Source organism: Streptomyces sp. NPDC060205 (assembly GCF_042728395.1).
Lineage (GTDB): Bacteria > Actinomycetota > Actinomycetes > Streptomycetales > Streptomycetaceae > Streptomyces.
Window position 1 is genome coordinate 1 of sequence record NZ_JBHWZP010000045.1, and the last position, 43,029, is coordinate 43,029.

The 43,029-nt window shown below is 72.0% G+C and carries 29 protein-coding genes and 1 tRNA gene; 24 read left to right on the forward strand and 6 right to left on the reverse strand.

Features of this window, described 5'->3' with window-relative positions:
* Window positions 1-1,392, reverse strand: a 1,392-nt coding sequence (locus ACFWGJ_RS11075) for a gluconate:H+ symporter (protein WP_387322595.1), incomplete at its 3' end; no start/stop codon positions are given.
* A 67-nt stretch (window positions 1,393-1,459) separates the two neighbouring features.
* A complete protein-coding gene (locus tag ACFWGJ_RS11080; protein WP_387322597.1) occupies window positions 1,460-1,969 on the reverse strand; it encodes a gluconokinase in 510 nt (169 codons plus the stop codon).
* A 155-nt stretch (window positions 1,970-2,124) separates the two neighbouring features.
* Between ACFWGJ_RS11080 and ACFWGJ_RS11085 the strand changes: the two genes are divergently transcribed.
* A complete protein-coding gene (locus tag ACFWGJ_RS11085; RefSeq protein WP_387322599.1) occupies window positions 2,125-2,832 on the forward strand; it encodes a FadR/GntR family transcriptional regulator in 708 nt (235 codons plus the stop codon).
* Window positions 2,833-3,095: 263 nt separating this feature from the next.
* Here ACFWGJ_RS11085 and ACFWGJ_RS11090 read toward each other — a convergent pair whose 3' ends face one another.
* A complete protein-coding gene (locus tag ACFWGJ_RS11090) occupies window positions 3,096-3,515 on the reverse strand; it encodes a YchJ family protein (RefSeq protein ID WP_387322600.1) in 420 nt (139 codons plus the stop codon).
* Window positions 3,516-3,888: 373 nt separating this feature from the next.
* On the opposite strand from ACFWGJ_RS11090, the gene ACFWGJ_RS11095 reads away from it, so the two are divergent.
* The 20 genes from ACFWGJ_RS11095 to ACFWGJ_RS11190 all read left to right on the forward strand — a co-directional run bounded on the left by ACFWGJ_RS11095 (window position 3,889) and on the right by ACFWGJ_RS11190 (window position 34,063).
* A complete protein-coding gene (locus ACFWGJ_RS11095; protein WP_387322601.1) occupies window positions 3,889-5,754 on the forward strand; it encodes a phage tail sheath family protein in 1,866 nt (621 codons plus the stop codon).
* A gap of 38 nt (window positions 5,755-5,792) precedes the next feature.
* On the forward strand, window positions 5,793-6,317 hold the full coding sequence (locus ACFWGJ_RS11100; protein WP_383949146.1) for a phage tail protein: 525 nt from the start codon (window positions 5,793-5,795) through the stop codon (window positions 6,315-6,317).
* A gap of 115 nt (window positions 6,318-6,432) precedes the next feature.
* Complete coding sequence (locus tag ACFWGJ_RS11105) at window positions 6,433-7,161, forward strand: hypothetical protein (RefSeq protein WP_387322602.1); 729 nt, start codon at window positions 6,433-6,435, stop codon at window positions 7,159-7,161.
* Window positions 7,154-7,921, forward strand: coding sequence for a hypothetical protein (locus ACFWGJ_RS11110; protein ID WP_387322604.1), 768 nt, complete (start codon window positions 7,154-7,156; stop codon window positions 7,919-7,921). Before ACFWGJ_RS11105 ends, ACFWGJ_RS11110 begins: the two co-directional genes overlap by 8 nt.
* Window positions 7,922-7,979: 58 nt before the next feature.
* Window positions 7,980-8,903: a DUF4255 domain-containing protein gene (locus tag ACFWGJ_RS11115; RefSeq protein ID WP_387322606.1), complete on the forward strand. Its 924-nt coding sequence runs from the start codon at window positions 7,980-7,982 to the stop codon at window positions 8,901-8,903.
* A gap of 33 nt (window positions 8,904-8,936) precedes the next feature.
* Window positions 8,937-10,961 (forward strand): ATP-binding protein, encoded by a 2,025-nt coding sequence (locus ACFWGJ_RS11120; protein WP_387322608.1) that lies wholly within the window; start codon window positions 8,937-8,939, stop codon window positions 10,959-10,961.
* On the forward strand, window positions 10,952-11,263 hold the full coding sequence (locus ACFWGJ_RS11125) for a hypothetical protein (protein WP_387322610.1): 312 nt from the start codon (window positions 10,952-10,954) through the stop codon (window positions 11,261-11,263). The genes ACFWGJ_RS11120 and ACFWGJ_RS11125 overlap by 10 nt, the downstream gene beginning before the upstream one ends.
* A complete protein-coding gene (locus ACFWGJ_RS11130; RefSeq protein WP_387322611.1) occupies window positions 11,260-17,964 on the forward strand; it encodes a DUF4157 domain-containing protein in 6,705 nt (2,234 codons plus the stop codon). Before ACFWGJ_RS11125 ends, ACFWGJ_RS11130 begins: the two co-directional genes overlap by 4 nt.
* 15 nt (window positions 17,965-17,979) lie before the next feature.
* A complete protein-coding gene (locus ACFWGJ_RS11135; protein ID WP_387322612.1) occupies window positions 17,980-18,648 on the forward strand; it encodes a hypothetical protein in 669 nt (222 codons plus the stop codon).
* A complete protein-coding gene (locus tag ACFWGJ_RS11140; RefSeq protein ID WP_387322614.1) occupies window positions 18,645-19,358 on the forward strand; it encodes a hypothetical protein in 714 nt (237 codons plus the stop codon). Before ACFWGJ_RS11135 ends, ACFWGJ_RS11140 begins: the two co-directional genes overlap by 4 nt.
* 10 nt (window positions 19,359-19,368) lie before the next feature.
* Window positions 19,369-19,752, forward strand: a complete 384-nt coding sequence (locus tag ACFWGJ_RS11145) for a LysM peptidoglycan-binding domain-containing protein (protein WP_387322616.1) — start codon at window positions 19,369-19,371, stop codon at window positions 19,750-19,752.
* Window positions 19,745-20,884: a hypothetical protein gene (locus tag ACFWGJ_RS11150; RefSeq protein ID WP_387322617.1), complete on the forward strand. Its 1,140-nt coding sequence runs from the start codon at window positions 19,745-19,747 to the stop codon at window positions 20,882-20,884. The genes ACFWGJ_RS11145 and ACFWGJ_RS11150 overlap by 8 nt, the downstream gene beginning before the upstream one ends.
* A 49-nt stretch (window positions 20,885-20,933) precedes the next feature.
* On the forward strand, window positions 20,934-21,470 hold the full coding sequence (locus ACFWGJ_RS11155; RefSeq protein ID WP_387322619.1) for a phage baseplate assembly protein V: 537 nt from the start codon (window positions 20,934-20,936) through the stop codon (window positions 21,468-21,470).
* A gap of 20 nt (window positions 21,471-21,490) precedes the next feature.
* Window positions 21,491-21,844, forward strand: a complete 354-nt coding sequence (locus tag ACFWGJ_RS11160; protein ID WP_387322620.1) for a hypothetical protein — start codon at window positions 21,491-21,493, stop codon at window positions 21,842-21,844.
* Window positions 21,841-22,227, forward strand: a complete 387-nt coding sequence (locus ACFWGJ_RS11165) for a GPW/gp25 family protein (RefSeq protein WP_387322622.1) — start codon at window positions 21,841-21,843, stop codon at window positions 22,225-22,227. Before ACFWGJ_RS11160 ends, ACFWGJ_RS11165 begins: the two co-directional genes overlap by 4 nt.
* Window positions 22,224-25,556: a putative baseplate assembly protein gene (locus tag ACFWGJ_RS11170; protein WP_387322624.1), complete on the forward strand. Its 3,333-nt coding sequence runs from the start codon at window positions 22,224-22,226 to the stop codon at window positions 25,554-25,556. Before ACFWGJ_RS11165 ends, ACFWGJ_RS11170 begins: the two co-directional genes overlap by 4 nt.
* Window positions 25,553-29,395, forward strand: coding sequence for a putative baseplate assembly protein (locus ACFWGJ_RS11175; RefSeq protein ID WP_387322626.1), 3,843 nt, complete (start codon window positions 25,553-25,555; stop codon window positions 29,393-29,395). The genes ACFWGJ_RS11170 and ACFWGJ_RS11175 overlap by 4 nt, the downstream gene beginning before the upstream one ends.
* Window positions 29,395-31,545, forward strand: coding sequence for a hypothetical protein (locus tag ACFWGJ_RS11180; protein WP_387322627.1), 2,151 nt, complete (start codon window positions 29,395-29,397; stop codon window positions 31,543-31,545). Before ACFWGJ_RS11175 ends, ACFWGJ_RS11180 begins: the two co-directional genes overlap by 1 nt.
* Before the next feature lie 82 nt (window positions 31,546-31,627).
* The gene (locus ACFWGJ_RS11185; protein WP_387322629.1) at window positions 31,628-33,181 is read left to right on the forward strand and encodes a DUF6519 domain-containing protein; all 1,554 of its coding nucleotides are present in this window, start codon (window positions 31,628-31,630) and stop codon (window positions 33,179-33,181) included.
* Window positions 33,182-33,184: 3 nt separating this feature from the next.
* Window positions 33,185-34,063 carry a peptidoglycan-binding protein gene (locus ACFWGJ_RS11190; RefSeq protein ID WP_387322631.1) on the forward strand — a complete coding sequence of 293 codons (879 nt, stop codon included), beginning with the start codon at window positions 33,185-33,187 and terminating at the stop codon, window positions 34,061-34,063.
* Between the two features lie 118 nt (window positions 34,064-34,181).
* Here the strand turns inward: ACFWGJ_RS11190 and ACFWGJ_RS11195 are convergent, their stop codons facing one another.
* The 3 genes from ACFWGJ_RS11195 to ACFWGJ_RS11205 form a co-directional block, all read right to left on the reverse strand.
* Window positions 34,182-35,594, reverse strand: coding sequence for a M1 family metallopeptidase (locus tag ACFWGJ_RS11195; RefSeq protein ID WP_387322633.1), 1,413 nt, complete (start codon window positions 35,592-35,594; stop codon window positions 34,182-34,184).
* 43 nt (window positions 35,595-35,637) lie between these two features.
* Window positions 35,638-39,591 (reverse strand): Pls/PosA family non-ribosomal peptide synthetase, encoded by a 3,954-nt coding sequence (locus ACFWGJ_RS11200; RefSeq protein ID WP_387322635.1) that lies wholly within the window; start codon window positions 39,589-39,591, stop codon window positions 35,638-35,640.
* A 337-nt stretch (window positions 39,592-39,928) separates the two neighbouring features.
* A tRNA-Leu gene (locus ACFWGJ_RS11205) sits at window positions 39,929-40,016 on the reverse strand.
* A gap of 220 nt (window positions 40,017-40,236) precedes the next feature.
* On the opposite strand from ACFWGJ_RS11205, the gene ACFWGJ_RS11210 reads away from it, so the two are divergent.
* From ACFWGJ_RS11210 to ACFWGJ_RS11220, 3 genes are all read left to right on the forward strand, one after another.
* Window positions 40,237-41,562, forward strand: a complete 1,326-nt coding sequence (locus tag ACFWGJ_RS11210; protein ID WP_387322637.1) for a M20/M25/M40 family metallo-hydrolase — start codon at window positions 40,237-40,239, stop codon at window positions 41,560-41,562.
* 170 nt (window positions 41,563-41,732) lie between these two features.
* The gene (chpH, locus tag ACFWGJ_RS11215; protein WP_107021063.1) at window positions 41,733-41,966 is read left to right on the forward strand and encodes a chaplin ChpH; all 234 of its coding nucleotides are present in this window, start codon (window positions 41,733-41,735) and stop codon (window positions 41,964-41,966) included.
* A 180-nt stretch (window positions 41,967-42,146) separates the two neighbouring features.
* On the forward strand, window positions 42,147-42,989 hold the full coding sequence (locus ACFWGJ_RS11220; protein WP_387322638.1) for a chaplin: 843 nt from the start codon (window positions 42,147-42,149) through the stop codon (window positions 42,987-42,989).
* Window positions 42,990-43,029 lie beyond the last annotated feature (40 nt).

Sequence of the window (43,029 nt, forward strand, 5' to 3'; positions counted from 1 at the left end):
CGACGAGGCCCGCAGGGCTTCGCCCTCCTGTGGGGCCTCGTCGCGGGCTTCCTGGCGGGCCTGCTCGGTCTTGATCGTCTGGCCGACACTCAGCCCGAAGTACTCCTTGACCAGCCAGAACCCGGCGTCGTTCACATGGCTGAAGAACAGCGAACCGGCGCCGATCGCCAGCACGAGCAGCGCGGCGTGCGCGGTCGACATGTCGGCCGCCAGCGGGGCCACCAGACCGGCCGCCGAGATGGTGGCGACGGTCGCCGAACCGGTCGCGAGCCGGATCGCCACCGCGATCAGCCAGGCCAGCAGCAGCGCGGGGATCGACCAGTCCTTGGAGATGTCCAGGATCATCTGGCCCACCCCGCAGTCGATCAGCGTCTGCTTGAAGCCGCCGCCCGCGCCGACGATCAGCAGGATGCCCGCGATGGGCGCCAGCGACTTCTCGACGGTCGAGGACATCCGGCCCTTGGTGAACCCGGCCGCCCGGCCGAGCGTGAACATGGCGACGAGCACGGCCGCGAGCAGCGCGATCAGCGGGGAGCCGATCACGTCGAAGACGCGCTGCACCATGTGCGTCGGGTCGTCGACGACGATGTCCACCAGCGCCTTGGCCAGCATCAGCACGACCGGCAGCATGACGGTGGCGATCGTGGCACCGAAACCGGGGCGCTTCTCCAGGTCCTCGGAGGCACGCTGGGGAATCATCTTCTCCGGCGCCGGGACGTCCACCCAGCGGGCCGCGTACTTCGAGAACACCGGCCCCGCGATGATCACGGTCGGGATGGCGACGAGGATGCCGAGGGCGAGGGTGACACCGAGGTTCGCCCCGACCGCGTCGATCGCGACCAGCGGGCCGGGGTGCGGCGGGATCAGCCCGTGCATCACGGACAGGCCGGCGAGCGCCGGGATGCCGATGCGCATCAGCGAGTAGTTGCCGCGCTTGGCCACCATCAGGACGACCGGGATCAGCAGCACGATGCCGACCTCGAAGAAGAGCGGCAGCCCGATCACCGAGGCGATCAGCACCATCGCCCAGGGCATCGAACGGCCGCCCGCCTTGGCGAGGATCGTGTCGACGATCTGGTCGGCGCCGCCGGAGTCCGCGAGCAGCTTGCCGAGGATCGCGCCGAGCGCGATCAGCACGCCCACACCGGCGACGGTCGAGCCGAGACCGGCCGAGAAGCTGGTGATCGCCTTGTCGAGCGGTGCACCGGCGAAGGCGCCGAGCGCCAGCGACCCGATGGTCAGCGCCAGGAAGGCATGGAGCTTGAACTTGGTGATGAGCAGGACGATGACGGCGATGCCCGCCAGTACGGCGATACCCAGCTGAGCGTGGCCCGCCGAGGTGATCGGCTCGACGGGATCCGCTGCCAGCATCTCGACGCTGAGTCTGGTCACGGTGCGTTTCCTTGCATGGGAGGGGAGAGGGGAGGGGAGCCCCGCAGGGGGATTGGGGGGAGGGGGCTTAGCCGGCGAGGCCGTCCAGTGCCGTCACGGCCCGGTCGGTGATCTCGTCGGGGTTGCCGGTGACGTCCACCGCGACACCCGTCTCGTCCGCCTGGAGCGGCTGGAGCGTGGCGAACTGGGAGTCGAGGAGCGCCGTGGGCATGAAGTGGCCCTGGCGGTGCGCCATCCGGTCCTCGATGAGCTCGCGGTCACCCGTGAGATGGACGAAGACGACGTCGGGGGCGGCGGCCCTGAGCCGGTCCCGGTAGGCGCGCTTCAGCGCGGAGCAGCTGACCACGCCGCCGAGTCCGGCCCGCCCGTGGGCCCAGGCGCCGATGGCGTCCAGCCAGGGCCGGCGGTCCTCGTCGGTGAGCGGCGTACCGGCCGACATCTTGGCGATGTTGGCCTCGGGGTGGAAGTCGTCGGCCTCGGCGTAGGGAACGCCGAGCCGGTCCGCAAGCAGGGGCCCGATGGTGGTCTTGCCCGTGCCTGCCACGCCCATCACCACGACGACGTGGGGGGTAGTCATAGCTGCCTCGCTGTCTTCTTCGACATCGGATGTCGGATGAATGTCAGGTGCCGCATCCGTCACGACACTGAAACCCATTGGTCAGATGAATTCAAGAGTCTGTGACGTATAAGTCTGACTTTTTGTTCCGGCTCTGTCCCTCGTACCCTGAACCCATGAGCACACCGGGCCGGGGGCTGCACGGCCATGTACTGGAACGCCTCGGTCCTTCGATCACCGCGGGCGAGTACCCCCCGGGCAGCGTTCTGCGCACGGACGAGCTGGCGCAGCGTTTCGAGGTGTCACGCTCGGTGATGCGCGAAGCGGTCCGTGTCCTGGAGTCGATGCATCTCGTGGAGTCCCGCCGCCGCGTCGGTGTGACGGTCCGTCCCGCGCACGAGTGGAACGTCTACGACCCCCAGGTCATCCGGTGGCGGCTGGCGGGCGCCGACCGGCCGCGCCAGCTGCGCTCGCTGACCGTGCTGCGCTGTGCCGTGGAGCCCGTCGCGGCGGGTCTCGCCGCGAAGCACGCCACGGCCGAGCAGTGCGCCGAGCTGACCGAGTGCGCGCTCGGCATGGTGGCGCACTCCCGCGGCCACAAGCTGGAGGGGTACCTCGTCCACGACATCGCCTTCCACCGGATCGTGCTGAACGCCTCCGGTAACGAGATGTTCGCGCGGCTCGGGGACGTGGTGGCCGAGGTGCTGGCCGGGCGTACGCACCATCAGGTGATGTTCGAGGATCCCGATCCCGCGGCGGTGACGCTGCATGTGCAGGTCGCCGAGGCGGTGCGGGCGGGTGACGCGGTGCGGGCGGAGGCGTTGACCCGGGAGGTCGTGGTGGGGGCGCTTCAGGAGTTGGACATCCTCAGCCCTGAGGGGTGACAGGTCCCGATCTGCTGCCTGTTGTCGGCTGACGGCGCGTCGTGGCTGGTCGCGCAGTTCCCCGCGCCCCTTCGGGGGCTGCGCCCCCTCAAAAACAAAAGACTGCGCAGTTCCCCGCGCCCCTGGGTGGGTGGGGGTGCGCCTTCTGTGCGTCGGAAGGTCAAAGATTGCGCCGTTCCCCGCGCCCCTGGGTGGGTGGGGGTGCGCCTCCTGTGCGTCGGAAGGTCAAAGATTGCGCCGCCCCTGGGTGGGTGGGCGCGTGTCTACGACACGTCTCCGTCCACGTACACCCATGCGCCGTCCGCCCGCTCGAAGCGGCTTCGTTCGTGGAGTGAGCCGCCCGTGTAGGACGCGCGGAACGTCACCGTGCCCGTCGTGTGGAAGGGCGTGCCCTCCGTTGTGGCGAGGATCTCCAGGCCCGTCCAGCGTGTCGCCTGGTCCAGATCCAGCTGGGCCGGGCGGGTGCGCGGGTGCCAGGTGCGCAGCAGGTATGCCTCGTCGCGCTCGACGAACGCGCTGTAGCGCGAGCGCATCAGCGCCTCGGCGGTCGGTGCCGCGCCCTCACCCCGGTGAAACCGGCCACAGCAGGCCTCGTACGTCTCCGCAAGACCGCAAGGACATGGGGGGTTGTGCGCGGGAGCGGAACGGCGCTGGTTGCGGGATTGCGGGGTGCGTCGGGGCATGCGCTCCATTGTGCTGCACCACGGCCTGTGGCCGATCCGTGAATGTGGCGCCGCGACACGAGTACATCGTGTGCGAGCTGTGCGCAGTGACCTCCATCGAATCTCCTTCAGGGGTGGCGTGAACACGCCTTGCATACGCAACTCCCCAGCGAACAGGGTGGATTGAGCACTTGAGCATCAGGAGTCACAAGCGTGCTGCTTGACCCCGGACGGCCGTCCGGCCGGGGCACTGACGGGGGAAGCTGATGCGGTGTCGTGGACCGGCGTGCCTTCCGCACGTCCGGAGACCTCCGCGTGCGCCGGACGTGAACCACCCCCTCTGCCGCCTCTTGGTGCATGTCATCCGGTGCCCGAGATCTGATGAGGAGGGGGAATGCCGATGAACGCGGTGAACACTGCCAGGCCCACGTATCCCGGCGTCTACGTCGAAGAACTTCCCAGCAGCGCACGGACCGTCTCGACCGTCACCACTTCGGTGACCGCCTTCGTGGGGCACACCCGGCGCGGCCCGCTGAACGAGCCGGTGCGCGTCACGAGCTTCACCGAGTTCGAGCGCCGTTTCGGGGGCCTGAGCGCGCGCAGCGCCGTCGGCTACGCGGTGCACCAGTTCTTCGGCAACGGCGGCACGGTCGCCGTGATCGTCCGCGTCGCCAAAGCGAACAGCGGAAAGGCAGCCCGCGTCACCCTGGAGTCCACCGAGGGCCACAGCGGGAGCGCGGTCCTCGACGTGCACGCCAAGGAATTCGGCGTCTGGGGCAACGGCCTGCGCGTCGCCGTCGACCACGACACGCCCCGCCCCGACGAGACCTTCAACCTGCGGGTGTACGACGCCAGGGGCCGGGCCCGGGAGAGCTTCACCGGGCTGTCCATGGACACCTCGCACGGCCGGTACGCGCCGACCGTGATCAACGCCGGCTCGCGGCTCGTCCGCGTCGAGGCCGTGGGCGAGGGCAGGCCCGATCCGTCCGGCACCGTCTCCAAGCCGTTCGGGCACGAACTGCCGAACCTCGCCGTCGACCTGACCGTCAAGATCGGTGACGTCGAGCGCGAGTTCACACTGTACGACCCCGACTGCGACGGTGCGTCCCCGTCCGGTGTGGCCGAGCTGGCCCTGCTGCTCGAACGCAAGCTGCGGGCGCTGCCCGACGCGCCGGGGCGGCACGCCTTCGCGGGCGCCGAGGTCACCGCCTTCGGCCGCCGCCTCCAGGTCGTCGCGGGCTCCACCGACCCCGAGGACGTCATCCGCTTCGTCGGCGAATGCGCCAACGACCTGGGCCTTGAGGCCTCCGTCAACCCGCCCGTGTTCCCGCTGGAGGGCGGCGAGGACGGCGAGGCCCCCGGCCCGCGCGACCTCATCGGCAGCGAGGCGGGCAAGACCGGCCTCCAGGCGCTGCGCGGGGTCGCGGACGTCAACCTGCTCGTCCTGCCGGAACTCGCGGCGTACGAGTCGACCGACGACGCGCTCACGGTCATCTCCGCGGCCCAGCGGCTCTGCGAGGAGCGGCGGATCTTCCTGCTCGTCGACGCGCCCGGCACCTGGGGCAGCGTGGACACCGCCCGCGCCGGACTCGCCGCCTTCGACGCCGTCCGCGGCAACCACGCCGGCCTGTACTTCCCGCATCTGCAGCTCACCGACCCGCTCACCGGACGGCTGCGTTCCTTCCCGCCGTCGGGCGCGGTCGCGGGGGTCATCGCGCGCACCGACTCCGAGCGCGGGGTGTGGAAGGCGCCGGCCGGCACCGAGGCACGGCTCGCGGGAGTCCACTCGCTGACCGTCGACCTCACCGACCGTGAGAGCGGACTGCTCAACCCGCTGGGCGTCAACTGCCTGCGCACCCTGCCGCTGGTGGGCCCGCTCGTCTGGGGCGCGCGCACCCTGGAGGGCTCCGACGCGCTCGACAGCGAGTGGAAGTACGTGCCCGTGCGACGGCTCGCCCTGCATGTCGAGGAGAGCCTGCAACGCGGCCTGCAGTGGGTCGTGTTCGAGCCCAACGACGAGAACCTGTGGCAGCAGATCCGCCTCGCCGCCTCCTCGTACCTGCACACGCTGTTCCGCCAGGGCGCCTTCAAGGGCGGCACTCCGCGGGAGGCGTACTTCGTCAAGTGCGACCGCGACACGACGACGGACGAGGACATCGCGAACGGTGTCGTCAACGTCCTGGTCGGCATCGCACCGGTCAGGCCTGCCGAGTTCGTCGTGGTCAGGATCCAGCAGACGTCCGGGCAGTTCGAGCTCTAGAACCGACGTACCGGTGAGGGAGAACGTGAAGGAAAACGATGGCTGAGTTCACTGTCAACGCCCAGCGTTTCGACCCCTACAAGAACTTCAAGTTCCTTGTGCTGTGGGACGGTCGTACCGTCGCGGGCATCAGCAAGATCAGTCCGCTGAAGCGGACCACCGAGGTCGTCAAGCACCGGCACGGCGGCGACCCCAGCTCGCCGCGCAAGTCGCCCGGGCGCTCCGAGTTCGAGGGCATCACGCTGGAGCGCGGGGTCACCCACGATCCCGAGTTCGATCGCTGGGCCAACAAGGTCTGGCAGGTCGGCGCGGGCCTCGGCGCCGAGGTGTCCCTCGCGGACTTCCGCAAGGACATCGTGATCCAGGTCCTCAACGAGGCCGGGCAGGTGGCCGTCTCGCACAAGCTCTACCGGACCTGGCCGAGCGAGTACCAGGTGCTCGGCGAACTGGACGCCAACGCCAACGCGGTGGCCATCCAGTCGCTGAAGCTCGAATGCGAGGGCTGGGAGCGGGACTACGAGGTGCCCGAGCCGGAGGAGCCCTCGTTCCTGAACCCGGCCTGACCGGCGCGGGATCGCACCACGGCTGGGACAGCCGGAACAGCAAGGGCTGCGGGGGCAGCGGGGGCAGGTACGGCCGGCACGTCACGTACGGCCGGTACGGAACGGGGGGCGGGACATGACGATCACTCGGGCGGCCGAGCTGCTCACCACCTGGGAGACCGGGCTCGTCCAGGCCCCGTCCGCACGCGCCCTGCTGCTCCACCGCGCGGCCCGCCCGGACACCGGGACCGAGACCCTGTCCGCGCTGCCCCTGGGCGAGCGGGAGGCGGACCTCTTCGCACTGCGCCGGGCCCTGTTCGGCGAACGCATGCAGGTCCGCCTCGGCTGCTCCGCCTGCGGCGAGGACATGGAATTCGACCTCGACGCGGGGGAGCTGGCCCGGTCGGCCGGCGGTCCCGCCCCGTCCGCGGTGCGGATCGCCGAGGACGGCTGGGAGATAGAACTCCGGGTGCCGAGTGCCGCCGACCTGACGGCGGCGGCCCGGCACCCGGAACCCCGCCTGGCCCTGCTGCGGCGGTGCGTCGTCTCGGCCGTACGCGACGGAGCGGACGTCCCGGCGGACGCGCTGCCCGAGGCGGTGCGGCGCCGGCTCGCCGAGGCGGCACAGGAGGCCGACCCGGGCGCCGACCTCACGCTCAACGTCAACTGCCCCGAGTGCGGAGCGGCCACCCGCGCCGAACTCGACATCGCCTCCTACCTGTGGACCGAACTGGACGCCTGGGCGCGCGACGTGCTCCTCGACGTCCACCTGCTCGCCACCGCCTACGGCTGGAGCGAGCCGGAGATCCTGGCGCTGAGCCCGCTGCGGCGCCGCTACTACCTGGAGCTGTGTGCCGATGTCTGACCCCCTGGGCGGACGCCCCGAGCAGGAGCGGGCGTCACGGACGCCCGACTTCTTCGACCGGCTGCTCGCCCGGCACACCCCGGCCGCCGTACCGCCCGCGGACGTGGTGCGGCTGAGGCCGCGACTGGCCGGCCCCTTCGAGCGGGCCGAGGCGGTACGGGCCACCGCGCCCGAGCCGGACGCGACGGGCCCCCTGTGGCCGGCCGCGCCCCAACCAGGCCTGACTGCAACGGACTTGGCGGGCCCGACCGTGCGCGAGGTGCAGCTCCGTACCGAGCGCGAGCGGACCGTCGTACAGGCCGGGCGGCCGGTGTCCGAGGGGTCGGCCCCCCGCCCCCTGCCGCGGGAACTGCCCGAGGCGCCGTTGCTGCGGCCCGCCGCCGGGGCCGTACCGGCATCGCGGCCCGTGCCCGACTCCGTACGGCGTTCCGCCGGGCGCGCCGCGCCGGAGCGGGACTCCTCCCCGAGCGCGGTGCCCGCGCCCCTCCCCCCGGACGCGGGCGTCGCTTCCCCTGCCGCCGTGTCCGCCGCGCCGCGACCCGGTGCCGCGGATACGGCGGCGGCCCGCGAGGCCGTACGGCAGGCCACGGGCCGACGGTCCGGGCGTGGCCGCGAACAAGTGGTGCAGGTGCAGATCGGGCGCCTCGAAGTGACGGCGGCGGGCGCCACCCCGGCCGACGGCGGCCGTCGGCCCACCGCCCCCGGGCGGCCGGCGGCGACCGTGAGCCTGGCGGACTACCTGGCGAGGGGGCGCGAGTGAACCGCACGAAAGCCGGCTGCCGACCGATGAGCGCACGACCGACCGAGGAACCGACGTCATGAGCAACGCACTTGCCATCGCCCACGTCACCCAGGCCCTCGCCCTGCTGATCGAGGCCAACTTGCAGCCCGAGATCGACATGGCCGTCAAGGTCGAGCCGCGCAAACCGTCGGCCGACCCGCCCGCCGAGCCCACCATCACGGTCTTCCTCCACCAGGTCACGCCCAACACCTCGCAGCGCGGCAGCGACCTGCCCACCCGCGCCGCGGACGGGACGCTCCTGAAGCGCGCCGCCACGGCCCTGGACCTGCACTTCCTCATCAGCGCGTACGGCGACGAGACGGAACTGGTCGGCCAGCGGCTGATCGGCTCCGTCGTGCGCACGCTGCACGAGATCCCCGTCCTGCCGCTCGACATCATCGAACTGGCGGGGGAGAAGCCCTACTTGGCGGACAGCGACCTCGCCGAAGCGGCGCAGCGGGTGCGGTTCACGCCCACGGTGATGGACATCGACGAGACCTCGAAGCTCTGGGGCATGCTCCACCAGACCCCGTACACCCTCTCGGTGGTCTACCAGGCGGCCCTCGTCCTGATCGAGGGCCGCGAGAAGCCGGTGCCGGCCAGGCCGGTGGAGCGGTCGACGGTACGGGTGCTGCCGTTCGGGGCGCCGAACGGCAGCGCGCCCGCCACCCCCACCGCCGTGCAGGAACCCGCCGGGACAGCAGCCGAGACATCGACCGGCACATCAGGCGGGACAGCGACCTCGACGACCTCCGCGAAGGCGGTGAAGGCCCCTGCGAAGGCCCCGGTCAAGGCTGCGGCCAAGGCGCCGGCCCGCACCCGCAAGCCGGCGCAGCCCGGCAAGCCGGCCCAGCCGGGCAAGGCCCCGCGCGGCGCGGCCAAGGGCGCGGCGACCCCGAAGTCCGCGCCCCCGACGGACTCCACGACCGCCGACGGCGGTCCCGACCGCACGGAGCGGTGAGGCGGCATGCGGACGACGGGGGCAGGTGAGGGCATGGGCGGACACGAGCCGGGCGAGGAGAGCGCGGGCAGCGACGGCCGGACGCTGACCTCGGAGATCCGGCGCGTCCTCGCCCGCGTCGACGCGCACGCGTCCCGCGCGTCCCGGGAGTCCCGTGCGAGCGTGCCGGCCGCCACGGAGGCCGGTACGGACACCCGTGAGAGCGGCGCCGACGGTTCCGTACGGAGTCCGGCCGGTGCGGCGGGTCCGGGGACCGGCCCCCTCGACGCGCTGATGGGCTGCTTCGGGCTCACCCCGTTCGAGCGGGACCTCGTACTCCTCGCCGCCGCCTGCGAGCTGGACGCCACGACCGCCGCCCGCTGTGCCGCGGCGAGCGGGGACCCGGAGCGCGCGTACCCCACGTTCTCGCTCGCCCTGGCCGCGCTCGCCGAACCGCACTGGAGCGCGCTGACCCCGGTCGCGCCGCTGCGCCGCTGGCGGATCGTCGAGCCGGCCGACGCGTCACAACAGTCCCTGACCCTGTCCCGGCTGCGGCTCGACGAGCGCGTCCTGCACTTCCTCCTCGGCTCGCCCTACCTGGACGCCCGCCTGCACGGCCAGCTGCGCCGCGCACCGGTCCCCGAGGAACTGCCGCCGTCGTACGAGCTGGCCGCGAGCCGGGTCGCGGCGGGCTGGACGACGGGCGCCCGGCCCGACGCGCCGCTGCTCGTCGAGGTGGTCGGCGGCGACCTGCGCAGCCGGGCCGACATCGCCGCCGCCGCGGCAGCCCGCTCCGGGCTCGCCCTGTACGCGATGAACGCCGAGGACATCCCGACCGCCCCCGGCGACCGCGACCTGCTGGCCCGGCTGTGGCAGCGCGAGGCGATCCTGCTGCCCGCCGCCCTGCTCGTGGAGGCGGGCGAACTCGACCGCGACCAGCACGCGGCGACGGACGCGTTCCTCGCCGGGGCGGCCGTGCCCGTCGTCGTGTCGAGCCCCGACCCGCGCCGGTCCGACCGGGCGCACGGCGAACGGGTGACGGTGCCGCGTCTGGACGACGAGGAACAACTCGGCCTGTGGAGCGGCGCGTTCGAGGACGTCGCCGGCATCGGGGAGGGCGAACTGCGGTCGCTGGTGGCCCAGTTCCAGCTCCCGCCCCATGTCGTACGGTCCGCCGCGGACGCCGTACGCCGTGAACTGCCTGCCGAGGACGCGCCGGACCCCGCGCTGCTCGCCTGGCGGGCCGGGCTGAACGAGGCCCGGATCGGCATGGACGAACTGGGCCGCCGTATCGAGCCGGACGCGGGCTGGAACGACCTCGTGCTGCACGAGCGGCAGACGGGCGTGCTGCGGGAGATCGTCGCGCATGTGCGGCAGCGGGCGACGGTCCACCAGGAATGGGGCTTCGCCGCCACCCTGCGCCGGGGCCTCGGCGTCACCGCGCTCTTCGCGGGCGGCTCGGGCACCGGCAAGACCCTCGCGGCCGAGGTGATGGCCAGGGAACTGGGCCTGGACCTCTTCGTCATCGACCTGTCCCAGGTGGTCAGCAAGTACATCGGCGAGACCGAGAAGAACCTGCGCCGCGTCTTCGACGCCGCCGAACGCGGCGGCGCGCTCCTGCTGTTCGACGAGGCCGACGCCCTCTTCGGCAAGCGCAGCGAGGTCAAGGACAGCCACGACCGGTACGCCAACCTCGAAGTCAGCTACCTGCTCATGCGCATGGAGGCCTACCGCGGCCTCGCGATCCTCACCACCAACATGAAGAAGGCCCTCGACACGGCGTTCCTGCGGCGGATCCGGTTCGTCGTCGACTTCCCGTTCCCGGCCGAGCACGAGCGTGCCGAGATCTGGCGCCGGGTGCTGCCGCCGCAGACCCCGGTGAAAGGCATCGAACCGGAACTGCTGGCCCAGCTGACCGTCGCCGGCGGCTCGATCCGCAACATCGCCCTCTCCGGCGCCTTCCTCGCCGCCGAGGAGGGCGACCGCCTGCAGATGCGGCACATGCTCGCGGCGGCCCGCACCGAGTACCTCAAGCTGGAGCGTTCTCTCACACCGGGGGAGGTCCGCGGATGGGTCTGAACGACAGGAACGGGGGTGCGGGCAGGCGGCCGGACGCGATCCGGGTGGACGTCGGCGAACTCGTCCTCGACGGCTTCCGGGTGGACCCCGACCGGGTGTCCACCGCGTTCGCACACGAACTGACCCGGCTGGTACGGGAACACGGCGTGCCGCTGGCCGCCGGGCGGGGCCCGGTGACGCTGGACGCGCTGTCCGGACTGCCACCGCTGCCCGCCGGGCTGTCCGCGCGACGGCTCGGCCAGGAGCTGGCACGGGCCGTGCACGCGGGCCTCTCCGGCGAGGGGGAGGTGCAGGCCCCGTGAGCGGCAACTCCCCGACCCAGGAAGACCGTGCGGAGCAGGCCGCCGAACAGCGCCGCCGCAAGCGCAAGGAGCGCGCGGCCAAGGCCCGCGCACCCGAGCCGAAGGACATCGTCAGCGGCGCCGGGCAGCCGCTCGACGCCGGCGTACGCAGGGAGCTGGAGGAACAGCTCGGGCACGACCTCGGCCGCGTACGGCTGCACACCGGCCGGGACGCCGGACAGCTGACCGAACTGCTCGGCGCGGACGCCGTCGCCGTCGGCCAGGACATCTTCTTCCGCGAGGGCGCCTACCGCCCCGGCACGGCCGACGGCAGGCGCCTGCTCGCCCACGAGCTGTTGCACACCGTGCAGAACCCGGACGGCCTCGGCGCCCTGCGGGCCGGCCGCGACCTCGGCGCGGTCAGCCTCCCGTACCAGGCGATCGAGCGGGAGGCGGAATCGGCCGCCCAGAACCTCGTCCACCCGGCCGCCGCGCAGTCCGGGCAGTCCGGGCAGTCCGCGGAGGAGTCCGCCGCGGAGGTGGCACCGGGGCAGGCGACGCCGGGCTGGCTGCGGTACGCCACGGTGGACGCCGACCGCAACCGGCTGGAGCAGATCGACCCGGCGACCCTGGTGGACCGGCTGACGAACTCGGTCGTGCGTTCCCTGCGCGGCGACCCGGAGGACCGCTCCAAGCGCACGCGCCACCAACTCGCCCGGCTCCCCGAGGAGTTGCTGGACGGCGTCCTCGACCGGCTGGAGGACCGGCTGCTCGGCTCGGAGCACGACCGGGTGCTCGACCTGGTCGAGGAGATCGAGGCCGACGGAGACCTTCCGCAGGAGCCCGGCGCGTACGAGACCCCGGCGGTCGAGGCCGACGCGGCCGGGGAGCTGCGGCTGCGGCAGGAGAGCGAGCGGCGTTCGGCCGAGGAGGAGCAGGCCGAGGAGCAGAGGCCCGGTCAGGCGCCGGGACCGGAGAAGGAGCCGTCGGGCGCGGAGGGGGCGGCAGGCTCCACACCGGAGAACGGCAGTGCCCGGCCGGGTGGCGGCGGGCGGGACACGGGGCAGCAGCCCTCGTCCGGGACGGCACAGTCACCGGCCGCGCAGCAGCCCGGCGACAGGACGGCCGCGGGCTTTGACGGACAGGGCGGGGCGGAGAGGGGCGGACCCGGGCAGGGTGCGGCGGAGAAGAGGGAAGCGGCTGCCGACCAGGGCGGCACCAGCGGTGGGGCGCAGAAGGAGGGCGGGGAGGACAAGGGCGCCGCGCAGGAGCGGAGCGCGCCCGCGGCGAGCGAGGAGGAGTCCGCCGCCAAGAACCGCCCGGGCGCCGTCGACGCGCTCGTGGCCGGGCAGCACCCCAAACCGGCGGACAAGGCCGGGCAGCCGAAGCCGACGGGTTCGCCCACGGTGGCAGGCAAGGACACCCAGCTCCCCGTCCGGCTCAGCCGGCTCGACGGCGTACGCAACCAGGATCTCGAAGGCCCCGACAGCACGGCCGACGACGACCCCTTCGGCTCCGGCAGCCAGTCCGAGGTCGAGGTCGGCGGCGGGGAGAAGAGCGCCTGGGACACCAAGCTCAAGCCCGAGGACTTCATCCCGGAGCACGACCCCGAGGTGTCCGGCATCCCGACCGCGGACGCGTCCGACCCGGTCTCGGGCGCCGCCGCGGCCGTCCCGTCGTTCTCCGCGCCCCCGGTCACCAGGGCCGACAAGGTGCAGGCGGAACGGGACGCCGAGGACGCGCAGGACGCGGCGGCGGAGGCCGAGGCCGAGGCCGAGTCCGAGCCCGATTCCGAGGACCTCGCCGAGTCGGCCGACACGAACGCGGCGGAGGCGGAGGGCGGCTCGGAGCCCGGTTCCGGCGACAGCCGGTTCGGCGGTCTCGCGGTGGAGCAGGCCGCCGCGGCGCTGTCCGTGTCCGGTGTGCCGGCGAGGGACCCGAAGAGCGGCGCCGACCCCAAGGCCGGACCGGTGGCCGCGCAGACGGCGGTGCAGCAGGCGCCGGGCAGGTCCGAGGGCGGAGCCGAGAGCGGCGGAGAGGTACGGGAGACGGCCGCCAAGGAGGAGAAGGGCACTCCTGCCGGGGGCGAGAAGGCTGCTGGAGCGCAGGAGAAGGCCTCTCCGCAGGCGAGCCCGGCTTCGGGCGCGGGCGCGGGCTCCGGCTCGGCTGCGGTGACGGGTCCGCAGGCGGAGTCGGCTTCGGCGTCGGCGAGGTCTTCGGGGGCGTCGGGGACCTCGGGGGCGTCGGGGTCTTCGTCGGAGGCCGGCACGTCGGCGGCGGAGTCCGGGGCCGCGTCATCCGCACGGGACAGCCACGTCTCCGGCACCACGTCCGGGGCGGGGGAGGGTGCCGGGTCCGGGACGACGGACTCCCCGGTGGCGCCGGCCTCCGTGCCCGCCACCGCGGAACCCGCGAACGCCCGCACGGCCACCTCTCGGCCCGCGCCCGAATCCGCGCCCGAACCCGTCCAGACCGCCGCTCCCGCATCCCGGGCCACGGCGGGCAGGTCGGCACCGGCCGCGAAGGGATCGCGCGGAGGCGGCGGAGGCAGGAGCGGAGGCGGTGGCGGTGGCAGCGCCGCTGTGCCGGCCGCCCGGGGCAAGGGCGGCAAGAAGGACTCGGCCCCGGCCCCGAACCTCTCGCAGGTGTCCCCGGAAGCGGGCCTGTCCACGGCCTCGAACCTCAAGCCCCACAAGGCACTTGAGGCCATGGGCGGGGTGAGCGGCTCGGTCGACCGTACCGTCGGCGACGAGCACAAGGCGCTCGCCGCCGCCCCGCCCTCGATGCAGCGGCCCGCCGGCGCGCCCCAGACCCTTCAGGGCAAGCCGAAGGCCGACGCACCGGCCCAGTACTCCCAGGACCCGGCCCAGAAGTCCGAGGCGCCCGAGGAGAAGAAGGCCGAGGTCAAGGGCGCCAAGGAGCCCGAAGGCCAGATCGAGGCCGAGAAGGCGGAGGAGCCGGGCGGCTGGGACACATTCAAGATGGCCCTGGGTTTCGGGATCGGCTGGCTCGCGGACAAGCTCGGCTTCGAGGTGGACGCGCAGGAACTGGCCGCCAAGTTCGCCGGGCTGCCGACGAAGGACGAGGCCCTCAAACAGGCCCAGGCGGGCAACGCGCCCGGCGTGGAACTGCGGGGCGAGGCGGAGGGCGCGGCCGGCGAACAGGGCGCCGCGGTCGACACCAAGGGCCAGGAGACCGTCACGACGGGCCGCGACGACGCGGCCCGGCCGATGGGCGAGAACCAGGTCTACCCGGACGCACCCAAGGAGCAGCTGAAGGCGAAGGTGCCCGGCGCGGAGGGCGGCAGGGGCGGCGGGCCGGAGGGCGGCGCGTCCACCGGGGCCGTACCCCCGGAGGCGGCGTCCGAGGTGGCGGAGCACGACCGGGGACCGCAGTTCAGGGCGGCGTTCAGCGACGGCCAGAAAGGCATCTCCGAAGGACGGCAGACCAAGGACCGGGACTTCCGCGACTCGCAGGCGAAGCACAAGCAGAAGGTCGACGCCGAGATCGCGGCGAACACCGAGAGCCAGGCGGGTGAGCGCGAGAAGGCACTGGGGGACGTGACCGCTCAGCGTGCCGACTGGCGCAAGGAGCAGGACGAGGAACTCAAGAACCTCGGTACGAAGAAGTCCGAGCGGCACGACAAGGTCCGCAAGGACGTCCAGGACAAAGAGAAGAAGACAGACGACGACGTCGCCAAGGAGAAGACGGACGGCGACAAGAAGATCCAGGACGCGAACACCAAGGCGGAACAGGACGCCGAGAAGAAGCGCGACGACAGCGTCAACGAATCCGGGAACTGGATCAGCAAGGCCTTCGACTGGCTCAAAGAGAAGGTCATCGAGATCAAGAACGCGATCGTCCGCGTCATCAGGGCGGCACGCGACGCGGTCATCGGATTCATCAAGAACTTCAGGACCACGGTCGAACGCTGGATCAACGAGGCACGCAAGTTCATCGTCGACGCGATCAAGAACCTGATCGACGACCTGATCGAATTCGCGAAGGCCCTGGTCCGCGGAATCATCGAACTGGCCGCGCGGATACGGAAATTCATCAGCGATCTCATCTCGGCGGCGATCGCCCTGGTGAACCGGCTGGCGAAAATGCTGAAGCAGATCGTCACGGATCTGCTGAACGCCATCGGGAAACTGCTGGGCAGCATCCTGAGCATTCTGCGGAAGATGCTGCTCGATGTGGTCAAGGCCGTGGTCGCGGCGGTGAAGACGGTCCTGGACTACGCGTCGAAACTCCTGAGCGCGCTCGGTGAGTTCATGATGATCGCCGTCGACTTCCTGTCCGACCCGGGCGGCTGGCTGAGCGGGGCGAAGAACTCCGCCGTGGACGGGGCGAAGAACCACCTCTTCCGCGAGGTCCAGGCGGCGGTGAAGCAGTGGTTCCAGTCGAAGATCGAGGAGATCATCGGCATCCCGAAGGCGATCATCGACAAGCTCCTCAAGGGCGGCTTCACCCTGGAGCGGATCGTCAAGGAGACGTGGGACGCGATCGTCCCGCAACTGCCCTTCATCATCGGCGAGATCGTCATCACGAAGGTCATCGCCAAACTCATCCCCGGGGCGGGCTGGGCGATGGCGGTCATCGACGCCATCCGCACGGCGATCGGCGCCCTCAGCGAGATCCTGCGCGCCATCGGCGCGGTCATCACCTGGCTCCGCGCGGTCCGCCAGGGCGGCGCGGGCATCCTCTTCGCGAAGGCGGTGGCGGCGGGCATCGTCGCACTCCTGGAACTCGCGTACGAGGCCCTGCTCAGCGGCATCGGCAAGTACGTGGCGAAGGTGGGCCGGCGCCTGAAGGGGGTGGCGGCGAAGCTGGGCAAGGAGAAGCCGGGCGGGGGCGACGGGAAGGCCCCGGCGGGCGGGGGCGCGGACGACCGGGGCGACACGGCAAGGCCGCGCCCGGCGGCGGCACCCGCGCCGAGCCGGAGCCCCGGCACGACACCCACCCCGAGAAAGCCACCGGCCTCCACCCCGAGGCCCACGGCTCCGACGAAACCGACGACCACGGGTCCGACAAGGCCGAAGACGCAGACTCCGGCCAAGGACCCGTCCAAGCCCGCGACCACCGCCCCGGCCAAGCCCACGACCGCGGGCCCGACGAAGCCCACGACCGCCGGCCCGATGAAGCCCACGTCACAGGCCCCGGCCAAGGACACGTCCAGGCCCGGCCCCGCGGCCCCGGCGAAGCCGACGGTCGACACCAGGAAGCCCACGACCAACGACAGGAACGGCCGCCCGAAGACGAAGGAGGACGAGAAGCCGGACACCCGCCCGACCCCGTCCCCCTCCCCGAAGGCCAAACCGACTCCCCCGCCGAAGCCGAAGACGGAAGCATCACCGGATACAAAGCCGAAGAACGACAAGAAAAACGACAAAGACGGCGAGGGAAAGCCGAAGGACGAAAAGGACGGCTCAGGAAAGCCGAAGGATGACCTGCCCGACAAGCCGAAGAACCAGGATTCTTCCGGCGGGCCGAAGGGCAAGGCTAACTCTCCCAGGCCCAGACGCGAACAGACCGGTCCGGGGAGGCCCAAGTCCAAGGAGGAAAAGCAGAAGCGGAAGGAGCAGGAGAACTCCCAGGACGACTTGGGCAAGAGGCTCGCGATGATCATCGCGCGCATACGAGCCAGAATGCTTCCGCAACTGGACCAGGACGGGATGTGGGAGAAACGCTTCGACCCACAACTCGTCGTCATGAAGGATTGGTACCGACTCAACAGCCTGCGGTCCGTCGGCGACCCGGACGTTAACGTCGTGGCCAGACTCAACCCGACCGGCGTGGCCTTGAGAGCCAAGCGCTGGCGTGATCCCCAGCTACGGCAACCGAAGATCGCGCTGAAGCAACTCCGCGAGGACGGACTGCCCAAACCGGATCTGCCGAACTTCAACGGAAACCAAGCGAGTTCCATCGAGGCACGGTTCCTCAGCCGTTCGGTTCGAAACTCCGGTGAGACACCCGGTTCGCACAGCAATCCGCCTGGTTGGGATTACGTGACATCGAACGGGCTGTCAGCGGATTCTGCGTGGGTGCGCATGCACCTTCTCCCGGAAAAAATCGGGGGCATGGCATCCAACAACAATTTGGTGCCGGCGCCTGGATACTCCGTGAACACGCCGATGAACAGTCAGCTGGAAAATTTTGCCTACGCCGACATTGCCGGTGAGAGGCAAATGATCTGGTACAAGTCCGTTGTCGATTTTCACCCTCTTCAGAAAGATGCTGCGGGAACGCTCCTCAAGGGGTTCCCGCAGCGGATCACATCCAGCTATGGGGAATATGATCACATAAAGGGGACGGGGAAGTACCGGGGTGATTGGAAGCCGCGTACCACGGCCAAGCGGACGACGAGCATCGGGAATATACGGGTTCCGTCGCCGGATGAACGCAAGCAACTCTTCATCAACTCGGCGGGGGCCAAGGCCATCTTCAATCACCTCGGCGGAAACGCGGACATGACCCGTCCCTGGGGGCAGGTTGCCCGATACATCGCCGGACTGAGTACGAGCGGTGAGAAGAGAACCGCCAGCAAGTACAACCGCGAAGTGCCGGACGGTCATCCTCGCTACTACTCGGTTTCCGATGTGCAGCGATACCTGAACACAAGGAAGTCAGGCATGTCGGTCGAGGTGCGACGCCTGGTCAATCCAGCTATCGCGAAACTGAAGCAGCTCGCCAGAGCTGGTTCCATTGACTGGAAGAATTAGTCAGGGAGGAACAGGATGCCCATCCCATTCCACTTGCGGGCGCGCGAAGTCTTCGAAGAAGTGAGGTCCGCGGCTGAGTTCAGCGTGGAAAAGTCCGAGTTCCAGGGCGAAGGGGCGCGTCCCCTCACCGCAGAGGACGAGAGAATCATTGGCCTGTACATGGGGCCTGAAGCAGTCGAACAGGTGGTCAATCATCTGTTCGACGCCGAACAGATTCATCTCTCCTGGCACACTCCTGACCATGCTGTGTACGGAGAGTTTGCCCTCAAAGATCTGAGGACCTGCCTGTCGGGCCCTTACATGCCCTACACCGACGAGCGACTGACCTCGGCCGAGCAGTTGGTGATGGATGAGATCAAGACCCTGGAGGAGGCGCCGGGTTCCGGCCGTCTCACCGCGCTGCGTGTCTCCATGGACATGACCCCGTGTCACGAACTCTGGTTCTACGACATGAATCAACAGCGATTCGAGCTGCTGGACCTCAAATATTCTTCGTACCTGGACGCATTGCTTATTACAAAAGGAATTCCTGGCTGGCAGTATCTTTACGCCGATGTGCGCTTGGCTGAAGATGAATTTCGCCAGCTCGCCAGCCAGTTGGAACGATCCCTGGACGCGCTCGAAGAGGTCTTCCCGGCTTACGACTACAGCGCTCTCCGTCAACGCCTGGAGGCCCGCCGATGACCCGCTACGCCGACATCCCCAAGCCCATCCGTTCCGGAATCGTCGTCGTCGATCCCGATCGCGGTACACCCCAGCGCATCATCGTGCTCCAGTTCAATCCCGACACCCTGGAGCGCAGTCTCAGTCCTCAGGCCGCCGGGGGCAGTGGGGACTCCGGGGGAGGGGGGAGTGGGTCCGGGGACCGGAACGAGGCGTTGCGGCTGAAAGGGCCCGCCCAGGAGACCTGGAAGTTCACCGCCGAGATCGACGCGACCGATCAGTTCGAGGTCGCCGCCCCCGACGGCATCCACCCCCAGCTCGCCACGCTCGAAATGCTGGTGCAGCCCACGACCCAGCAGATACGCGACGCGACCCGCCTCTCGCAGAAGGGGGCCATCGAAATCAGCCCGATCGAAATGCCGTTGACCCTTTTCACCTGGGGCAGCAAACGCATCATGCCCGTGCGGATCACCGAACTGTCCATCAACGAATCCGCCTTCGACGTGAACCTCAACCCGATCCGGGCCTCGCTCGGCATCGGGCTGAAGGTCCTCACCGTCAGCGACCTGCCGGCCGGACACCGGGGCGCCGACCTGTACATGGCCCACCTCGCCCAGAAGGAGCGCCTGGCCGCGGCCGCCCGCCGCGGCAGCCTCGGCGGACTCGGCCTCACGAGCGCCGGCGCAGTCGCAGGAACCGGCACCGGCGTAACCCTGAGCGGAAGGGGCTGAGGCAGCGCCCATGGCAGACATCGAGCCCTACGAGAACGCCCTGGACGCCATCCCCGGCGCCCACCCCTACCCCCGCTCCAGCCGCTACCACGACGCCGAGATCGGCATCCACCGCCAACCGGACGGCACCGAAGTCCGTTACACCAAGCGCCGGCTGCTGCCCCCGCTCGACCAGCCCGGTCAGCTCGACCGGCCCGGCGACGAGGGCCGGCGCCACACCGTCGGCAGCGGCGACCGCCCCGACCTCCTCGGGCAGCGCTACTTCGGCGACCCCGCCCAGTGGTGGCAGATCGCCGACGCCAACCCGGTGCTCGACCCGCGGGAGCTGACCGACGAGGCCGGCCAGGTCATCGAGGTGCCGCTCCCCGGCGGCGGGGGAGAGCGGCGTGTTTGACGTCCCCGTGGGCCAGGGCCCCGTACACATCACCCTCCGCATGGGACCGAAGCTCACCCGCCCCGTCCCCGCCGAGGTCACCGAAGCACTGCTGTCCGCGCAGATCACCGCCACCGCGGGCGAACGCAGCGGCTTCCAGCTCGCCTTCGACCTCACCAAGAACGGGATCATCAACCGCGCCCTGCTCCCGGAGGGCTTCTTCGACCCGAAGACCCGGATCATCGTCACGGTCACCGTCAAGGGCACCCCCGACGTGCTCCTCGACGGCCTGATCGTGCGCCAGGAGGTCGGCGCCAGCAACCAGCCGGGCCACTCCACGCTCACCGTCACCGGCGAGGACCTGTCACTGCTGATGGACCTGGAGGAGCGGACCGACCGCTACCCCAACCTCCCGCCCTCCGACCGCGTCCTCGCGATCCTGCGCCGCTACTCCGACTACGGCATCCGGCCCGACGTCTACAAGGAGAAGGTGAGCCAGCCCCCGCACCAGGACCTGCGCGTCCACTACCAGACCGGCACCGACCTGCAGTACGTCACCGAGCTGGCCCGCGCCAACGGCTACACCTTCTACCTGGAACCCGGCCCGGCCCCCGGGCAGTCGTCCGCCCGCTGGGGGCCCGAGATCCGCCTCGGCGTCCGCCAGCACGCCCTCAACGTCAACATGGACAACAACTCCACCGTCGACCAGCTGACGTTCTCGTACGACGGAACCGCGCGCGAGGAGCCGCAGGCCCGCTGGCAGGACCCGGGGACCAGGGTGTCCACGCTGCTGCCGCAGCCGCCGATCAGCCCGCTGCGCCCGCCGCTCGGCAAGCGCCCCACCCCGGCGCTCAAGCGCAGGACCCTCTCCGGCACCGCCAAGCAGCAGCGCGAGCAGGCCGAGGCCGAACTGCTCGCCCGGGCCGCCGTGTCCGCCGACGTCATCTCGGGCTCCGGCTCCCTCGACGTCAACCGGCACGGCTACATCCTCCAGCCCCGCCAACTGGTCGGCGTGCGCGGCGCCGGACGGGCGTACGACGGCGACTACTACGTCAAGTCCGTCACGCACAACCTGCGCCCGGGCTCGTACCAGCAGAACTTCACCGTCTCGCGGGAGGGGCTTGAGGCGCGCAGCGCCTACGTCAGGCCCTGACCGACCGCGAGTCGACCGGCGACACCCCACAGAGCAGGAGCAGTTCAGCATGGCGGCAACCGGCAATCGCTACCTCGGCAAGTTCCGCGGCCGGGTGGTGGACAACGACGACCCGTTGCGGATCGGCCGCGTCAGGGCTGAGGTCCCTGACGTCCTGGGCGACGAGCCGTCGACCTGGGCGCTGCCCTGCCTGCCCTTCACCGGGCCGGAGTCGGGCCAGTTCGTGGTGCCGCCGCCCGACGCCGGCGTGTGGGTGGAGTTCGAGCAGGGCGATCCCAGCTTCCCCATCTGGACGGGGTGCTGGTACGGGGCCGCCGAGGAACTGCCGCCCGACGCGCGCCGCGAACTGCGGACCGGTTCACCGAACAAGCCCGTGGTCGTGCAGACACCGCTGGCGCACAAGCTCGTGATGAGCGACACCGCCGGCGCCGAGCAGGGGATTCTGCTCCAGGCCCAGGGCGGCGCGTACATCCGTATCACCCAGGACGCCGTGGTCATCGCGACCGGCGCCGGCGCCGAGGTCGTCCTGCGCGGCAAGGAAGTGACGATCAACGAGGGCCAGCTGACCGTGCTCTCGAAGCGATAGGAAGACGGGGGAACCATCACGTGTCCAGAGCGACAGGGGCGTCCGGGGGCCTGCTCGGCGCAGGCGCCCTGATCAGCTGCCCGCACGGCGGGCGCGCCACCAGCGCCACCACATCCGGCTCCACCGTGCTGATGGACGGGCATCCCGTCGCCACGGCCGCCCACGCGTACGTCGTCACCGGCTGCCCGCACACCGTCGACGGCGTGCCCGAACCGTGTGTCTCGGTGCGCTGGACGGCCGGGGACACCGGGGTGACGGCCGGCGGCTCGCCCGTCCTGCTCGACATCGCCGCGGCCGAGTGCTTCACGGCCGCGTTCGTCCCGCAGGGGCCGCCCGTCGTCCAGGCCGACCGGCGAAAGGTGACCGTCCGATGAGCCCACGCACCCGCCCCCGCAGCGACATCGCGTTCCCCTTCAGGGCCGACCGCCGGGGCCGCACCGCGCACGCGCGCCACGACGAGCACGTCCGCGACCTGATCGAACAGGTGCTGTTCACCAGCCCCGGCGAACGGGTGATGCGCCCCGACTTCGGCTGCGGACTGCTCGACCTGGTGTTCGCGCCCAGCAGCCCCGAACTCACCAGCACCCTCGAACTGTCCGTGCAGGCCTCCCTGCAGCGCTGGCTCGGCGACCTCGTCGAGATCGAGGCCCTGGACGTGGTGAGCGAGGACGACACGATCCGGGTCCACCTCTCCTACGCCGTGCGCTCCACCGGGACGCGCCGCGACGACGTCTTCGAAGGGAGGGCCGCGGCATGACGGCCTCCGGCACGACCCGCGGCACGACCGCCTCCCGGCGGGCGAAGGCGAGAGCCGCTCAGCTCAACGGGGTCGACGCGGTCGAGGTGAGCGACGACGGGCTCACCCTCACCGTCACCTTCCTCGGCAAGGCCCCGCACGGCCTGTGCGCCGAGAACGTACGCATCGAGGGCGGCCGGCGCATCGACGGCCTCACCGGTATCACCGTCGTCGACATCGGCGTCGAGCGCGAGGAGGACCCCGAACTCGACGACCGGCTGTACGTCACCCTCGACCGGGCCGGCGACTCCTCCCGCTACCGGCTCTCCCTGGTGGAGACCGACCCGTACGGGCGTCCCGGGACCGAGCCGTACCGCGGCTTCGACCAGCGCTACCACAGCGCCACCTTCACCTTCCGGCCCGACTGCCCGACCCCCTTCGACTGCAAGCACGAGCACGAGCACGAGCACGAGCACGGGTACGACCACGGGCAAGGGCCTTCAGAGGCACGGGCGTTCCCCGAAGCGCCCGTCGTCGACTACACCGCCCGCGACTACGACACCATCCGCACGCTGCTCCTCGACCGGCTGGCCCTCACCACCCCCGACTGGATCGAGCGCAACCCCGCCGACCTCGGCACCACGCTCGTCGAGATGCTCGCGTACACCGGCGACCGGATCAGCTACCAGCAGGACGCCGTCGCCACGGAGGCCTACCTCGACACCGCGCGCCGCCGGGTCTCGGTGCGCCGGCACGTGCGGCTCATCGACTACGCGATGCACGACGGCTGCAACGCCCGCGCCTACGTCACCGTGGAGAGCGCGGGCGACCACACGCTGCCCCCGGGCACCTACCGCTTCGCCTCCGTCGACGTACGCTCCCTCGACGCGCACGACCGTCCGGCGCCCGGCACGGTCATCGGTGACGGGGACCTCGCCGACCTCGACGAGCGCGGGTCCGTGGAGGTCTTCGAACCGGTCGTGGCCGCCGACCCGCTGGAGCTGCGCTCCGCCCACAACACGATCCGGCTGTGGACCTGGGGCGGCGAGGTGCGCTCCCTGCCCAGGGGCGCCACGGCCGCGACCCTGCGCGACGAATGGCGCGACACGGAGACCTGCGAGGAACGGCGACTCGCGCTGCGCGCCGGTGACCTGCTGGTCCTGGAGGAGGTGAAGGGCCCGCGCACCGGCACCCCCGGCGACGCCGACCCCGCCCACCGGCAGGTGGTCCGGCTGACCTCCGTCACCCCGGCCGTCGACCGGATCGAGGACCAGCCGGTCCTGGAGGTCACCTGGGCCGCCGGGGACGCGCTGCGCTTCCCCCTGTGCCTGACCACGCACGCCGGACGAGGCTGCGAGCGGGTCGAGGACGTGACGGTCGCCCGCGGCAACGTCGTCCTCGTCGACCACGGCCGCTCACCGGACCCGCGCGGCGAAGGCCTCCCGGAGACGCTGACCGTACCGCCCGGCCCCGCCGTCCTCGGCTCCTGCGGCACACAGGCCTGCGGCTGCGCCGACCCCGACGAGGGCAACGCCCCCGCCCGGCTCGTCAACTCCCTGACCGACAAAGCGGAGTGCGGCGACCCGCTGACCCCCGACGACGTCCACGAGCTGTTCGCCGTGGTGGGCGAGGACGCGACCGTACGCGCCGGACTCGGCCTGGAACTCACCGGGCGCCGCCCCGGCCGCGGCGGGACCCGGAGCGAGGGGCGGGTCGTGCCGGGCACGGCGTACGCCCAGGCCGCGGCGCTGCGGACGCTGCTCGCCCAGTCCGTGTACCCGGGCATCGCACCCCGCTTCCGGCCCGTGCTCGGCCGCTCACCCGTCACCCAGGCCGTGCCGTTCCCGGACCCCGGGGCCGTCGCCGGCGGCCAGGCCGAGCGCATCGCCGCCATTCCGGGGCGGGTCGAGCAGCGGCTCACCGAGCTGTGGCGCAGCGCGCGCGACCGCGACGGGCTCGGCGAACAGGAGATCGCCGAACTGACCGTGCTCTACGGCCTGAAGGTCCTGGAGCGTTTCGAGCTGCACCGCCACCCCGTCCGCGCCCTGCGTGAACTGCTGTTCCGCAGCGACCGGTTGCTGCACGCCAAGCTCCGGCGTGTCGAGGTGCTCACGGCGCGGGCCCGCGCGGGCACGGTCCTGGACGGACACATCGCCTGGGAGATCGCACACAGTTGGGGACCCGCGTACGCGGACGGCCTGCACCCGGGTGAACAGGTCCTGCGCGGCCCCGCCTCGGCGGCACTGCGGCACGACCCACGCCAGGCCCTGCCCGCCGTCCGGCTGCACGAGGTCCACGGCGGCCACCACGGTCACCATGGCGATCACGGCCACGGCGGTCACGAGGGCCGTGGCGGCGACGACAGGCACGACGGCCACCACGGCGATCACAGTCACGACGGCCCCCACGGCGACGTGATCTGGGAGCCCCGCCGCGACCTCCTCGACAGCACCCCCCGCGACCGCCACTTCGTCGGCGAACTGCAGGACGACGGCCGCCTCGCCCTGCGCTTCGGCGACGGCCGGCACGCCGCACGCCCCACCCCCGGCACCCGGTTTGAACTCCGCCACCGGCTCGGCGGCGGCACCGCGGGCAACGTGGGCGCCGAGGCCATCAACCACCTCGTGCTCAGCGCCGACTGCGAGCACCCGCCCGTGGCCGGCGTACGCAACCCGCTGCCCGCCACCGGCGGCACGGAACCCGAACCCGTCGAGCAGGTACGCCAGTCGGCCCCGCTCGACCTGCGCCGCACCAGGCTGCGCGCCGTCACCGCGGACGACTACGCGGCCCTCGCCGCCGCCCTGCCCGGCGTCCAGCGGGCCGCCGCCACGCTCCGCTGGACCGGCAGCGGCCAGGAGGCCCACATCGCCGTGGACGCGTACGGCACCGGGGACCCCTCCCCGGGGCTGCTCGCCGAGGTGACCCGGGCCCTGGAGGCGTACCGCCGGATCGGCCACGACCTCGTCGTCGGCGCCGCCCGGCCCGTGCCGCTCGACATCGCGCTGCGGGTCTGCGCGGTCCCGGGCCACCAGCACGGGCAGATCCTGGCCGAGCTGTACCGCGTACTCGGCCGGGGGCGCCTGCCCGGCGGGCGGCTCGGCTTCTTCCACCCCGACGCGCTCACCTTCGGCGAACCGGTCCGGCTCAGCCGGCTGGTCGCCGTCGCGGCGGCGGTGCCCGGCGTGGAGAGCGTCCAGGTCACCCGGCTGCGAAGGCAGTTCCACGAGGACCGAGGAGAGAGGGAGGACGGCGTGCTGCGGCTCGGCCCGCTGGAGATCGCCACCTGCGACAACGACCCCGACCGGCCGGAGAACGGCCGGCTGACGATATCCCTCGGAGGTGCCCGATGAGCGACGACTGCACCTGCGGCGGAGCATGCGGCGGCGGACACGGACCCGGTGGCGGCGCGTGCGGCGGTCACGACGAACGCCTCGCCCCCGCCCCGCTCCGCAACCCTCCGGGCCGTACCGCCCTGGACTACCGCGTAGGCGACCACGCCTCCTTCCTGGCCGCCCTGCTCGACCGGCTCGCCTCACCCGCGTACCCGGCGTTGCGGGGTCTGACGGTCCGCACCCCGGACGACCCGGCGATCGGCCTGCTCGACGCCACCGCCGTCCTGGGCGACCTGCTCACCTTCCACTCCGAGCGGATCGCCGACGAGGCCTATCTGCGTACCGCCGACGAACACCGCTCCCTGGTGCTGCTCGGCCGGCTCGTCGGCCACCGGCCGCGTCCGGGCGTCGCCGCCGCCACCCATCTCGCGTACAGCCTCGAACGGGACCCGCGTGCCGAGACCCTGCCCGTGGTCATCCCGCGGGGCGCGCGCAGCCACAGCGTGCCCGCGTCCGCCGACGAACAGTCGCAGACCTTCGAGACGAGCCGTGACCTGACCGCCCGCTGGGACTGGAACGAGCTGAAGGTCAGGCGCCGCCGCCCCTCCCTCGTCACCCCCGAGGACCTGGAGCGACGCTCCGCGCTGTTCGTCGAGGGCACCGCCAACTCCCTCGCCGTCGGAGACCAGTTGCTCTTCGTCTTCGGCGAACAGGCGGGCGCGCAAAGGCTGCTGCTGCCCGTGGCGAGCGTCCGTGTCGACCGGGACGACGAGATCACCGCGATCGGACTGCCCCGCTCGGCGCCGCCCACCTTCCGCGAACTCGTCGAGGAGGTGCGGCGCTGGACCGCCGAGCCCGCCGCTCCCGGCGAGCCCGGCGACGAACCGCCCACACCGGAGGTGCCCGATCCGCGCCCGGTCAGCCGCCTGATCGACGACCTCGACGACCAGGTCCTCGCCCCGCTGCGCGCGGACCTGGACGGCCTCGGCACACCGGAGAGCCTCGCGGCCCGTCTCGCCGAACCCGTCGCGCGCCTCGGCGAGGCCCAGATCCTCGCGACCCCGTACGACGACGTGGCGGCCTGGTTCGAGCGACTGGAGGCGGTACTGGCCGAACTGGCCGAGCGCGCGCTTGAGCTGGCGCCCGCCCAACCGGTTTCCCCAGAAGAGGGAGAGGGCTCCACGGCAGCAGTGGCCCGGAGCGCGCCCGCGTCCCCGAGCACGCCGGCGTCCGCGGCCGGCCGCCACGAGGCCGCCCTTCAGGCCCTCGGCGCCGTCCTGCCCGCGCTGCGCGGCAAGGCACCGGCGCCCACCGCGCGAGCGGCCCGCACCCGCCGCCCCGGCGCGGACACGGCCCGTCTGCTCTCGGTCCTCGACCCGGGGCTGAGCGGCCTCTACCCGGCCTGGCGCACGGCCGCCGCCCCCGGCACCCCACCGCTCCTGCGCGAACTGCTCGCCCTGCGGGTCACCACCGCCCCCTTCGGCGCGATGGCCCCGCTCAAACCCGTCCAGGACGACCGGGGCCGGGTCATCCGCACCGCGGACTGGCCCCTGACCGGCGCCTCGCTGGTCAGCATGCGCGTCGTGTTCGACACGGCGGGCAAGGCGCCGGTGCGGGCGGAGTTCCAGTACGTCGAGGGCAGCAGCTCCGACCAGCGCGCGGAGAACCTCCCCCTCGCCGTGCCGGTCACCTTCCGGCTCGGCACGGGCGAGGTGGACCTGTCCACCACCGCGGGCCAGGACCGCGAGCCGAACCGGCTCACCAGGCGGCCCGCCGCCGCCCAGGAGCCCGGCGTCACCGCGGTCCTGCGGGCCGGCCTGCCCGAGCGCACCCTCTTCGTGTCGCGCCCCGACGAGGAAGGCCTGGTCCACGTCGGCGTCCACAACGGCAGCACCGAACAGGTCACCCTGCGCCCCGGCGTCCCGGAGCAGTTCACGCACGGCGAGTACGAGGTGAGCCTCACCTACACGGTGGGCAGCGCCGCCCCGAACGTCGAGGTGGTCGTCGCCTCGAAGCCCGCGCCCGCCAACCGCCGCCTGCTCCAGCTGGACTCGGTGCGCGACGGCATCACGGTCGGCAGCTGGGTGGCGGTCCAGCGCCCCACCAAGGGGGCCGAGGGAGGCATCCCGGGCGACCCGGCCCTCGCGTACGTCACCACGAAGGTCGTGTCGGCGCGGACGGCCGCGTACACCAACTACGGCATCACCGGCCGGGGCACCGAACTCGTGCTGGCCGACCCGTGGCTGGACGAGTTCGACGTCCTGCTGTCGCACTTCCGCGACACCACCGTGCACGCGGCGGGCGAACCGCTGCGCCTCGCCGACGAACCGCTCGGCGAGGACGTGCACGGCAACGGGATCGAACTCGCCGAGCTGTACGACGGGTTGCGGCCCGGCCGCACCCTGATCGTCGACGGAGAGCGCAGCGACCTGCCGGGCGCCACCGCCGTACGGGCCACCGAGGTCGTCACCGTCGCCGCCGCAGAACCGGCGATCGACCCGCGGCTGCCCGGCGACCACGTCCACACCGAGCTGACGCTCACCACGGACCTCGCGTACCGCTACCGGCGCGACAGCGTGCGCGTCCTCGGCAACGTGGTCGAGGCGACGCACGGCGAGTCCCGCGACGAGGCGATCGGCAGCGGCGACCCGGACCGGGCCAACCAGACGTTCGCGCTCTGGCAGTCGCCCCTCACCTGGCTCGCCGACGACAACCCGCTCGGCGCCACACCGGTCCTGGAGATCAGGGCCGACGGCGTGCTCTGGCACGAGGTCGACAGCCTCGCCGGACGCGGCCCGCGCGAACGCGTGTACATCACCGGCAGCACCGCCGACGGCCGCACCACCGTGACCTTCGGCGACGGCGTGCACGGTGCCCGGCTGCCCGGCGGCCACGAGAACATCCACGCCCGCTACCGCTTCGGCACCGGCCGGGCCGCCAACGTCGCCGCGGGCCGCGTCACCCAGGCCCTCACCCGGCCCCTGGGCGTCTCCGCGGTCACCAACCCGCGCCCGGCCACCGGCGGAGCGGACGCGGACGGGCCCGCCCTGACGCGCCGCACGATCCCGCTCGCCGTCTCGGCCCTCGACCGCCTGGTGTCGGAGGCCGACTACGAGGACTTCGCCCGCTCCCGGGCCGGCGTCGGCCGGGCCGCCGCACGCGAACTCTTCGACGGCCGACGGCGCGTGCTGCATGTGACGGTCGCGGGCACGGACGACGTGCCGATCGCCGGCGACGGCGGCGACTCACCCCTCCTGCAATCCCTGCGGGCGGCCCTCACCGAGTACGGCGACCCGAACCTCCCGGTCCGCGTGGACGCCCGCGAACTCGTCGCGCTCCTCGTCTCCGCGAAGGTGAAGGTGTCGCCCGACCACTCCTGGCAGGTCGTCGAACCGCGGCTGCGCCAGGCGCTCCTGCGCACACTCGGTTACGAGGGGCGCGAGTTGGGGCAGCCGGCCCGTCTCTCCGACATCCTCGCCACGGCCCACCGGGTCCCCGGCGTCGACTACGTGGACGTCGACGTCTTCACGGGGGTCGCGGCCTCCACGACCGCCGGAGAACTCACCGAGCTCCTCGCGCGCCCCGGCCCGCCGAAGGCGACGGTCCCGGCACACGCGGCCACATACGACGAGAAGACCCACACCGTCCGCGCGAAGGACGGCGAGACGCTGTCGGAGATCTGCGGCCGGTACGGAGTCCCGCTCGCCGAACTCCTGCGCCTCAACCCCGACATCACCGACACCCGCCGCCTGGCGAAGGGCCGCTCGGTGTACGTCTTCCGCGGCATCCGCGCCGCCCAGCTCGCCCTGCTGTCGCCGAGGGCCGCGGACACCCTGATTCTGACGGAGGCCAACTGATGTCCAGGGAACCGGACGGACTCGCCGAGCTGCTTCCCCAGTGGCACCGGCTGCGCGACGCCCAGGAGGGCGAACCCCTGCGCGCGCTGCTCGCCGTCATGGCCGAACAGCTCGACCTCGTACGGGAAGGCGTCGAGCAGGGTTACGAGGACCTGTTCGTCGAGACGGCGGCCCCCTGGGTGCTGCCGTACCTCGGCGACCTGGTGGGCTACCGCACGCTTCCCGGCTACGAGCGAGTTCTCACCACCGGTCTGCGCGGCGGGAGTCAGGCCGCGCTCACCGAGGCCGTCGCGCCGCGCGCAGACGTCGCCGCCACGGTCGCGAACCGCCGCCGCAAGGGCACCCTCCACCTCCTCGAAGAACTCTCCGAGAACGTGGCCGGCTGGCCCGCACGCGCCGTCGAACTCTCCCGCCACCTCTCCCACCAGCAGCCCGTGAAGCTGTACGGGACCGGGGGCGCCGGGGCCCAGGAGCGCGGCACGCGCGGGCGGCTCGCCGACCTGCGCGACGGCTCCGCGCTCGACCTCGCGGGCGGCCCCTTCGGCGAGGTCGCCCGCTCGGCCGACGTCCGCAGGGCCGACTCCCGCCACCGGCAAGGGGGTTGGACCCCGGCGGGCGTCGGACTCTTCGTCTGGCGGCTGAAGGCGCACTCGCTGACGTCGTCACCCGCGTACTGCGTCGACCGGGCCCGCAACCTCTACACCTTCTCCATCCTCGGCAACGACACCCCGCTCGTCACCAAGCCCGTCCCGGAGCCCTCGCCCCACCACATCGCCGAGATCGACAACGTCCCCGCCTTCATCCGCCGCCGCCGGCTCCACGACCGCCTCGCCGACCTCTACGGACCAGGCAAGAGCTTCGTCATCCGCCGCGACGGCGAGGACCGGCCCGTGCCGCCCTCCGACATCGTCGTCGCCGACCTGTCGGAGTGGCGCTACCGACCCAAGCGCGGCCAGGTCGCGGTCGACCCGGAACTCGGCCGGATCGCCTTCGGCGCGCGGACGGCACCCCGCAAGGGCGTCTGGGTCGACTACCACCACGCCTTTGGCGCCGACCTGGGCGGCGGCGAGTACGCACGCGACCGCGAACCCCGCCCCGACGCCACCGTGTTCCGGGTCGGCCCCGGCCAGCGGCACCGGCAGATCATGGACGCCTACCGGGCCTGGCAGCACGACCGCCGGGCGGGCCGCTGCGGCCCCGAGGGCATCATCGAGATCACCCACAGCGGCGCCTACCAGGAACAGCTGGACTTCGACCTCGACCCGGGCGACCGGCTCGAACTGCGCGCCGCCGAGGGCACCCGCCCCGTCATCCGGCTGCTCGACTGGTACAGCAACCGCCCCGACGCCCTCAACATCCGTGCCGTCTCCGACGACTGCGCGCCCGGCGAGCGGCCCCGGATCGTCCTCGACGGGCTGCTCGTCACCGGCCGCGGCATCAACGTCACAGGACCGATGGGCGCCGTCGTCGTACGCCACTGCACCCTCGTGCCCGGCTGGTCCCTGGAGCCCGAGTGCGACCCGCACTCCCCGGAGGAACCGAGCATCGTCCTGGAACGCACCACCGCGTGCCTCCGGATCGAGCACAGCATCCTCGGCACCATCGAGGTCATCGGCGACGAGGTCCGCGAGGACCCCCTCGACATCCACCTGAGCGACAGCGTCCTGGACGCCACCGCCGACGACCGCGAGGCACTCTCCGCCCCCGACTGCCGGCACGCCCACGCCGTCCTGCACCTGCACCGCACGACCGTGATCGGCGAGATCCACACGCACGCGGTCCGCATCGCCGAGAACTCGCTCTTCACCGGCCGCCTCCACGTGGCCCGTCGGGGCATCGGCTGCCTGCGCTTCTCGTACGTGCCCACCGGCTCCCGTACGCCCCGCAGGTACCGCTGCCAGCCGGACCTGGCGGGCCCCGGCCAGGCCTTCCGCGTGCGCCCGCGGTTCACGTCCACGCGCTACGGGACGCCCTGGTACGGGCTGCTCGCCGACCGGGTCGCGCAGGAGATCCGGCGCGGCGCACAGGACGGGGCCGAGCCCGGCGCCTTCCACGACCTGTACCGGCCCCAGCGCGAGGACAACCTGCGGGCGCGGCTCGCGGAGTACACGCCCGCGGGAACGGACGCCGGGATCTTCCTCGTGACGTAGGCGCGCCCGAGGCGGCCCGCTCCACCCGGCTCCGCCCCACGACTTCGACGAACCGCACTTTCCGACCAGGGGGACACCCTTCATGCACGCAGACCTCTCCCGCTCCACCTTCCGCCCGGAGCGGCACTACTCGGCGGTCGTGGTCCAGCAGGGCCGCGTCCAGCTCGACGCGGACGCCAACGAACAGACCGCCATCCAGCTCCACCAGGCCCGCGCGCTCGCCACCGACCTGATCGGCCCGCACGGCGGCCCGCGCGACGCGGCCGGCTTCCGGATCGAGTACGTCGGCGGCAAGCACGACATCGACACCCTCCACATCCACGGCGGCCGGTACTACGTCGACGGCATCCTGTGCGAAGCGGACCGCCCGGCCGCCGGGGTCCCGGTGCCGGACGAGGACGCGCAGGACGGCGCGGACGGCGCCGACACCGACGGGCAGGACACCGCGCAGCCGACCCCGTACTGGACCTACTGGGACCAGCCGGACGGCTTCCGCGATCCGGAGAAGCCCGGCGACCGGCTGCCCTCACCCGCCCAGGCGCCCTTCGTGGCCTACCTCCAGGTCTGGGAGCGCGCCGTCACCGCGGCCGAGGACCCGGCGCTGCGCGAGGTGGCGCTCGGCGCCGCGATGCCGGACACCGCCGCCCGCGCCAAGGTGGTCTGGCAGGTCCTGCCCCTGGCGCTCGCCGACCTGGACATCGAGGCCGCCGAACCGTCGAAGGACACGGTCCGCGAGGCCTTCACCCGCTGGGCCCGGGCGCGGGCCGTCTCCTCGTCCCGCCTCGCCGCCCGCGCCGAACGCCCCGGACACGCCGACGAGGACCCCTGCCTGGTCAAGCCGGACGCCCGCTACCGCGGCCCGGAGAACCAGCTGTACCGGGTCGAGATCCACGCGGGCGGCGCGGCGAAGGACGCCTCGTTCAAGTGGTCGCGCGAGAACGGTTCCGTGGTCTTCCCGGTGGACGAACTGGACGGCACCTGGGTGCGGTTGGCGTCCCTCGGCCACGACGACAAGCTGGACCTGGACGTGGGCGACCGCGTGGAGTTCACGGACACCGCGTACGCCTCCCGCCTCGAACCCCTGCCCCTGCTGAGGGTCGAGGAACTGGACCTGCCCGGCCGCCGCGTACGCCTGTCGGCGGAACCCGGCCCGGGTGTCGGCCAGCTGCCGCACCTGAACCCGTTCCTGCGCCGCTGGGACCACCACGAGGGGCCGCGCCGCAAGGGCCGCACGACCACCCTGCGGGACGGGGCGGTTCCTGTCACGGAGGGGGAGTGGCTGCCCCTGGAGGACGGCATCGAGGTGTACTTCGCCAAGGGCGGCGCCTACCGCACCGGCGACCACTGGACCGTGCCCGCGCGCACCGCGACCGGCGGCGTCGAATGGCCGGTCGACGGCTCCCGCCGCCCGCTGCTCCGGCAACCGGCCGGAATCACCCGCCACTTCGCACCGCTGGCCCTGGTCAAGGGCGAGGCGGGCGCGGTGGACCTGCGCCTGGCCTTCGCCCCGCTCGCCACCGAGGTCCCGGCGGCCGACGAGGCGACGCTCGCGGCGGAGGCCAGGGCCCGCGAGGAGGAGCAGCAGGCCGAGACGGCCGAAGCGGAGCATGCCGCGGCCCCGGAAGGAGACAAGTAACCCATGGCAACACCACTGACCGCGTCCAAACTGGTGACGATCCTGCGCGCGGAGGGCCTGACGGTCCACGAGGTCCGCAACTGGCGCACCCACAACCGCAACAGCAAGGGCGCCTGGGGCCCCATGAACGGTGTGATGATCCATCACACCGTCACCTCGGGCACCGCCGCCTCCGTCGACATCTGCTACGACGGCTATTCCAGCCTGCCCGGCCCCCTGTGCCACGGAGTCATCGACAAGAAGGGCCATGTCCACCTCGTCGGCAACGGCCGCGCCAACCACGCGGGCCTGGGCGACGGAGACGTCCTGAGAGCCGTCGTCAACGAGACGAAGCTGCCGTCCGACAACGAGGCGGACACCGACGGCAACCGCCACTTCTACGGCTTCGAGTGCATCAACCTCGGCGACGGCAAGGACCCGTGGCCCGAGGTCCAGAAGGAGGCCATCGAGAAGGTCTCGGCCGCGATCTGCCGCGCCCACGGCTGGAGCGAGCGGTCCGTGATCGGCCACAAGGAGTGGCAGCCCGGCAAGGTCGACCCGCGCGGCTTCACGATGGACAGCATGCGCACCCGCATAGCGGCCCGCCTGAAGGGCAAGCCGACCTCTCCCAAACCCCCCACCACACCGCCCAAACCGTCGTACGTCCCCTTCCCGGGCAGCGCCTTCTTCCACGTCGGTCAGAAGTCCGCGGTCATCACGGCGATGGGCCGCCGCCTGGTCGCGGAGGGCTGCGGCCGCTACGAGTCCGGCCCGGGCCCCGACTGGACGGAAGCAGACCGCAAGTCGTACGCGGCCTGGCAACAGAAACAGGGCTTCAAGGGCAAGGACGCGGACGGCATCCCAGGCAAGAAGACCTGGGACGCCTTGAAGGTCCCCCGCTAACCACAAGAGGGCCCCCGGGGGCGCTCCTCCCGGGGCGCCCCCAAGGGGCGCGGGGAACTGCGCGCTCAGCCCCGACGCTCCCGCACGTCAAGAACCACCGCCCCCGGGGACCCCGCCGTCACCCCCCGCTCGGCGGATAGGAGGGCCGTTCAGGAATGGCCACCCCCGGCGAGGGCAACGCAGGCAACGCCCCCTCGAAAACCCACGCGGCGAACAGCTCGTCCAACGGCTCGGCCGCATACCGAGCCACGTGCGCGACGAACGCCGCCGTGGTCACCGCCCCACCCCGATGCACGGTCACCCACCCCCGCAGCATCCGGAAGAACGCCTCGTCCCCCACCGCGCACCGCACGGCGTGCAACACCAACCCGCCCCGCTCGTACAGCCGGTCGTCGAACATCAGCTTCCGCCCGGGATCGGCCAGCCGAAGATCCTGCGGCTTCCCGGCCAGCCCCCGGTGCGCGATCTGGGCCAGCGCCTGCGCACTGCGCCCGCCCGACCGCTCGGACCACAGCCACTCCGCGTACTTGGCGAACCCCTCGTTCAGCCAGATGTGCCGCCAGTCGGCGATGCTCACACTGTTCCCGAACCACTGGTGTGCCAGCTCGTGCGCGACCAGCCGCTCGGACCCCCGCCCGCCGTCCACATGGTTCGCACCGAACAGGGACAGCCCCTGTGCCTCCACGGGCACGTCGAGTTCCTCCTCGGTGACCACGACCGCGTACTCACCGAACGGATAGGGCCCGAACAACTCCTCGAAGAGCGTCATCATCGCGGGCTGCCGTGCGAAGTCCCGCGAGAACTCGGTGAGCAGCCGCGCCGGAATGTGCCCCGACTGCGGCACCCCGCCCAGACCCGGGTCGCCGAGCAGCACGGTCTGGTACTTGCCGATCGAGAGCCCGACCAGATAACTGGAAGTGGGCGCCGCCTGCTCGTACACCCACGTGGTCGTGGAGGCCTTGGGCGTACGCGTCAGCAGCCGCCCGCCCGCCACCACCGAGTACGCCGACGGCGTGGTCACGGCGATCTGGTACGAGGCCTTGTCGGCGGGCCGGTCGTTGCACGGGTACCAGGACGGCGCACCCACCGGCTGGCTCGCCACCAGCGCCCCGTCCTCCAGCTCCTCCCAGCCGATCCCGCCGAACGGGCTGCGTACCGGCTTGGGGTTGCCCGACCAGTGGACCTCGACGGTGAACGCGGCCCCGGCCCGCAGCGGCTTCGCCGGGCGGATCCGCAGCCGGCCGCCCCGGTGCGTGTAGTGCGTGGCCCGCCCGTCGACCCGGACCCGCCCGATCCGGAAGTCGGCGAGGTTCAGCTGGAACTCGGCGAGCGGCGACCGGCCCGCTATGGCGTTCAGACGCGCGGTGCCGGACAGCCGGTTGGGTCCCGGACGGTAGTCCAGGGCGAGCTCGTACCGATGGACCCGGTAACGGGGGTCCCCGTTCGCCGGGAAGTACGGATCCGCTCCCACTGTCTGCTGAACCACTGGAGTATCTGCTCCCTGCGCTGTGCTCGTACGGCGTGCCGGCATCGCCTCCCGGGCGCCGTACGAGCCGCGTCTGGGAACGCGACGCCTAGGAACGCCACGCCTCGATCGGGTTGCCCAGCCAACGGGTGTCGTCGGGAACGGATTCCGCCGCCATGACGAGGGACGCGGGTCCCAGTGTGCTGCGCGCCCCGACGGTGCTGCCGGGCAGAACGATTCCGCCCGGGCCCAGGGTGGCGCCCTCACGGAGGACCACAGTATCCGTCCTCAAGATCCGGTCGTGGAAGAGGTGGGTCTGCAGCACACAGCCACGGTTGACCGTCGCCGCGTCCTCCAGTGTCACCAGATCCGTCTCGGGCAGCCAGTAGCTCTCCACCCAGACACCCTTGCCGATCCGGGCGCCGAGGCCGCGGAGCCACAGGTTCATGACGGGGGTACCCGGCACGGACCCGGCCAACCACGGCACGGCGACGACCTCGACGAAGGTGTCGGCCAGCTCGTTGCGCCACACGAAACCGCTCCACAGGGGGTGCTCACCGGCGCGGTGACGCCCCACGAGCAGCCACTTCGCGACCACGGACAGCAGCCCGGCCGCAGCCCCGGCGCCCAGCAGCACCAGCCCGGCGAGCGCCCAGGCCCACGCCCCCAGCGCGCTCAGCGCGGCCACCGTCAGCACGGCGAGCGCCGCCGAGCAGAAGACGGGCACCATCCGGCACAGCTCGACGAGCCCGCGGGCCCACAGCAGCCGCACGGGCGGGTCGTACGTCAGGCTCTGGTCGCCGTCCTGCGTGGAGCGCGGCAGCCTGACCGGCGGCAGCCCCAGGTAGGAACTGCCCTTCTTGGCCTTCTTCGGCGTCGCGGACAGCACCCCGACGAGACCGCCGTCCGGCACCGAACGGCCGGGCCCGGTCATGCCGGAGTTGCCGAGGAACGCCCGGCGCCCGATCTCGGCCCGCCCGATCCGCATCCAGCCGCCGCCGAGTTCGTACGGCGCGGTCAGCGTGTCGTCGGCCAGGAACGCGCCCTCGCCGACCGTCGTCAGGCTCGGCAGCGCGAGGACGGTCGACACCTCTGCGCCCCGCCCGATCCGCATCCCCAGCAGCCGCAGCCACACCGGCGTGACGAGTCCCGCGTACAACGGGAACAGCGTCTCCCGGGAGCGGTCCATCAGCTGGGTGACGGTCCAGGCCTGCCAGCCGGTCCTGCTGTGCGTCGGATGCGTACCGGGCCGCAGCCCGAGGCTCAGCAGCCGCACGGCGACCAGCAGGAGCAGCGCGAACGCGAGACCGAAGGCGAGGGTCGCCGGCACCAGCGCCACGGCGGCGCCCCGCAGCGCGTCGACGAGCCCGGCGTCCGACGGGACGAAGACCCCCACGACGAGCAGCGCGGCCAGCCCCGACACCACGGGCAGCATCGTCAGCGCGAACCCGGTCGCCCCGTACATCACCCGCCAGTACGTGCCCTTCTGGGGGCGCTCCTTGGGCCAGTCCCGCTTGGCCTTGCCGAGCTTGGCCGCGGGCGAGCCCGCCCAGCGCTGACCGGTGGGCACCTGCCCGGAGACCGCCGAGCCGGGCGCCACCTCGGCCCGCTTGCCGACCCGGGCGCCGGGGAACAGGATGCTGCGGGTGCCGACGACGGCGTGCGCGCCGACCTTGACCGGGCCGATCTCCAGCCGGTCGCCGTCCAGCCAGTGCCCCGACAGGTCCACCTCGGACTCCACGGCGGCACCGCGGCCCAGCTTGAGCATGCCGGTCACGGGCGGCAGCGAGTGCAGATCGACGTCCGGGCCGACCTTGGCGCCCAGCGCCCGCGCGTACCGCTCCAGCCAGGACCCGGTCAGCGAGGTCGCCCCGCTGAACTCGGCGAGCCGCTCGGCCGCCCACAGCCGCAGATGCACGCTCCCGCCGCGCGGATACCGGCCGGGCGTCACCTTCCGCAGCAGCAGCCGCGCCCCGCCCGCTCCGATCGCGAGCCGTCCGGGCGGGCTGAAGAGGAGGGCGGCCAGCGGGGCGACCAGCCACCAGGAGGCGGTCGGCGCCCACGGATACGCCCCGAACCAGTGCAGCGCGTTGCCGAGCGCGGCCAGCGCCACCGTCCAGCGCAGCCCGAGCAGCGTGAACAGGGGAAGGAGCACCAGCAGCTGGACGACCTTGGCGCGCAGCGGCACCGGTGCGATCAGCCGCTCGGCGCCGTCGCCCTGCGCGGACTTCTCCAGATGCCGGGCCAGCTTCCGCAGCACCGGCTGCTGGTAGATGTCGAGCACGGCGGCGCTCGGGTAGCGGGTGCGCAGCCGCGTGGTGAGCAGGGCGGCGGCGAGACTCCCGCCGCCGATCGCGAAGAAGTCGTCCCGGGCGGAACCCACCGGGATGCCCAGCACCTCGCTCCACTGCTCGGCGAGCCACGCCTCGGTCCCGTACAGCTGCTCGGTGGGCCCGCCGGTCTCCAGGTTCTCCAGCGGCCAGGGCAGCGCGTCCCGGTCGACCTTGCCGGACGTACGCGTCGGCAGCTCGGGCACGAGCGCGATCAGCGGGACGAGCGCGGCGGGCAGCTCGGCCCGCAGCCGCTCGACGGCGGCGGCGTGATCCCAGCCGCCGCCTTCGCCCCCGCCCTCCCGGACCTCGTCCTGGACCTCGTCCTGGACCTCCTCCTGGACCTCGTTCTGGACCTCCTCCTGGAGGACGACATAGCCGACGAGCAGCTGGTTCCCGCCGCGCGCGGTGCGCACGGCGGCAGCGGCTCCGGCCACCCCGGGCAGCCCCTGGAGAGCGGTGTCCACTTCCCCCAGCTCGATCCGGCGCCCGCCCAGCTTGATCTGCTCGTCGGCCCGCCCGAGGAAGATCAGCCCCTCCGGCTCCGCCTTGACCAGGTCGCCGCTGCGGTACGCGCGCTCCCAGCCGAGCGATTCGAGCGGGGCGTACTTCTCGGCGTCCTTCTCCGGATCGAGATAGCGGGCGAGCCCCACCCCGCCGATCACGAGCTGCCCGCTGCCGCCCATCGGCACGGGCTCCCCGGCCTCATCGACGACGGCCAGCTCCCAGCCGTCGAGCGGCAGCCCGATCCTGACCGGCTCCTCACCGGTCATGAGCGAGGCACAGGCCACGACGGTCGCCTCGGTGGGCCCGTAGGTGTTCCACACCTCACGCCCCTCGGTGACCAGGCGCTGCACCAGCTCGGGCGGGCAGGCCTCACCGCCGAAGATCAGCAGCCGTACCTCGTTGAGCGCCTCCGGCTCCCACAGGGCGGCCAGCGTCGGCACGGTGGAGACGACGGTGATCTCCTGCTCGACCAGCCAGGGCCCGAGGTCGGCTCCGCTGCGCACCTGGGAGCGCGGCACGGGCACCAGACAGGCCCCGTAGCGCCACGCCAGCCACATCTCCTCGCAGGACGCGTCGAAGGCGACGGAGAGCCCGGCCATGACCCGGTCACCGGGCCCGACGGGGTCCTCGGTGAGGAAGAGCCCGGCCTCGGCGTCCACGAAGGCGGCGGCACTGCGGTGCGTGACGGCGACCCCCTTGGGCTTGCCGGTCGAACCGGAGGTGAAGATGATCCACGCGTCGTGCCCGGTGCCGGGCCGCGCGGCGGGCACCTCGCTGCGCCCCTCGACGGTCAGCTCGTGCCCCGCCCCGACGACGGCGCGTACGCCCGCCTCCCCGAAGACCAGCTCGGCCCGCTCGTCCGGGTCCTCGGCGTCCACCGGTACATAGGCGGCCCCGGCGGCGAGAACAGCGAGAACGGCCACGTACAGCTCATTGGTCCCGGACGGCACACGCACACCGACGCGGTCACCGAGCCCCACCCCCGCGTCGCTCAGCCCCCGCCGCAGCGCCTCGACCTCTATAGCCAGGGCACGGTAGGTGAGGGCCTGACGGCCGTCGTCGAGGGCGGGCTCGTCGGGGTACGCGCGCACGGAGGCGTCGAGGATGTCGACGAGGGTGCGCGGTGACGGTGCGGAGGCTGCGGAGAAACGTGCCCGGTCGCCGAACTCGGCCCGTACCTCGTCGTCGGACAACTGGAACGCGGGGCCATGCTGGAGGGCTGCCATCGGGTCCTCACATGTCGTACCCGGACGCACCGGGGGAGCAGGCGGGCCCGCAGGTATGCCTGGGGATATTCCACTCAGCTCCGAACAAGCGTGGAATTTTAGTACGACGCTAGCCCCGGCCTCGCGCCCCAGCGACGCGAACAGGCCCGTGCGGGGCCCCGGTACCGGCCTCCGCGCCTCTCTGACATGGAGTTATGTCACCTTGACGAGATCTGCCCCACACCTGCCGGAAACGCGGGTCCGAACGCCGTCCAGGACGCACGCGCCACCCGCCGGGGCGCAGTCGCCGGGGCGGCCCGGGAACAAGAAAAACCCCAGACGGGCTGGGGTTTTTCGCTGGTGTCCGAGGGGGGACTTGAACCCCCACGCCCGATAAAGGGCACTAGCACCTCAAGCTAGCGCGTCTGCCATTCCGCCACCCGGACAAGGTGTCTGTCGCGCGGGGTTCCCCTCGCGGCGACGAAGGAAACATTACCAGGCTTTCCAGACCCCCCGATCACCGGCCGGTGGACCGCCGGGCCGCGGCCGTCGGGGCGTGAACGGCGTGTGACGGGCGTGGTCCGGCCTTGGGCGGGGAGGAACGGGGAGGGAGGATGAGGGGGAAGGACGTGGGGGACCACCAGCAGTGACAGTGGGAGGAAGCGCGTGAGCGAGCAGGACACGACCAGGAGCATCAAGGGTGAGGACGAGGTCGTCGACCTCTGCCGCGAGCTGATCCGGATCGACACCAGCAACTACGGCGACCACTCGGGCCCGGGTGAGCGCAAGGCCGCCGAGTACGTCGCGGAGAAGCTCGCCGAGGTGGGTCTCGAACCGCAGATCTTCGAGTCGCACACGGGCCGCGCCTCCACGGTGGTCAGGATCGAGGGCGAGGACCGCTCACGGCCCGGGCTGCTCATCCACGGCCACACCGACGTCGTACCGGCGAACGCCCAGGACTGGACGCACCACCCGTTCTCCGGCGAGATCGCCGACGGCTGCGTGTGGGGCCGCGGCGCGGTCGACATGAAGGACATGGACGCGATGACCCTCGCGGTCGTACGCGACCGGGTGCGCAGCGGCCGCAAGCCTCCCCGCGACCTCGTGCTGGCCTTCCTGGCCGACGAGGAGGCGGGCGGCACGTTCGGCGCCAAGCACCTCGTCACCAAGCACCCCGATCTCTTCGAGGGCGTGACGGAGGCGATCGGCGAGGTCGGCGGCTTCTCCTTCACGGTCAACGAGGACCTGCGGCTGTATCTGGTGGAGACCGCCCAGAAGGGCATGCACTGGATGAAGCTGACCGTGGACGGCACCGCCGGGCACGGTTCGATGATCCACAAGGACAACGCGATCACCGAGCTGTCCGAGGCGGTGGGCCGGCTCGGCCGGCACAAGTTCCCCGTGCGGGTCACGAAGACCCTGCGGCACTTCCTGGACGAGCTGGGCGACGCCCTCGGCACCGAGCTCGACCCCGAGAACATGGACGCGACGCTGGCCAAGCTCGGCGGGATCGCCAAGCTCATCGGCGCCTCGCTGCAGAACACCGCCAACCCGACCCAGCTGGGCGCGGGCTACAAGGTGAACGTCATCCCGGGCCAGGCGACCGCGCACGTCGACGCCCGCTACCTGCCGGGGTACGAGGAGGAGTTCCTCGCCGATCTGGACCGGATCCTCGGCCCGAACGTGAAGCGTGAGGACGTGCACGCGGACAAGGCCCTGGAGACCACCTTCGACGGGGCGCTGGTGGACGCCATGCAGACCGCACTGGTCGCCGAGGACCCGATCGCGCGGGCCGTGCCGTACATGCTCTCCGCCGGCACCGACGCCAAGTCCTTCGACGACCTCGGCATCCGCTGCTTCGGCTTCGCCCCGCTGAAGCTGCCGCCGGAGCTGGACTTCGCCGGAATGTTCCACGGTGTCGACGAGCGGGTCCCGGTCGACGCCCTCAAGTTCGGTGTGCGGGTGCTCGACCGTTTCATCGAGGCGTCCTGACAGAGGCCTCCTGGAATAAACCGCTGAAACGACACTCCAATAATCGCCAGCGCGTACGGAGCCGACTGAGAAGAGTGAATGCGCTCATAAGCTCGTAGCCCTATTACTCCCTCCTCGTTACTGGTGATGTGATCCGCGGCTGGGATCACATGTGACTACTAGGAGGAACAATGATCAAGAAGATCGTCGCCGCTGCGGCTGCCACGGGTGGCCTCGTTCTCGCCGGTGCGGGTCTTGCGGTCGCCGACGCCGGTGCTCAGGGTGCTGCTGTCGGCTCCCCGGGCGTGCTCTCGGGCAACGTCGTCCAGGCGCCCATCCACATCCCGGTGAACGTCTGCGGCAACACGGTCTCCGTGATCGGGCTGCTGAACCCCGCCTTCGGTAACACCTGCACCAACGTCTGACGCTGTGCTCGACGTCTGACGATGTGCTCACCTCATGAGGGCCTGCATCCCATGAAGGTCTGAATCCATGAGGGTCTGAGTCCGCGGCCCCCGCGTGCGTGCCATGCGCTCCGGGGCCGCCGACATTTTGTATACCGCGATATCGCGCACCACACGGTTCACAAGGGGCAGGGAAAAGCTATGCGACAGGTCACCCGCAAAGGCCTGATGACGGTGGCGGCGGCAACCGGGGTCCTCGCGGCCACCGGCGGCTACGCGCACGCCGACTCGGGGGCGCACGGCACCGCTTCGGGCTCCCCGGGCGTACTCTCCGGCAACTCGGTACAGGCGCCGGTGCACGCGCCGGTCAACGTCTGCGGCAACACCGTGAACGTGGTCGGCGTCCTCAACCCGGCGGTCGGCAACAAGTGCTCCAACAAGGGGGCGGGCAAGGGCGGCGGCTCCGGCCACCACGGGAGCGGCGGCTCGGGCGGCGGAAGCGGATCGCACGCCGGGGGGCACACCGGAGACTCGCCCGGAGTGGGCTCCGGCAACCATGTGCAGATTCCCGTCGACGTTCCGGTGAACGTCTGCGGCAACAGCGTCTCCGTCGCCGGTGTCGGCAACACGGCCACGGGCAACGCCTGCGGGAACACCGGCAGCGGCGGGCACGGCACCACGACTCCCGGACACGGCGGGCACGGGGGATCCGACTCTCCGGGCACGCCGGGACAGCCCGGAGACGCGGAACACCCGGGTACGCCGGGCGGCCCGGGCAAGCCGGGGGAGTCCGACGGCTCGAACGGCTCGGGGCGCCCCGGCACGTCGGGCCACGGAGGCCACGGTGCCTCGAACGCCGACGCCCCGAACGGGCACGCCTCGGACGCGAACGCCCTCGGCGCCCGGGCCGACGGCCGCACCGACGGCTCCGCGCACCTCGCGCAGACCGGCGCCGGTGTGCCGCTCGGCCTCGCGCTGCCCGTGGGCGCGGGCGCGCTGCTGGCGGGCGCCGTGCTCTACCGCAAGGCACGCGCCTCGGTGTGAGCGCCTGATCCCGAGCAGGTCGAACGGAGCGGGCCCCGCA

Bases quoted from the DNA above. Each gene is read 5' to 3' on its own strand.
- ACFWGJ_RS11180 (WP_387322627.1), top strand. From the start codon at position 29,395: ATGTCCAGGGAACCGGACGGACTCGCCGAGCTGCTTCCCCAGTGGCAC.
- ACFWGJ_RS11085 (WP_387322599.1), top strand. From the start codon at position 2,125: ATGAGCACACCGGGCCGGGGGCTGCACGGCCATGTACTGGAACGCCTC.
- ACFWGJ_RS11105 (WP_387322602.1), top strand. From the start codon at position 6,433: ATGACGATCACTCGGGCGGCCGAGCTGCTCACCACCTGGGAGACCGGG.
- ACFWGJ_RS11185 (WP_387322629.1), top strand. From the start codon at position 31,628: ATGCACGCAGACCTCTCCCGCTCCACCTTCCGCCCGGAGCGGCACTAC.
- ACFWGJ_RS11200 (WP_387322635.1), bottom strand. From the start codon at position 39,591: ATGGCAGCCCTCCAGCATGGCCCCGCGTTCCAGTTGTCCGACGACGAG.
- ACFWGJ_RS11120 (WP_387322608.1), top strand. From the start codon at position 8,937: ATGGGCGGACACGAGCCGGGCGAGGAGAGCGCGGGCAGCGACGGCCGG.
- ACFWGJ_RS11135 (WP_387322612.1), top strand. From the start codon at position 17,980: ATGCCCATCCCATTCCACTTGCGGGCGCGCGAAGTCTTCGAAGAAGTG.
- ACFWGJ_RS11100 (WP_383949146.1), top strand. From the start codon at position 5,793: ATGGCTGAGTTCACTGTCAACGCCCAGCGTTTCGACCCCTACAAGAAC.
- chpH (WP_107021063.1), top strand. From the start codon at position 41,733: ATGATCAAGAAGATCGTCGCCGCTGCGGCTGCCACGGGTGGCCTCGTT.
- ACFWGJ_RS11195 (WP_387322633.1), bottom strand. From the start codon at position 35,594: ATGCCGGCACGCCGTACGAGCACAGCGCAGGGAGCAGATACTCCAGTG.
- ACFWGJ_RS11115 (WP_387322606.1), top strand. From the start codon at position 7,980: ATGAGCAACGCACTTGCCATCGCCCACGTCACCCAGGCCCTCGCCCTG.
- ACFWGJ_RS11095 (WP_387322601.1), top strand. From the start codon at position 3,889: ATGCCGATGAACGCGGTGAACACTGCCAGGCCCACGTATCCCGGCGTC.
- ACFWGJ_RS11170 (WP_387322624.1), top strand. From the start codon at position 22,224: ATGACGGCCTCCGGCACGACCCGCGGCACGACCGCCTCCCGGCGGGCG.
- ACFWGJ_RS11190 (WP_387322631.1), top strand. From the start codon at position 33,185: ATGGCAACACCACTGACCGCGTCCAAACTGGTGACGATCCTGCGCGCG.
- ACFWGJ_RS11220 (WP_387322638.1), top strand. From the start codon at position 42,147: ATGCGACAGGTCACCCGCAAAGGCCTGATGACGGTGGCGGCGGCAACC.
- ACFWGJ_RS11165 (WP_387322622.1), top strand. From the start codon at position 21,841: ATGAGCCCACGCACCCGCCCCCGCAGCGACATCGCGTTCCCCTTCAGG.
- ACFWGJ_RS11125 (WP_387322610.1), top strand. From the start codon at position 10,952: ATGGGTCTGAACGACAGGAACGGGGGTGCGGGCAGGCGGCCGGACGCG.
- ACFWGJ_RS11140 (WP_387322614.1), top strand. From the start codon at position 18,645: ATGACCCGCTACGCCGACATCCCCAAGCCCATCCGTTCCGGAATCGTC.
- ACFWGJ_RS11080 (WP_387322597.1), bottom strand. From the start codon at position 1,969: ATGACTACCCCCCACGTCGTCGTGGTGATGGGCGTGGCAGGCACGGGC.
- ACFWGJ_RS11155 (WP_387322619.1), top strand. From the start codon at position 20,934: ATGGCGGCAACCGGCAATCGCTACCTCGGCAAGTTCCGCGGCCGGGTG.
- ACFWGJ_RS11175 (WP_387322626.1), top strand. From the start codon at position 25,553: ATGAGCGACGACTGCACCTGCGGCGGAGCATGCGGCGGCGGACACGGA.
- ACFWGJ_RS11090 (WP_387322600.1), bottom strand. From the start codon at position 3,515: ATGCCCCGACGCACCCCGCAATCCCGCAACCAGCGCCGTTCCGCTCCC.
- ACFWGJ_RS11110 (WP_387322604.1), top strand. From the start codon at position 7,154: ATGTCTGACCCCCTGGGCGGACGCCCCGAGCAGGAGCGGGCGTCACGG.
- ACFWGJ_RS11145 (WP_387322616.1), top strand. From the start codon at position 19,369: ATGGCAGACATCGAGCCCTACGAGAACGCCCTGGACGCCATCCCCGGC.